The organism is Cryobacterium sp. Y11 (genome assembly GCF_002929535.1).
Lineage (GTDB): Bacteria > Actinomycetota > Actinomycetes > Actinomycetales > Microbacteriaceae > Cryobacterium.
Genome location: NZ_PJJO01000052.1, coordinates 1 through 57,214 on the forward strand (window position 1 = coordinate 1; position 57,214 = coordinate 57,214).

At 64.8% G+C, this 57,214-nt stretch carries 54 protein-coding genes, 1 tRNA gene and 1 pseudogene (1 of these 56 cut by a window edge); 35 read left to right on the forward strand and 21 right to left on the reverse strand.

Annotated features, from left to right (window positions below; translation table 11 throughout):
- Positions 1-71: 71 nt before the first annotated feature.
- Positions 72-367 (forward strand): annotated as a pseudogene (locus CXY75_RS20425) (ISAzo13 family transposase); the annotation flags it as partial.
- Between the two features lie 37 nt (positions 368-404).
- On the opposite strand, the gene mscL reads toward CXY75_RS20425, so the two are convergent.
- The 3 genes from mscL to CXY75_RS05795 all read right to left on the reverse strand — a co-directional run bounded on the left by mscL (position 405) and on the right by CXY75_RS05795 (position 1,933).
- Positions 405-893 (reverse strand): large conductance mechanosensitive channel protein MscL, encoded by a 489-nt coding sequence (gene mscL / locus CXY75_RS05785; protein ID WP_233201759.1) that lies wholly within the window; start codon positions 891-893, stop codon positions 405-407.
- Positions 894-896: 3 nt separating this feature from the next.
- Positions 897-1,247, reverse strand: a complete 351-nt coding sequence (locus tag CXY75_RS05790) for an FmdB family zinc ribbon protein (protein ID WP_104081889.1) — start codon at positions 1,245-1,247, stop codon at positions 897-899.
- A gap of 107 nt (positions 1,248-1,354) precedes the next feature.
- Positions 1,355-1,933, reverse strand: coding sequence for a 5-formyltetrahydrofolate cyclo-ligase (locus CXY75_RS05795; RefSeq protein ID WP_104081890.1), 579 nt, complete (start codon positions 1,931-1,933; stop codon positions 1,355-1,357).
- Between the two features lie 34 nt (positions 1,934-1,967).
- Between CXY75_RS05795 and galU the strand changes: the two genes are divergently transcribed.
- The 4 genes from galU (at position 1,968) to CXY75_RS05815 (ending at position 4,766) form a co-directional block, all read left to right on the forward strand.
- Complete coding sequence (gene galU, locus CXY75_RS05800) at positions 1,968-2,861, forward strand: UTP--glucose-1-phosphate uridylyltransferase GalU (protein ID WP_104081891.1); 894 nt, start codon at positions 1,968-1,970, stop codon at positions 2,859-2,861.
- Positions 2,862-2,912: 51 nt separating this feature from the next.
- Entirely contained in the window at positions 2,913-3,572 is a 660-nt protein-coding gene (locus CXY75_RS05805; protein WP_104081892.1) for a GNAT family N-acetyltransferase, read from the forward strand.
- 105 nt (positions 3,573-3,677) lie between these two features.
- Positions 3,678-4,625 (forward strand): hypothetical protein, encoded by a 948-nt coding sequence (locus CXY75_RS05810; RefSeq protein WP_104081893.1) that lies wholly within the window; start codon positions 3,678-3,680, stop codon positions 4,623-4,625.
- A gap of 65 nt (positions 4,626-4,690) precedes the next feature.
- Positions 4,691-4,766: transfer RNA gene (locus CXY75_RS05815), tRNA-Ala, on the forward strand.
- A 281-nt stretch (positions 4,767-5,047) separates the two neighbouring features.
- Here the strand turns inward: CXY75_RS05815 and CXY75_RS05820 are convergent.
- Complete coding sequence (locus CXY75_RS05820; RefSeq protein WP_233201760.1) at positions 5,048-5,860, reverse strand: IclR family transcriptional regulator; 813 nt, start codon at positions 5,858-5,860, stop codon at positions 5,048-5,050.
- A 174-nt stretch (positions 5,861-6,034) separates the two neighbouring features.
- Here CXY75_RS05820 and CXY75_RS05825 point away from each other — a divergent pair, with 174 nt between their 5' ends.
- From CXY75_RS05825 to CXY75_RS05840, 4 genes are all read left to right on the forward strand, one after another.
- Entirely contained in the window at positions 6,035-6,763 is a 729-nt protein-coding gene (locus tag CXY75_RS05825) for a CoA transferase subunit A (RefSeq protein WP_104081894.1), read from the forward strand.
- Positions 6,764-6,767: 4 nt separating this feature from the next.
- A complete protein-coding gene (locus CXY75_RS05830; protein WP_104081895.1) occupies positions 6,768-7,418 on the forward strand; it encodes a CoA transferase subunit B in 651 nt (216 codons plus the stop codon).
- Positions 7,419-7,522: 104 nt separating this feature from the next.
- Positions 7,523-9,007 (forward strand): cell wall metabolism sensor histidine kinase WalK, encoded by a 1,485-nt coding sequence (locus tag CXY75_RS05835; RefSeq protein ID WP_104081896.1) that lies wholly within the window; start codon positions 7,523-7,525, stop codon positions 9,005-9,007.
- Positions 9,004-9,660, forward strand: coding sequence for a response regulator transcription factor (locus CXY75_RS05840; RefSeq protein ID WP_104081897.1), 657 nt, complete (start codon positions 9,004-9,006; stop codon positions 9,658-9,660). Before CXY75_RS05835 ends, CXY75_RS05840 begins: the two co-directional genes overlap by 4 nt.
- A 30-nt stretch (positions 9,661-9,690) precedes the next feature.
- Here the strand turns inward: CXY75_RS05840 and CXY75_RS05845 are convergent, their stop codons facing one another.
- The 4 genes from CXY75_RS05845 to CXY75_RS05860 all read right to left on the reverse strand — a co-directional run bounded on the left by CXY75_RS05845 (position 9,691) and on the right by CXY75_RS05860 (position 13,250).
- Positions 9,691-10,308, reverse strand: a complete 618-nt coding sequence (locus CXY75_RS05845; protein WP_104081898.1) for a hypothetical protein — start codon at positions 10,306-10,308, stop codon at positions 9,691-9,693.
- 127 nt (positions 10,309-10,435) lie between these two features.
- Positions 10,436-10,852, reverse strand: a complete 417-nt coding sequence (locus tag CXY75_RS05850; protein WP_104081899.1) for a hypothetical protein — start codon at positions 10,850-10,852, stop codon at positions 10,436-10,438.
- Between the two features lie 428 nt (positions 10,853-11,280).
- Positions 11,281-11,661 (reverse strand): nuclear transport factor 2 family protein, encoded by a 381-nt coding sequence (locus CXY75_RS05855; protein WP_233201761.1) that lies wholly within the window; start codon positions 11,659-11,661, stop codon positions 11,281-11,283.
- Between the two features lie 20 nt (positions 11,662-11,681).
- Positions 11,682-13,250, reverse strand: a complete 1,569-nt coding sequence (locus CXY75_RS05860; RefSeq protein WP_104081901.1) for a cytosine permease — start codon at positions 13,248-13,250, stop codon at positions 11,682-11,684.
- A gap of 101 nt (positions 13,251-13,351) precedes the next feature.
- On the opposite strand from CXY75_RS05860, the gene CXY75_RS05865 reads away from it, so the two are divergent.
- From CXY75_RS05865 to CXY75_RS05895, 7 genes are all read left to right on the forward strand, one after another.
- On the forward strand, positions 13,352-14,026 hold the full coding sequence (locus CXY75_RS05865; protein WP_104081902.1) for a cyclase family protein: 675 nt from the start codon (positions 13,352-13,354) through the stop codon (positions 14,024-14,026).
- Between the two features lie 2 nt (positions 14,027-14,028).
- Entirely contained in the window at positions 14,029-14,577 is a 549-nt protein-coding gene (locus CXY75_RS05870) for a helix-turn-helix domain-containing protein (protein WP_104081903.1), read from the forward strand.
- A gap of 197 nt (positions 14,578-14,774) precedes the next feature.
- Entirely contained in the window at positions 14,775-15,719 is a 945-nt protein-coding gene (locus CXY75_RS05875; protein WP_104081904.1) for a transporter substrate-binding domain-containing protein, read from the forward strand.
- A complete protein-coding gene (locus tag CXY75_RS05880) occupies positions 15,719-16,654 on the forward strand; it encodes an amino acid ABC transporter permease (RefSeq protein ID WP_104081905.1) in 936 nt (311 codons plus the stop codon). Before CXY75_RS05875 ends, CXY75_RS05880 begins: the two co-directional genes overlap by 1 nt.
- Positions 16,651-17,415 carry an amino acid ABC transporter ATP-binding protein gene (locus CXY75_RS05885; protein ID WP_104081906.1) on the forward strand — a complete coding sequence of 255 codons (765 nt, stop codon included), beginning with the start codon at positions 16,651-16,653 and terminating at the stop codon, positions 17,413-17,415. Before CXY75_RS05880 ends, CXY75_RS05885 begins: the two co-directional genes overlap by 4 nt.
- 17 nt (positions 17,416-17,432) lie before the next feature.
- The gene (gene speB / locus CXY75_RS05890) at positions 17,433-18,392 is read left to right on the forward strand and encodes an agmatinase (RefSeq protein ID WP_104081907.1); all 960 of its coding nucleotides are present in this window, start codon (positions 17,433-17,435) and stop codon (positions 18,390-18,392) included.
- The gene (locus CXY75_RS05895; RefSeq protein ID WP_104081908.1) at positions 18,389-19,975 is read left to right on the forward strand and encodes a thiamine pyrophosphate-binding protein; all 1,587 of its coding nucleotides are present in this window, start codon (positions 18,389-18,391) and stop codon (positions 19,973-19,975) included. The genes speB and CXY75_RS05895 overlap by 4 nt, the downstream gene beginning before the upstream one ends.
- Before the next feature lie 341 nt (positions 19,976-20,316).
- On the opposite strand, the gene CXY75_RS05900 is transcribed toward CXY75_RS05895, so the two are convergent.
- The 6 genes from CXY75_RS05900 to CXY75_RS20720 all read right to left on the reverse strand — a co-directional run bounded on the left by CXY75_RS05900 (position 20,317) and on the right by CXY75_RS20720 (position 27,530).
- Positions 20,317-21,798 carry an NAD(P)/FAD-dependent oxidoreductase gene (locus tag CXY75_RS05900; RefSeq protein WP_199182382.1) on the reverse strand — a complete coding sequence of 494 codons (1,482 nt, stop codon included), beginning with the start codon at positions 21,796-21,798 and terminating at the stop codon, positions 20,317-20,319.
- Positions 21,795-22,544, reverse strand: coding sequence for an alpha/beta fold hydrolase (locus CXY75_RS05905; protein ID WP_104081909.1), 750 nt, complete (start codon positions 22,542-22,544; stop codon positions 21,795-21,797). Before CXY75_RS05905 ends, CXY75_RS05900 begins: the two co-directional genes overlap by 4 nt.
- Positions 22,541-24,889 carry a 7,8-didemethyl-8-hydroxy-5-deazariboflavin synthase CofG gene (cofG, locus tag CXY75_RS05910; RefSeq protein WP_233201762.1) on the reverse strand — a complete coding sequence of 783 codons (2,349 nt, stop codon included), beginning with the start codon at positions 24,887-24,889 and terminating at the stop codon, positions 22,541-22,543. The genes CXY75_RS05905 and cofG overlap by 4 nt, the downstream gene beginning before the upstream one ends.
- A gap of 163 nt (positions 24,890-25,052) precedes the next feature.
- Complete coding sequence (locus tag CXY75_RS05915) at positions 25,053-26,270, reverse strand: acyl-CoA dehydrogenase family protein (RefSeq protein WP_104081910.1); 1,218 nt, start codon at positions 26,268-26,270, stop codon at positions 25,053-25,055.
- 135 nt (positions 26,271-26,405) lie between these two features.
- Positions 26,406-27,275, reverse strand: a complete 870-nt coding sequence (locus CXY75_RS05920; protein ID WP_104081911.1) for a metal-dependent hydrolase — start codon at positions 27,273-27,275, stop codon at positions 26,406-26,408.
- Between the two features lie 132 nt (positions 27,276-27,407).
- A complete protein-coding gene (locus CXY75_RS20720) occupies positions 27,408-27,530 on the reverse strand; it encodes a hypothetical protein (RefSeq protein ID WP_255408738.1) in 123 nt (40 codons plus the stop codon).
- Positions 27,531-27,754: 224 nt separating this feature from the next.
- Here CXY75_RS20720 and CXY75_RS05925 point away from each other — a divergent pair, with 224 nt between their 5' ends.
- Positions 27,755-28,000: a hypothetical protein gene (locus CXY75_RS05925; RefSeq protein WP_104081912.1), complete on the forward strand. Its 246-nt coding sequence runs from the start codon at positions 27,755-27,757 to the stop codon at positions 27,998-28,000.
- Positions 28,001-28,072: 72 nt separating this feature from the next.
- Here CXY75_RS05925 and CXY75_RS05930 read toward each other — a convergent pair whose 3' ends face one another.
- The 3 genes from CXY75_RS05930 to CXY75_RS05940 form a co-directional block, all read right to left on the reverse strand.
- Entirely contained in the window at positions 28,073-29,419 is a 1,347-nt protein-coding gene (locus tag CXY75_RS05930; RefSeq protein ID WP_104081913.1) for a threonine/serine exporter ThrE family protein, read from the reverse strand.
- On the reverse strand, positions 29,416-30,585 hold the full coding sequence (locus tag CXY75_RS05935; protein ID WP_233201773.1) for an acyl-CoA dehydrogenase family protein: 1,170 nt from the start codon (positions 30,583-30,585) through the stop codon (positions 29,416-29,418). Before CXY75_RS05935 ends, CXY75_RS05930 begins: the two co-directional genes overlap by 4 nt.
- 94 nt (positions 30,586-30,679) lie before the next feature.
- The gene (locus tag CXY75_RS05940; RefSeq protein ID WP_158251135.1) at positions 30,680-31,426 is read right to left on the reverse strand and encodes a DUF4349 domain-containing protein; all 747 of its coding nucleotides are present in this window, start codon (positions 31,424-31,426) and stop codon (positions 30,680-30,682) included.
- A gap of 249 nt (positions 31,427-31,675) precedes the next feature.
- On the opposite strand from CXY75_RS05940, the gene CXY75_RS05945 reads away from it, so the two are divergent.
- The 3 genes from CXY75_RS05945 to CXY75_RS05955 all read left to right on the forward strand — a co-directional run bounded on the left by CXY75_RS05945 (position 31,676) and on the right by CXY75_RS05955 (position 33,891).
- The gene (locus CXY75_RS05945) at positions 31,676-31,897 is read left to right on the forward strand and encodes a hypothetical protein (RefSeq protein WP_104081915.1); all 222 of its coding nucleotides are present in this window, start codon (positions 31,676-31,678) and stop codon (positions 31,895-31,897) included.
- Positions 31,898-31,920: 23 nt separating this feature from the next.
- Positions 31,921-32,733, forward strand: a complete 813-nt coding sequence (locus CXY75_RS05950) for an alpha/beta fold hydrolase (protein ID WP_233201763.1) — start codon at positions 31,921-31,923, stop codon at positions 32,731-32,733.
- Between the two features lie 171 nt (positions 32,734-32,904).
- On the forward strand, positions 32,905-33,891 hold the full coding sequence (locus CXY75_RS05955; RefSeq protein WP_104081917.1) for an aldo/keto reductase: 987 nt from the start codon (positions 32,905-32,907) through the stop codon (positions 33,889-33,891).
- Positions 33,892-34,098: 207 nt separating this feature from the next.
- On the opposite strand, the gene CXY75_RS05960 is transcribed toward CXY75_RS05955, so the two are convergent.
- Entirely contained in the window at positions 34,099-35,307 is a 1,209-nt protein-coding gene (locus CXY75_RS05960) for an MFS transporter (RefSeq protein WP_104081918.1), read from the reverse strand.
- A 135-nt stretch (positions 35,308-35,442) separates the two neighbouring features.
- Between CXY75_RS05960 and CXY75_RS05965 the strand changes: the two genes are divergently transcribed.
- The 6 genes from CXY75_RS05965 to CXY75_RS19420 are packed head-to-tail and all read left to right on the forward strand — an operon-like array spanning position 35,443 to position 41,211.
- The gene (locus CXY75_RS05965) at positions 35,443-36,495 is read left to right on the forward strand and encodes a siderophore-interacting protein (protein WP_233201764.1); all 1,053 of its coding nucleotides are present in this window, start codon (positions 35,443-35,445) and stop codon (positions 36,493-36,495) included.
- Entirely contained in the window at positions 36,492-37,529 is a 1,038-nt protein-coding gene (locus CXY75_RS05970) for an iron ABC transporter permease (RefSeq protein WP_104081920.1), read from the forward strand. Before CXY75_RS05965 ends, CXY75_RS05970 begins: the two co-directional genes overlap by 4 nt.
- 11 nt (positions 37,530-37,540) lie before the next feature.
- Entirely contained in the window at positions 37,541-38,623 is a 1,083-nt protein-coding gene (locus CXY75_RS05975) for an iron chelate uptake ABC transporter family permease subunit (RefSeq protein WP_199182383.1), read from the forward strand.
- Positions 38,623-39,618, forward strand: coding sequence for an ABC transporter ATP-binding protein (locus CXY75_RS05980; protein ID WP_199182384.1), 996 nt, complete (start codon positions 38,623-38,625; stop codon positions 39,616-39,618). Before CXY75_RS05975 ends, CXY75_RS05980 begins: the two co-directional genes overlap by 1 nt.
- Before the next feature lie 48 nt (positions 39,619-39,666).
- Positions 39,667-40,674: an iron-siderophore ABC transporter substrate-binding protein gene (locus CXY75_RS05985; protein WP_104081922.1), complete on the forward strand. Its 1,008-nt coding sequence runs from the start codon at positions 39,667-39,669 to the stop codon at positions 40,672-40,674.
- Between the two features lie 18 nt (positions 40,675-40,692).
- Entirely contained in the window at positions 40,693-41,211 is a 519-nt protein-coding gene (locus CXY75_RS19420) for a pyridoxal-phosphate dependent enzyme (RefSeq protein ID WP_146069381.1), read from the forward strand.
- On the opposite strand, the gene CXY75_RS05995 is transcribed toward CXY75_RS19420, so the two are convergent.
- Positions 41,106-41,630 carry a GNAT family N-acetyltransferase gene (locus CXY75_RS05995; RefSeq protein ID WP_104081923.1) on the reverse strand — a complete coding sequence of 175 codons (525 nt, stop codon included), beginning with the start codon at positions 41,628-41,630 and terminating at the stop codon, positions 41,106-41,108. The two genes, CXY75_RS19420 and CXY75_RS05995, sit on opposite strands and share 106 nt — an antisense overlap.
- Before the next feature lie 161 nt (positions 41,631-41,791).
- Here CXY75_RS05995 and CXY75_RS06000 point away from each other — a divergent pair, with 161 nt between their 5' ends.
- The 3 genes from CXY75_RS06000 to CXY75_RS06010 are packed head-to-tail and all read left to right on the forward strand — an operon-like array spanning position 41,792 to position 44,502.
- Positions 41,792-42,685: an ABC transporter substrate-binding protein gene (locus CXY75_RS06000; protein ID WP_104081924.1), complete on the forward strand. Its 894-nt coding sequence runs from the start codon at positions 41,792-41,794 to the stop codon at positions 42,683-42,685.
- A gap of 21 nt (positions 42,686-42,706) precedes the next feature.
- Positions 42,707-43,723, forward strand: coding sequence for an amino acid ABC transporter permease (locus CXY75_RS06005; protein ID WP_104081925.1), 1,017 nt, complete (start codon positions 42,707-42,709; stop codon positions 43,721-43,723).
- 26 nt (positions 43,724-43,749) lie between these two features.
- Positions 43,750-44,502 (forward strand): amino acid ABC transporter ATP-binding protein, encoded by a 753-nt coding sequence (locus CXY75_RS06010; RefSeq protein WP_146069388.1) that lies wholly within the window; start codon positions 43,750-43,752, stop codon positions 44,500-44,502.
- Positions 44,503-44,577: 75 nt separating this feature from the next.
- Here CXY75_RS06010 and hrpA read toward each other — a convergent pair whose 3' ends face one another.
- Entirely contained in the window at positions 44,578-48,666 is a 4,089-nt protein-coding gene (hrpA, locus tag CXY75_RS20430) for an ATP-dependent RNA helicase HrpA (RefSeq protein ID WP_233201765.1), read from the reverse strand.
- Between the two features lie 99 nt (positions 48,667-48,765).
- On the opposite strand from hrpA, the gene CXY75_RS06025 reads away from it, so the two are divergent.
- From CXY75_RS06025 to CXY75_RS06040, 4 genes are all read left to right on the forward strand, one after another.
- Positions 48,766-49,599 (forward strand): aldo/keto reductase, encoded by an 834-nt coding sequence (locus CXY75_RS06025; protein WP_104081927.1) that lies wholly within the window; start codon positions 48,766-48,768, stop codon positions 49,597-49,599.
- Positions 49,600-49,760: 161 nt separating this feature from the next.
- Positions 49,761-50,426, forward strand: a complete 666-nt coding sequence (pnuC, locus tag CXY75_RS06030) for a nicotinamide riboside transporter PnuC (RefSeq protein ID WP_104081928.1) — start codon at positions 49,761-49,763, stop codon at positions 50,424-50,426.
- Positions 50,427-50,492: 66 nt separating this feature from the next.
- Positions 50,493-52,523, forward strand: coding sequence for a thioredoxin domain-containing protein (locus CXY75_RS06035; RefSeq protein WP_104081929.1), 2,031 nt, complete (start codon positions 50,493-50,495; stop codon positions 52,521-52,523).
- A gap of 307 nt (positions 52,524-52,830) precedes the next feature.
- Positions 52,831-54,639 carry a stealth family protein gene (locus tag CXY75_RS06040; RefSeq protein WP_104081930.1) on the forward strand — a complete coding sequence of 603 codons (1,809 nt, stop codon included), beginning with the start codon at positions 52,831-52,833 and terminating at the stop codon, positions 54,637-54,639.
- Here the strand turns inward: CXY75_RS06040 and CXY75_RS06045 are convergent.
- Positions 54,569-55,507 (reverse strand): phosphodiesterase, encoded by a 939-nt coding sequence (locus CXY75_RS06045; RefSeq protein WP_104081931.1) that lies wholly within the window; start codon positions 55,505-55,507, stop codon positions 54,569-54,571. The genes CXY75_RS06040 and CXY75_RS06045 overlap by 71 nt on opposite strands.
- 290 nt (positions 55,508-55,797) lie before the next feature.
- On the opposite strand from CXY75_RS06045, the gene CXY75_RS06050 reads away from it, so the two are divergent.
- Complete coding sequence (locus tag CXY75_RS06050) at positions 55,798-56,697, forward strand: phosphatase PAP2 family protein (RefSeq protein ID WP_104081932.1); 900 nt, start codon at positions 55,798-55,800, stop codon at positions 56,695-56,697.
- A 52-nt stretch (positions 56,698-56,749) separates the two neighbouring features.
- On the forward strand, positions 56,750-57,214 hold the 5' portion of the coding sequence (locus tag CXY75_RS06055) for a type III polyketide synthase (protein WP_104081933.1). Its footprint extends 765 nt past the window's final position; 465 of the gene's 1,230 nt are visible here — the first part of the coding sequence; the start codon lies at positions 56,750-56,752; the stop codon falls past the right edge of the window.

Genomic DNA, 57,214 nt, shown 5'->3' on the forward strand with positions numbered 1-57,214 from the left:
ATGAGCGTCAGCGACGGTTGCTGATGGGGCTGAGGCTCGGGTGCTGGGTCATGGCGGGGTTGCGGGGTGGCCCGGGTACCGCCAAATGGACCGCGATTGAACACTGGCTGTTCAGTCAGATCTCGATGAACTGGCGTGGCCAGCCGCTGGTCAGCCGCTGACCAGCCACGAAGTCATCGTCAACCTCATCGCCGGTACCACCACCCGCACCGGTTTGACCGTCACCGCCGGATTTGACGAGAGCATCTACTCCAAAGGCATCAAGATCACCGAGCGCGAAATGGCAGATCTGGAAACCCAGCACCTCACCAGGCACGACTTCCATGACGAGTGCAACGACACCGTAAGCCCAGCAGATCAACCCTGAACTACGCGTGATGTTGATTTACAGGCCCTAAGAGGAGCTAGGCGGTGTGTCGAGGGCCCTGCTCGGGTGCTGCAGCGGCGTTCTTGGCCAGCAGGTCGCGAATCTCGGTAAGTAGGTCGAGCTCGGTCGTGGGGTCGGCGACGACTTCGGAGGGCACGCCGGCTGAACGGCGACGGTCCTGGGCCTCCTTGAGCTTGTTCAGTGGCAGCACGATCGCGAAGTAGACAACTGCGGCGATCAGCAGAAAGTTGATGAGTGCGCCGATGACGGCACCAAACAAGATGCCGTCCCCGCCTCGCAGCGGCAGGACGAGCGAGTCTGCCAAGGACTCGGCACTGAAGATTGACGCGATGAGCGGGTTGAAAATGCTCGTGACGATCGAGGTGACCAGCGCGGTGAACGCCGTGCCGATGACGACGGCGACGGCGAGGTCGATGACGTTGCCGCGCATGATGAATTCTTTGAAACCGTTGATCACGGGGTGCTCCAATCGAATGACTTGGGAGACCGTCTTGGTCAGCGCCATAGCTTAAGACGCCTTGGTAGCGGCCGGAACGGAGGAAGATGTCGAGGCCTTGGCGGGTGTGCTCTCGGCCTTCTTTTCGGTCTTGGTCTCGGCTGGCGTGCTCGCCGAAGAGTCCGACTTCTCGGCAGACTTCTCGGCCGGCTTGCGGTCGAGATTCGGATTGGACCGCTTCGCATCCGCTTTGGAGTCGTTGCTGTAGAAACCCGAGCCGCTGAAGGTCACGCCGATCGACGAAAACACCTTGCGCAGTTTTCCCTGACAGGTCGGGCACACCGTGAGCGAATGATCGGTGAAGGCCTGCTGGATATCGAAGGCGGTGTCGCACTCGGTGCAACGGTAAGAGTAGGTAGGCACTGCATCTCCAGCTGGTTGAGCGGACAGGCAAGCGCCTGTCAGTACTAAGGTTATGTGCGCTGGTGCCCGGTCAGATGCAGAACAGGGTGCACGAGCGGTATAAATGGTCAGAAAGCGATGATTCTGGTCGGTGTGACGAGGCCATTGACCGGCTGGTCGTGCACCTCTCGGGGCACCTCGTCGACGTATTCGCTGTCGAAGACCACGGCGTAGACCGGCGGGCATTTCTCCATTGACCCGAGTGTTTTGTCGAAATAGCCACGACCCCAGCCCATGCGCAGGCCATCAGCGCCCACCGCCGCCGCGGGCACAATGATGAGGTCGACGTCGTTGATGGCGATTGGGCCCAGCAGGGTTCCGACGGCCTCCGGTACCCCGGAAATTCCCGTGAATTCCTCCTCGCCGTCGCCGACGGTCCAGTCGAGCAGGCCGTCTTCGCGAGAAATGGGAAACAGAATACGGATGCCTTCTGCCGTGGCCCAGTTGAGAAACGGCCGGGTATCGGGTTCATTGCGTGCAGACAGATAACAAGAAATCGACCGTGCTGACAGATCAACCACGAGACTCTGCAAATTTTCGGTGAAGCCGGCCGTGGCCGCTTCGCGCTCCGAGGAGGTCATGTTCTGGCGACGCTCGCGCAGCTCCGCTCTCAGTGCGCGCTTTCGATGACCAATGTCGGAGTCCATATAAGGCATCCTACTTGCCGCTAACCTAGTGCCCATGGGTACCCCGATAACTAAAGCCGTCATTCCCGCAGCCGGGCTGGGAACGCGATTCCTGCCCGCCACCAAGGCCATGCCGAAGGAGATGCTGCCCGTCGTCGACAAGCCAGCCATTCAGTATGTGGTCGAGGAGGCCGTTGCGGCCGGCCTGGGCGACGTGCTCATGGTTACGGGGCGTAACAAAAATGCGCTGGAGAACCACTTCGACCGCATGACCGAGCTGGAGGCGATGCTCGAACGCAAGGGCGACCAGACCCGGCTCGCCAAGGTACGCGAATCCAACGAGCTCGCCGACATCCACTATGTGCGTCAAGGAGACCCGCGCGGCCTCGGCCACGCCGTATTGCGCGCGCGCATGCACGTGGGCAACGAGCCATTCGCCGTGTTGCTCGGTGACGATATCATCGACGCCCGCGACCCGCTGCTGACTCGCATGCTCGAGGAACAAGTCAAGCGCGGCGCCAGCATCGTCGCCCTGCTCGAGGTCGACCCGGCGCAGATTCACATGTACGGCGCGGCCGCGGTGGAGGCGACCGACGATCCCGATGTCGTACGCATTACCGGACTGGTCGAAAAACCCAGCCGAGAGGATGCCCCCTCCAACCTCGCCATTATCGGCCGCTACGTACTGCGCCCGGAGGTTTTCGACATTCTCGAGCGCACCGAGCCGGGCAAGGGCAACGAGATTCAGCTGACTGACGCCCTGCAAGAGATGGCTATCACTCCCGAAACCACCGGCGGCGTCTACGGGCTCATCTTTCGCGGGCGTCGCTACGACACCGGTGACCGGCTCGACTACATCAAGGCGATCGTGCAGCTCGCCGTCGATCGTGAAGACCTCGGCCCCGACCTCAAGCCGTGGCTGCACGAATTCGTCGCAACGCTCGACTAACGTTTTAACGAGCCCCACCGGTCTTTTCCTCCCACGACAGACAGGCCAACCGTGCCGATCGCCATTCCGACCCTCCGCGAGGGTGCCATTACCCTGCGCCCCGTCCGACTGCGCGATGCGCGTGCGCTCGAGGGTGAGTTGTTGGCCAACCGTTCCTGGTTGCGCAAGTGGGAAGCCACGAACCCGTACGCGCCGATGTCTTTCGACACGCGGGCGAGCATCCGTAGCTTGTTGACGCATTCCCGTGCGGGCCACGGCCTGCCATTCCTCGTCGAGTACAACGGTGAGCTGGCCGGTCAGCTCAACGTTTCCTCGATCACCTGGGGATCGCTCTCGTCGGCGACCATCGGTTATTGGGCGAGTGAGAAGTTCGCGGGCCGGTCGGTGACGCCGACCGCCGTTGCGCTCGCCACCGACTATTGCTTCTACCAGCTCGGCCTGCACCGCATGGAGATCTGCATCCGCCCCGAGAACAAGGCGAGCTTGCGCGTGGTCGAGAAACTGGGTTTTCGCTACGAGGGTCTGCGCCGCCGGTACATCCACATCAACGGCGACTGGCGCGACCATTTCTGCTTCGGACTGGTCGCCGAAGAGCTCCCCCAGGGAGTCATGCGGCGCTGGCGCGATGGTCTGGTACCAGCGGATGCCGCGCGCGTCACCGCGACCGATCTCGAGGCGGCCGCGCATCCGGTGCCCGTCATCGTTCGATGACTCGGGTGTATAGCCTCGCTCGGGGGCGGAATCAGTGTATTAACTTCGGTGACACGCCACCGGTAATCACGCTCGGATGCGGCTCGGCCTCTTACCGTTATCAACATGAGTAATGAGGCATTGGGCGGCGGGGTGATGGTGGCGGTGGCCGCTGTGCTCTGGGTGGCCTATCTGATGCCCACCTGGTCGCGCCGCAAGCAGTATCAGGCGACCGAACGAAACGCCGTGCGCTTGCAGCAGACGCTGCGCATTCTGGCCGAAACCGCCGAGGTGCCCCGCCAGGTGCGGCTGGAAGCGACCGCACGTACCGTGGCTGAGCAGCAACGCATTTTGGCGCGGTCTGAGCAGTCAGAGCGGGCCGAGGCTCAAGCTGTCGCGGATGCTGCCCGCGACGTTCGGCGCGCCGCTGCGGCCGTGGCAGCCTCGGCGACTCCGCGCCTGCCGGAGTCGCCCGTTTCGAAGCTCCACCGCCTGCGCCGCTTTCGTGGTCTGGTGTCGCTGATTCTGCTGGCCGGATTCGTGCTGGCCGTTGCCGGAATCGCTCCCGCCCTCGCCGGCTCCTTCACCGCGCTCGTCGGAGGCGGGGTCACCATGGTGGCCGCATTTGGCATTCTCGGTCGGCTGGCCACGGTTGCGCGCTCCGCACGCGTGGTGCGGGCACCCGTGCCGATCTCGCTGCCCGTACTGATCGGTCAGCCCTTTGAACCCGTATATCTAGAGGAGACCCCGGTCATTCCGCCAACGTGGACGCCCCAGCCGGTGCCGCGCGCACTGCACCTCTCGCGCGGATCTATTGCGCAGACGGCGATGGCATCCGTTGAGGCGGCCAACCAGCTGCGCAAGGCCGCCGCGGAGGGGGAAGTTACGCGCCGCACCGCAGCCCTCGCCGAGGAAGCGAATCGGGCCGTCACGCCGATCGCGCGGCCCGCTGTGGCTTCCGTGGCGTCCGTGGCTTCCGCGCCGAGCCGGTTTGCCGCCATGGGCATTGTCGGTGAAACCGAGCCGGGCATGACCGATCTCGACGCCGTGCTGCGTCGTCGACGCGCCGTCTAATTCGGGCGTCTGGCTCGAAGCGGCAAAAGTGGCGGCCGGGCCGTGATATTCTTCAAAGGCAGTTTGGGGCTTTGGCGCAGTTGGTAGCGCGTCTCGTTCGCAATGAGAAGGTCAGGAGTTCGAATCTCCTAAGCTCCACCACACTGTTAGAAATGCCCCGGCCTCGGTCGGGGCATTTCTCATTCTTCCCTGTTCGCCAGCGTGAGTTTGCCTTTCCGCGAGCCGGGGCGGACTGTCCCCGGTTTGCGGCGGCATCTCGTGGGTGGCCGAGTCGCACGCGCGGCGAGATGCCATCTCTGGCCCCATCGTTTTCGCGAGATGCCATCTCTGGCCCCTTGAACAGGATCTATGGGGCCAAAGGTGGCATCTCGCGAGGGTGAAGCCGAGTTCATGGGGCCAAAGGTGGCATCTCGTGAGGGACGCTAGGCGATCGGCGGGCGCTGCAGGGTCTGGGTGATGCGGCTGGCCTCGTCGAGCAGCAGCTGGCCGAGCGTCTTCTGTCGCTCTGGCCTGAACCGCGGCTCGATACCGGTGAGGGAGAGCGCCCAGCCCGGGCGACCGCTGCGGTCAAAGATCGCGGCGCCCATGCCCCAGCTACCCTCGAGAATGAGCCCGGGATTGACGGCATAGCCGGTCACTCGGGTGCGCTCGAGGTTGGCGCGGATGCTCGCGGGCGAATGCTGAGACCCCCAGCGAGCCGCGAAAGTCTCGGTGTCGGAGAGAATGGCATCCACTTCGGCCTCGGGTAGGTACGCCAGAATTGCCATTCCAGCGGATGCCACCCCCAACGGAAAACGCACCCCCTCATGCAACACGAATGAGCGGATGGGAAAGCTGCCCTCCTCGCGCAGGAGGCAGACTGTCTCGGCGCCGCGCCGAATAGAGAGGAACGCGCTCTCACCGGTCTCCTCGGCGAGGCGCACGAGGCTCGGCCGGGCGAGTTCTTCGATCGGGTAGCGGGCAGCGGCGACGGTGCCCATGACGAATACCTCGGGTCCGTAGTGCCAGGTGTGGCGAGCGGCGTCGTGGTCGAGCAGGCCCTCGGCGGCGAGTGAGGTGAGTAGGCGGTGCACGGTGGGCCGGGTCAGGCCGGAGTCGCGAACGATTTCGACCAGGGGAGTGCCGGCCGGGTTGCGGCCGACCAAGCGCAGCAATAAGGCGATTCGGGCGACGACCTGCGTACCCGGCGCCGCTTGTGCGCCCAGCATGCCCGCTGCGGGTGGCTGAGAAATCATTTCGCCTCCTGTGTCCATAATGTGGATGATTCATACCCTAGTGTTCACGGGGTGGAATCACGAGAAATTGGGGTTTGACAGGACTTATCGGCCCTGAATAGCATGATGATATTGATCGATGTCCATAAGTTGGACACTGCGACAGGCGCGACACCAACTCGATGAGGAGAATGTATGTCCAAGGTTCAGGTCAGCGCGAGCGAGGCGCTGCACGACGTTCTGCGCGACGGGATGGTGCTCGCGGTCGGCGGCTTCGGCCTCAGCGGCATTCCGGCGGATCTCATTGACGCGGTGCGGGCATCCGCTGTGAAGGATCTCACCGTTGTGTCAAACAATATGGGCGTTGACGGTAAGGGGCTCGGCGTGCTGCTGGAGGCCGGGCAGGTGCGCAAGGTTATCGCCTCGTATGTGGGAGAAAACAAGCTGTTCGCCGAGCAGTTTCTGGCCGGTGTGCTCGAGGTGGAGTTCAGCCCCCAGGGCACCCTGGCCGAGCGGCTGCGGGCCGGCGGCGCTGGCATTCCCGCGTTTTATACCAAGACCGGAGTGGGCACGTTGATTGCCGAGGGCAAGCCGCTCGCCGACTTCGACGGCGAAACCTACCTGCAAGAACGCGGCATCGTTGCCGATGTCGCCCTGGTTAAGGCCTGGCGCGCCGACACCCTGGGCAACCTCGAGTACCGCTTCACCGCCCGCAACTTCAACCCGGTGGTCGCGACCGCTGGCCGCGTGACGATCGCCGAGGCCGAGGTCATCGTGGAACCGGGTGAGATCGATCCGAACCACGTGATCACCCCCGGCGTCTACGTGCAGCGCCTGATCCAGGCCTCGGCGCGGGTCAAAGACATTGAACAGCGCACCGTGCGCAGCCGGCCCGTGCTGGTCGGCGTACAGACAGGGGAGTAAGACCATGGCGTGGACCAGGGATGAAATGGCCGCGATTGCGGCGCAGGAACTCAGCGACGGCGACTACGTGAACCTCGGCATCGGCATTCCGACGCTGGTGGCCAACAACCTGCCGGAGGGCATTCAGGTGACGCTCCAGAGCGAGAACGGGCTGCTCGGCATGGGGCCGTTCCCGTTTGAGGGCGAGGAAGACGCTGACCTCATCAACGCCGGCAAGCAGACTGTCACGGTGCTTCCCGGGGCGTCGATCTTCGACTCGGCGACTTCTTTCGGCATGATCCGCGGCGGTCACGTCAAGGTTGCCGTTCTCGGCGCCATGCAGGTCTCCGGCTCGGGCGACCTGGCCAACTGGACCATTCCGGGCAAAATGGTCAAGGGAATGGGCGGCGCGATGGATCTCGTCGCCGGCACCCCGCGCGTGATCGTGCTCACCGAACACGTCGCCAAGGACGGTACGCCAAAGATCGTGACCGAGTGCACCCTGCCGCTGACCGGGGTGGGCGTGGTCGACCGCATCATCAGCGACACGGCCGTCTTCGACGTGACACCGACCGGCCTCGTGCTGCGGCAGCGCGCCCCCGGCGTGAGCCTGCAAGACATTGAGGACACGACCGAGGCCGCGTTCACGGTCGGCGAGCTGGCTCCGAGCCGGTAGCCGACCCGGCCAAGCGGATGCCGCGGTCCGGCGCGCGCGCGGGCGGGCAGCATCCGCTTGGCTGAACGGTCTCGAGTGTCGGTGGCACCCGCCATACTGGGTGCATGTCCGACCCGATCGGTGTGCGCGCTACCCGGCCTTCTTGGCGGAGCCCGGCGTTGTCGGTGCGCGTGCGAATTCTGGCCGCGATCTTGCTCGTCACGGCAGCAGGCCTCGGTGTCGCGGGAACCACGGCCTACCTGGTGCAGCGCGAACGTACCCTGATCGAGATTGACGCGATGCTCAGTGCGACCGTCGACGACGTGCGCATCGTCGCCGCCGACTCGGCCGCGGTCGACCTGCGGGGTGCCCTGCGTGCCGTCATCGCCGGAGTGCGTCCGGCCACCAACGAAAGCACCCTCGCCGTCATCGACGGGGTCGCCGCCTTGGAACCGCGCGAGGTCGACTTTCGACTGGCCGATGACGCTATGCTGCAACGCAGCGTCGTCGAAGCGGCCTCGGGCGACGTTGTGCTCGGCACCGTCACGTCTTCAGGACGCCTGCTGCGCTACGTCTTCGTGCCGGTCTCGGTCGATGGCGACCCGGCGCGGGGCACGTTCATCGCCGCCTTCGACCTCAACGCGGAACTGCAGCCGATTTCCGATGCGTCCCGTACCTATTTGATCGTGGGCCTGGTGACCCTGATCCTGGTCGGGCTGGTCGGCTGGGTCGTGGCCGGGCGCCTGCTGCGCCCGATTCGCGGCCTGCGCGAGGCCGCCGCGCGCATCACCGCGTCCGATGTCAGCGAGCGCATCCCGGTCGTCGGCCATGACGACGTATCAGCGTTGACGGCGACCGTCAACGACATGCTCGACCGGCTGCAGGGCGCGCTCACCGGGCAGCGCCAGCTGCTCGATGATGTTGGTCACGAACTGAAGACACCGATCACCATCGTGCGTGGGCACCTCGAACTCATGAATGCCGACAGCGCAGTGGATGTCGTGGCCACCCGTGACCTCGCAATCGACGAACTCGACCGCATGGGCGGCCTCGTGCGTGATATCTCCGCGCTCGCCCAGGTCGAACGGTCCTCGCTGCAGAACTGTCGCCCCACCGACATCGCCGCGCTCGTAAAGCGAGTGCGGGTCAAAGCAGCGGCTCTGTCGGCGCACCGCTGGGTGGTCACGGCGAACGCCGCTGTGGTCGTGGCCGTCGACGCCGACAAGCTCACCCAGGCGCTGCTGCAGCTCGCGGCAAACGCGGTCAGCCACGGCGCACCGTCCGGAGTGATCGAGCTGGGCAGCGCAATCGCAGCGGATGCCGCTGGCCGGCCCCGCCTGCGCCTCTGGGTCAGCGATCACGGCCCTGGCGTCAGCGACGAGCTGATGCCGCACATCTTTGACCGGTTCCAGCGCGGAACCCGTGGTCGAGGCCCGGTCGGTTCTGGCCTCGGTCTGGCCATCGTGGCGGCGATCGCCGCCGCGCATGACGGAGTGGCTCGGGTCACCCCAACGCCCGGCGGAGGCGCCACGTTCACGATAGACCTGCCACTTGACCTGGCGAATGCACCTGCATTCGCGCCACCCGACCCGAAGGACATCCGCTTGTGAGTCGCATTCTCATTGCCGAAGATGAAGACCGCATCGCCAGTTTCGTCGAGAAGGGGTTGGTTGCCGCCGGGTTCTCGACTGTCGTGGTGCGAACGGGAACGGATGCCCTCGACTACGCCATCACCGGCGGGTTCGACCTGCTGATTTTGGACATCGGCCTGCCCGGGCTCGACGGCTATGAGGTGTTACGACAGCTGCGGGCCGACGGGTCGGAGCTGCCGGTGATCGTCTTGACGGCGCGGGACTCGGCCGAAGACACCCTTGCGAGCCTTGAGGGTGGCGCCAACGACTACATGTCGAAGCCGTTTCGGTTCGACGAACTGTTGGCTCGGGTGCGGCTGCGCATGGCCGACGCTCCGCGGACGACGAGTTCGGTTCTCGGCGTCGCCGGGCTCCAACTCGACCTGCGCACCCGGCGAGCGACGGTCGGCGACCGGCAGGTTGACCTCTCGGCGCGGGAGTTCGCGCTCGCCGAAGAATTTCTGCGCCACCCCGACCAGGTGCTCAGTCGGGAGCAGCTACTGAGCCGGGTCTGGGGCTACGATTTTGATCCAGGGTCAAACATTGTCGACGTGTATGTGGGCTATCTGCGTGGCAAATTCGGTGCGGAACACATCGAGACCGTACGCGGAATGGGCTACCGACTCAGATGAGTCGGTAGCCCAGGAGTTGCCGCGAGCAGACTACTCGTGATCGCTACCGTGCCCCGAGTCGTCGCTGCCCGAGTCGTCGTTGCCATGGCCGCTGCTGTCATCGCTGCCGCTGCCGCTGCCGCTGTTGTCGCCGTGGCCGGAGTTGCTTCCGCGGCCTGAGTTGCTTCCGCGGCCTGAGTTGCTGGCGTCATCAACCGTGGTCGAGGTGCCGGGGCCGGAGTTGCTGCCTACGCGCCCGTCGCTGTCATCGGGGGTGTCCGCGATATCGTCGGCGCCATGGCCCGATCCGATCCGGCCGTCGCTGTCATCCGGGGCGTCGTTCACGTCGTCGCTGAGGGAATCGTCGCGGAGGGAATCGTCGACCGTGTCGTCGATGCCATGGCCCGAGCCAACACGTCCGTCGCTGTCATCGGGAGCATCATTCAGGTCATCGATGCCGTTGCCGAAGCTGAGGCGCAGGTCGCTGTCGTCGGGGGCATCCGGAAAATCACTGGAGTTGCTCGAACTCGGCACGCTGTTGGAGGTGCTCGTGGGAGCCACGCCGACCCGGTCGGTGTTCGCCTGCGCCGCAATTACGCCGACCGACATCAACCCGGCGAGGCTGATGGTTGTGAGGGCAATGGTGCGCTTCTTCGTCATCTGAAACATGGGGTGACCCTTCGTCTGCGCCGAGCTAGCGGCGGATGGAGTGCGTGGCGTTTGTCCACGCCTTCAATCAACCGCATTCAGCTAAGACCGGTGCGAGAGTCGCGTGAGAGCGCTCTCATGGAGAGCGTCAGTTGCGGCTGCTGCCCGATCCGCCGCTGGACGACCCGGAACCCCCGGAATCGTCTCCCGTGTCGTCGTCGTGACCGGGATTGTCGCCGCCATGATCGTCCACGACCACCGGGTCAGCTGCGGGAACGAGTTCCGGCGTGCTGATGGCGGGCGTAGGGTCGGTTGTGGGGTCAGCGGTCGGTTCAGCGGTGGGTTCAATCGTCGGTCCGAGCGTCGGTGCGAACGGCGTGGCGCTCGGAGTGGCTGCTCCACCCGGCTGCACCGACACCGCTGGTACCCCAATGGGTCGACCCGGCTGCTCGGCAATGGCGAGCGAATTCGCCAGCACCGAGGCGAGGGCCACCATCAGAATGGCCCCAGCTCCAGCGGTGACGATCCACAGCAGGGGGCGTCCGAGAATTCTGCGCGCGTTCATGAGGCCTCCCGGTTGATAAATCGTGTCCTCAGTCTGGACCCATCGGGTGAGACGAACGCACGGTCTTCGTGAGAATTCTCTTAGATTGGGTGCTGCGATTCTCGGTTGAGGCCGTGAGCGTGCTGTGACAACGAGCAAACGCATGGCCGCGCGCACAAGCTTGCTCTGCATTTCTCCCGGCCAGGCTCTGCAACTGCGTGAACGTCGCGAAGCAGACCAAATTCGACCTCACACCGCAGGAATTGCTCACCCTCATTTCCTGGTGGCTTCGGTGAAGTCGCTGGAGTAATGTGCGCTCCGTGTTGCCCCGCGAGGCAGCTGACGGACGACGCGAGAGCGGTGACCGCCTAGCCGGGCAGTTGCAGCGACGGACAAACGGATGCCCTGTGCCCGCTAGCCGCGCCGGTCACGATGGCTACCCTGCTCACCTAGGCCTCGCCGTCGAGGGGGCGCGCCGACAAATGTTCGTGAACACACAACCAAGCGCCGTCTCGGCGCTCCATGATGATCGATTCACGTTCGAGCACCGTGCGCTCAATATCGTGCTCACGGATCCTGGTGTCGACATCATGGCTAAAGACCGCGGTATCGCCAAAGATCTGGATCCGTCGATTGCTGGACGAACAGCTCATAACCCTAAAGCCGAAATCCCGTTCCCAGTCGGCCCAGAGCGATTCGTAAGCGCCCCGGCTGTCGAGGCGGTGCGGCGCTGTATAGAAGAGGAACGTTGCATCCGCTGCAAAGCCGGAAAAATACGCGTCACGCTGGTGCCGAGAGAAATTGTCGATGATGGCGTCAATGGCGGCCAACGCGTCGATCTCAGCCTCGCTCATTTGCGTGCCCGTGAGACCGCGACCTTAGCGGCGGTTGATGCGTGGTCGGTCACGATGGGTTCGGGGTCACCGGGCCGACTCGGCACGATGCGTGCGCCATCGGCGCCGAACACGAAGCGGGGTTCCGGAAAGAGCCACAATGCTCCGAGATAGAGCGCCGCCGCCGCCACTACCGCGATGACCAGACTGAGGTCGATGCCTCCACCGGCGTTGATAAACGGGCCGACAATCACCGGCGGATAGTTGGCAAAGAGCAGACCGATCGTGGCAGCGCCGATCCAGGCGACCATGCCGCGCCAGTTGACGCCGGAGCGAAACCAATACACGCCGCCAACCTCGCCCTTATTGAAAACCTGCAGGTTTCGGGCATCGAAGTGGCCGCGCCGAACGAAATAGCCGATCGCCATGATGACGATCCACGGTGTCGTCGTCACGATGATGGCACCGACGAAAGCGTTGACTGCTCCGAGCAGGTCGAAGAAGAGTCTGCCGGTGAGAATGAAGAGGAACGCGAAAACGCCGATGGCGATCGTTGCCTGCACCCGACTGAATCGTGGAAACACCGATGAGAAGTCGAGGCCGGTACCGTAGAGCGAGGTGCTGCCGGTCGACAGGCCGCCGATGAAAGCGACGAGCATGAGCAGTACCGCGTACCAGATGGGACTGGCCTGGATCAAGGCGAATATGTAGTCGCCTTGACCGGCGACGATCGTCGCCGTCGCGACGCCGAACAGGAACGGAATCAGGGTTAACAGCTGCCCGAGGAAGGTAGCGAGGAACAGCTTGCGCGGCGGTGTGCTTTTGGGAATATACCGCGACCAGTCCCCAAGGAAGGCTCCGAACGAAATGGGGTTGCTCATCACAATGAGCGCGGAGGCGACGAATGTCGGCCAGAATCCACCGAGCGCAAAAGCCGACGGTCCGGGGTTGTACCCAGCATCGAACGTTCCCGAAAAGGCGACGATGGCCAACAAAATGAGCGCAGTGTTCGCGATGACGGCGGTTTTGTTGACCAGGAGCATGAACTGAAACCCGTACACGACCACGATGATGACGATGACACCTATCACGCCATACACGATCGTGCGCAGGCCGATCGAGTCGGTCACGCCGGCGAGCCTGGTAAGCGCACCGACGAGGGCGTCCCCGCTGACCCAGACCGAGATCGAGTAGAACGCGATCGCTGTCAGGAGCGACAGGAACGATCCGACAACGCGGCCGCGCACGCCGAAGAAGGCTCCGGAGGAGACGGCATTGTTGGTGCCCGTTTTCGGCCCGAACAGTCCCATCGGCATGAGAAAGAGAGAGCCGACCAGCACCCCGGCGACGGTAGCGAGCACGGCTTGCCAGAACGACAAGCCGAGAACAATAGGAAAGGTGCCCAGCAGAACGGTGGCGAAGGTGTTGGCGCCGCCAAACTGGATGCGCAGCAGGTCGACCCAGGTGGAGGTGCGGTCGGCGTCGGGGATGGTGTCGATCCCGTGTTGTTCGACCTCGGTGACCTTGGGCCGGGCATTCAGGGTGACCGCTCCGGTGCCGGGGGCAACGTCGTTGGTGTCGTTCATGGTTACTGCCTTCGGTTTCACTCGCGTATTGGGGCGGGCTTACAAACAAGCTGAGGACGACACTAGCGTTGTACTTGACTAATGTGCAATAGTTTTTGACTATGAGGATAAACAAGGTTGTTGATCTATCGCTTGTTGTGAACGCCGCGACCCAGACCTACCCCGGAGACCCCGAGCCGCGCTTTGAGGTGCACAGCACGATTGAACGTGACGGATTCAACCTCTTGAGCGTGAGCATGGGGTCGCAGACAGGTACCCACGTCGACGCTCCGTACCATTTCGACGAGACTGCGCCCACGCTCGACCAGATTCCGCTCGATCGGTTCGTCGGCCGAGGGGTCATCGTCGACGCCCGCGGGGTGGGAGCGCGCGGGCGAATCACTTGGGAGCACGTCGCGCCGGTTGCACACCTACTTGAACCCGGCGTGGTCGTACTGCTGCACACCGGGTGGAGTGAGCATTACGGGACTGACCGGTACTTCGACAACCCCTTTCTCGACGCGGATGCCTGCGACCGCATGCTGGTCCTTGGGGTGCGCACCTTCGGTATTGATGCCATCAATATTGACGAGACACCCGATGACGAACACCAGGGGGAGGGGTTCTCGGTGCACCATCTCATCGCTGCGCAGGCCGGGATTATTGCGGAGAATCTCACGAATCTGGCGGCCATCAACTTCGACGAAGCGCTTATCTCACTGCTGCCGATAGCCTTTGAGGCAGCTGACGGTGCGCCCGTACGCGCTGTCGCCCTGCAGCTTGCGGACGAGGGATAACGATGGCTCGACAAGTTCCGATCGGATCCAGACTCCGCGCGGCCCGATTGAACCGAGGGCTCACCCTCGAAGCAGTAGCGACCGTCGTCGGAATCAGCCAGGGCTTCGTCAGCAAGCTGGAGCGCGACCAGGTGTCGCCATCCGTTGCCACCCTCGTGTCGATCTGTGACACCGTTGGTTTGCGGGTCGGCGACCTGTTCGAACCGCCGGCCGCCCAGATCGTGCGCGCGGGTGAGGGGGCACCGATCAACTTCGGCGGCCGTGGTGCGGCCGAATACCTGGTCACGCCGGGCACACAAAACCAGCTGCAGGTCATCCAATCGGTGATCGAGCCCGGCGGATCAGCCGGCCGCGACCTGTACTCGCTGGATTGCGACGTGGAGTTTGTCTTTGTGGTGAGCGGCTCGCTGACGCTCACCATTGGCGACGAAGAGTTTTCCCTCGACCACGGCGACGCGATGACCTTTCGTGGCCGTGACCCGCATACCTGGCGTAATGCGTCGTCCACCGCTGAATGCGCGGTGTTCTGGGTGCTGACTCCGTCTCCATAAGGGGCCATCGGCCGCTGTCGACCAGCCGTGCGATTGGCGTTCGGTGCGCTGGTCACATCGGCACAATCGGGCAGGACCTTCCGGGGCCGAACTTGACATTGCACCGTGCCAGCACCGATCATAGCCACAAGTAAATATAACTAATAGGCAATTTTCTTTTCTTATTAGTCGCTCAACGTCGAGATAAAGGATTTTTCATGCAGCCCCTGAAACACCCCACGCGCACGGTCGCTTTGCGGCGCAGTTTCCCCGTTCTGGCCGGACTGATCGCCTCCGGTCTCCTGCTCACCGGATGCGCAGCCCCGAGCGACGATTCCACGGTGGCTGCAGATTCCGCGCCCACCATCGACACCCTGAAAGCGGATGCGACCCTCGCCGCGGCTCTGCCGGCCGACCTCCGGGACGCTGGCGTCGTGCGCGTCGCATCGGGTGTTTCCTTTCCGCCGATGGAGTTCTTCGATACCGACGGCACCACGGTGGTCGGCTTCGACGCGGACCTTGGCGCGGCTCTCGGCCAGGTTCTTGACGTGGATTTCAGCTTTGAAAACGTCAACTTCGACGGCATCGTCGGCGGCATCGCGGCCGGCCGCTACGACCTCTCTCTCACCGGAATCCTCGATACCGCCGCACGTCAGGTCGAGGTCGACTTCGTCGACTACCTGCAGTCCGGAGTGTCGATTCTCGTCACGAGCGGCAACGCCGTCGAGATCAACGGCCCGGATGACCTGTGCGGCCATAGCGCCTCCGTGGAGAAGGGCGCGACCGGCGACCTGACTATTGATTCGTTACAGGCCGTCTGCGCGGAAGCGGGCAAACCCGCGATCGAAAAGCTTCCGTTCCCTGACCAGGCCAGTGCCGTGCAAGCTGTGTCCAGCGGCCGGGCCGACGCATCCGTTGCCCTCGACGTGACGCTCGCCTACACGGTTCAGACCTCAGACGGTGCCTTCGAACTCGCTGGCGACCCGTTCAATACGCTTCCCGTTGGCATCGTTATTCCCAAGGACAACCCCGAGCTGCGTGACGCCGTGCAGGGCGCCTTGCTCAACGTCATTGAGTCCGGTGTGTACGACCAGATCTTGGTCAAGTGGGGACTGGAAAAGCAGGCGCTGACTGGCGCCCCGATCAACTCCGGCGTGGAGTAATGACAGTCCCGCCAGCGTCGACCCGGGCAACGTCGACCCAGGCCACGGCGAACGAGCAGCCGGTAGACGGTGGGCGGATCATCCCGGTTCGCCATCCCGGCCAGTGGATCGGCGTTGCCGCCATCCTGGTCGCAGCCGCCCTGTTCGTTCAGTTTCTCGTCACGAACGAGAAGCTGCGCCTGGACCTCGTGGCGGGATACCTGTTTGAGCGTTCGGTCATGCGCGGGCTCCTCCTGACCCTGGAGCTGACCGTGGTCGCGATGGTGCTGGGCATCGTGCTCGGCACCCTCCTCGCCATCATGCGGCTGTCGGGAAACCGGGTGCTCAGTTTCGTGGCGTCTGGCTATATTTGGTTCTTTCGCGGGACACCAATCCTGGTGCAATTGTTGTTCTGGTTCTTCCTGGGGTCGATCCTGCCGATGATTAACCTCGGGATCCCCTTCGGGCCGACCTTCGTTGAAATCCCCACCAACGTGCTGATCAGCCAGTTCACGGCCGCAATCCTGGGATTGGGGCTCAACGAGGCCGCCTACATGGCCGAAATCATTCGGGCTGGCATTAAGTCTGTCGATCCCGGCCAGAGCGAAGCCGCCGAAGCCGTGGGAATGGGCCGCATGCTGGCCTACCGCCGGATTATTCTGCCGCAGGCATCCCGGGTCGTGCTCCCTCCCATCGCCAACAACACAATCTCCATGCTCAAACTGAGCTCACTGGTGATCGTCGTCGGCCTGCCAGAGCTACTCACCGCGGTGCAGCTGATCTACTCCCGCAACTTTCAGCAGATTCCGCTTCTGATCGTCGCAAGCATTTGGTACCTGTTGCTGACGACGATCCTCACCATCATCCAGGTGCGCATCGAACGACGCCTGGACCGGTCTGTCACCGGCCCACGGCCCGCCATTCGCGTCGCCGAACGACAGGGGACACCCTCATGACCGACCCGTTGGTGCGTGCCGTCAACGTGCGTAAGAGCTTCGGAGACCTCGAGGTGCTGCGCGGCATCAACCTCGAAATCGATCGGGGCGAGGTGGTGTGTGTGCTGGGCCCGTCTGGGTCGGGTAAGTCCACTTTTTTGCGCTGCATCAACCACCTCGACCGCATCGACTCGGGCGAGATCTGGGTTGACGGGCACCTGATCGGCTATCGGCGAGCGCACGGTAAAACGTATGAACTGCGACCACACGAGATCGCGGCCCAGCGCCGCGGCATCGGAATGGTGTTTCAAAAGTTCAACTTGTTCCCGCACCGCACCGCTCTGGAAAACATTACGGAAGCGCCGATCTTTGTGAAACGTCAGGGCAAGGCGCGCGCCGAAGCGCGGGCCCACGAACTCCTGGAGCGGGTCAACCTCGGTGATCGCGCTGACTTCTATCCGGCGCAGCTCTCGGGTGGACAGCAGCAGCGCGTGGCCATCGCTCGGGCGCTCGCGCTCGACCCGACGCTGATGCTCTTCGACGAACCCACCTCGGCTCTTGACCCCGAGCTCGTCGGCGAGGTGCTCGACACAATGAAGGACCTCGCCCGTGACGGGATGACGATGATCGTCGTCACCCATGAAATCGGTTTTGCGCGCGAAGTCGCCGACCGCGTCGTGTTCATGGACGGCGGCGTTGTGGTCGAGCAAGGGCCGCCCCGGCAGGTCCTCGACGACCCGCAGCATCCGCGCACCCGCGGTTTTCTCGCCAAAGTTATTTGATCTCCTTAAGGAACTCCATGCCCCAGTCACCCCAGCCCGTCGGCCCGTCGGACGCCAGTCTGTCGCCGCGCTTTGCCGGCATCGCCACCTTTGCGCGGTTGCCGCGCCTGGAGGATGTCGGGCACGCCGATATCGTCGTGGTTGGCGTGCCGTTCGATAGTGGCGTCAGCTACCGGCCCGGTGCGCGCTTCGGCCCGGCCCATGTTCGAGAGGCGAGCCGGTTGTTGCGCCCCTATAACCCGGTGCAAGACGTCGAACCGTTCAACGCCCAGCAGGTTGTCGATGCCGGGGATATCGTGGCAAACCCGTTTAACATCGATGAGGCCATCACGCAGATTGAGGTTGCGGCCAAGCATCTCGGCCAGGGCGGCACCCGACTGGTCACCATTGGCGGCGACCACACGATTGCCCTGCCGCTGCTGCGCGCCGTTGCCGCGAAGCACGGGCCAGTCGCCGTGCTGCACTTCGACGCCCACCTAGATACCTGGGACACGTACTTCGGCGCGCCTATTACCCATGGCACCCCGTTTCGGCGTGCCTCAGAGGAAGGGCTCATCGATCTCACGGCCAGCCTCCATATTGGTATTCGTGGTCCGCTGTACGGCAGCGACGACCTGACCGATGACGCCCGCCTCGGGTTTGCGATCATTGCCGGGCACGAACTTGAAACAGAGGGAGTTACCCGCGTAATCGAGCGGATGCTGGCCCGCCTCGGTGATCGCCCGGTGTACGTCTCGGTCGACATCGATGTTCTCGATCCCGCCCACGCACCGGGTACGGGAACCCCCGAGGCCGGCGGTCTGACCAGTCGCGAACTGCTCGCCATCATTCGCGCCCTTCGGTCGGTGAATCTGGTGGGCGCCGATGTCGTCGAAGTCGCGCCAGCCTACGATCATGCCCAGATCACTGCGGTCGCGGCCTCCCACGTGGCGTACGAGCTCATTTCCGCCATGACCCCGCGGGCAGCCCGCGCATGACGGACGTGCGCAATGGCGGGGCAGCCGTGGTCGAAGCCCTGGTGCGTGAGGGCGTCGAGGTGGTATTTGGTATCCCGGGAACTCACAATCTGGAGATTTATCGGGCCCTCGCCGGGTCGGGCATCCGTCATGTCACCCCGCGGCACGAGCAGGGCGCCGGATATGCCGCCGACGGGTACGCCCGGGTTTCCGGTCGACCGGGCGTCGTCATCACGACGAGCGGACCGGGTCTGACCAACGTGACAACGGCCGCAGCCACCGCTTACGCCGACTCCGTTCCGCTGCTGTTGATTTCACCCGGCATTCCCCGCGGCCTTGAAGGCAAGAACGTCGGCTGGCTGCACGAAGTGAAAGATCAGCAGGGGCACTTGGACGCCCTGCTCGAACGCAGCGTGCGGGTGAGCGAGATCGGCGAGATCGGGCCGGTCATTGCCGAGATCTTCGACCGTTGGAGGTTGGGCCGGCCACGGCCGGTGCACCTGGAAATTCCGCTTGACCTTCTGGAGGGGGTTTGGGAGCCGGGCGAGACGGGGCCAGCTGTGGCGCGTAGCCGGGTGGGGCATCCGTCTGGAGAGAATATAGCTGCGGCTGCGAGCCGACTCGGCGCGTCTCGTCGGGTGAGTGTTCTCGCCGGTGGCGGTGCCCGCCGAGCCGGAGTAGAGGTGCTCCGGCTGGCCGAATTGTTGGATGCTCCGGTCGTCACGACGGTGCATGGTAAGGGAGTCGTCCCGGAGAATCATCCGCTCTCGCTCGGCGCGTCGGTACGGCTGGCTCCCGCGCAGGACCTGCTGAACGACTCCGACGTGCTCCTAATTATCGGATCGGAACTGGGCGATTCCGACCTCTGGGGCGGCACGATCGCGCCCGGCGGCGCGGTCATTCGAATCGACCTCGATCCGGGGCAGCTAGACAAGAACCTGGCCGCAACGATTGCGCTCGAGGGTGATGCTGCGGCGATCCTGACCGACCTGACAGCACTCCTAACGGATGTTGCCGGTTCAGCCGGGCGGGTGCGCGCAGCAGCCGCGCGGGGTGAGATAGAGGCGGCCGCACTCGTCGACGGCGCGCCGTGGCGCGAGGTACAGGAGGTGCTTCGCGCGGCGCTGCCAGCGGCGACGATTGTTGCTGGAGACAGCGCACAGGTGTCGTACTACGGCACCGTGCACTTCTGGCCGATGGACGAGCCGAATCAGTTTCTGTACCCGACCGGTTACGCGACGCTTGGATACGGACTGCCCGCGGCGATCGGCGCCAAACTTGCCGCGCCGGAGCGCCCGGTCATCGTGCTGGTCGGCGACGGCGGGTTTCAGTTCACCGGGATGGAACTGGTCACGGCGGCGGAACAGGGCCTGGGTATTCCGGTCATCATCATGAATAATTCCGGCTTCGCCGAGATTCGCGACCAGCAGATCGAGCGCGGAATCGACCTGATCGGTGTCGACATCTCTGGCCCGGACTTTGCCGCGCTCGGAGTGGCCTGCAACGGCTATGGCGTGCGGTTGAACGGGTTCGACGAGTTGGCCGACGCGGTGAACCGGGCGCTCGCCGCCGATCGTCCGACCGTCATCGAAGTGGTCCTGTAGCCGCCACCCCTTCACATTCCACGTAAGGAACGGAATTAGGGCGCAGGACACTGGGTGGCGTCGTCGACTTCGTACGTCACAATGTTCTACTTCGTCGCTGGTCGTGAAGAAATAGTCTTCTGCGCAGCGCTGACGCGAGGCCTCGCGCTCCCTCGGGAGCACTGGCTGCGATTCCCCCAATGAGCGGGAGTCGCTGGGCTTCTTGCCGTAAATGTTTCGAACAATGACGATTGCAATTGTGCAGGGCGTAGCAGCATCCGCTTCGCCGAACTGTGTAGTTTGAGCTCGATTTTCCCCGCGGGAAATGGCCTCCAACTCACCAGTTGGTGCCAGTCATACCGTCACCGAGGCACAGTGACAGCGGGCAGGCCGTCGGGTTCGAAGTCGAGCGGCGAGAACTCGCCGTTCAGGCTGCGGAACGTGTGGGCGAAATCGGGCCAGAGCAGGGTCTGCCGTCCGTTTCGCGGGTCGATGTACCAGCTCTCGCATCCGCCGGTGGTCCACACGGCGTCGGCGCTGAGCTCGTCGATCAGACGCGAGTAGGCCTCCTCGGCTGCGCGGGTGACGGCGAGCACCGGGTTGCCGGCGCCGGCCTGGTAGGCGAGGGCGCCGAGCACGTAGTCGATCTGGGTCTCGATCATGTAGATCGCCGAGTTGTGGCTGAGCCCGGCATTGGGACCGTTGATCACGAACAGGTTCGGAAAACCACTCACCACCGTCGACGCGTGCGCGGTCATGCCGCTCGACCAGTGCTCTGACAACCGTTCTCCAGCCCGCCCGGTGACGGCGCGCGCGTAGGACTGCTGAGTGGTGTGGAACCCGGTGGCGAAGATCACGACGTCGATGCGATGTCGAGCGCCGCTCTGCGTCACGACCGTATCGCCGTCTAGCGCGGCCAATGCCGATGGTTCGAGCACCACGTGGGGCAGGGCGAAGGTGGGGTAGTACTCGCTCGAGATGAGTACCCGTTTGCACCCGATCTCGTAGCTAGGAGTGAGGGCCGCCCGGGTGGCGGCATGTTTCACCTGGGATTCGAGATGCACGCGGGCCCGGTCGCGGGCCGCGCTGATACTGGCCGGATCGCCCACCCGCTGCGCGAATGCCTCCTCGGCCTTCCAGAACAACCGGGTGCGCAGACGGCTCAGTTCGGCCGGGTCGCGTGCGAGCAGCGCTCGCTCGGCCGGGGAATACGCGCGATCGTCGCGGGGAATCACATAGGGGGCGCTGCGTTGCAGGACTACCAGCCGGGCGGCCCGCTCGGCGAGCCGCGGCACGAGCTGGACCGCCGAGGCGCCTGACCCCACGACGGCGACCCGTTTGCCGTCGAGGTCGACGACTGGGGTCCAGCGCGCCGAATGAAAAGCTTCCCCGCGAAAGTCGTCGATCCCGGGCACCGCCGGAATCCTCGGTTCCGAGAGCCGTCCACAGGCGAGAACCAGGGTGCGGCAGGTGAACGCGCCGCGTGAGGTCGTTAGACGCCACAGCGCCGCCGCCTCGTCCCAGTCCATCGACTGCACGTCAACGCCGAGGCGGAGATGCTCGAGCAGCCCCTCCTCGATGGCGCTCGTCGACAGGTATTCCCAGATCTCGCCACCTGGCGAGTAGAGCTGGGACCAATTCGGATTGGGCCGGAACGAATACGAGTAGAGGTGTGAGGGGATATCGCAGGCGACCCCGGGGTAGGAGTTGTCACGCCACGTACCGCCGACCTGTCCGGCGCGCTCGAGAATGGCGAAGGAGTGCGTGCCCCGGCGTTTTAGCCGGATTCCCATGCCGATTCCGGCGAAGCCGGCGCCGATCACGAGGGTGTCGAGATGTGTCACGGGCGGTCCTCCCCGATAAGGGCGCCCGCGGGGTACCTGGTCGGTTCGGTGACGAAGGCGCCGAGTACAGCGAGCAGTTCGGCGGGTCGTTCGTGCACGACGGCGTGCCCCGCGTCGATCTGTGCGTAACGGGCATCCGCGATTGCCCCGAATAACAGCTTGCTCTGTCGGGTGGTCGCGACCTCGTCGGAGGCGCAGCCCACGACAAGGGTCGGCGCAGCTATGCCGGGCGTCATGGCCGACACGTCAAGCGTGCTCCCGAGTGCTACCAGTCGCGTGGTGATATCGTCAACGCGCGGCACGCGGGCGCAATCCCAACCGTCCGCGCTGTATAGGGCCTGCCTGGCCGCGGCCGCGAGCACTGCGGAGCGCTCACCCTGCAATTCCGCCCACAGCCCGGCGAAAGCGACGAGTTTCGGCGCCGGCGTCATCCAACCAGCGACGACGGCGAGGCTGCTGAGCGCGGCCGGCTGCTGCGCTGCGAATGCCGCGGCCGCCACACCTCCGAGGGAGTAGCCGACAACGGCCGGCGGCTCGTCGCATCGGGCGACGGCCACACCGATACGATCGGCGAGGTCGCCCAAAGTGCGCACCCCCGGGGTAGTGAAATCGACGGACACAACCCGGTGCCGACGTTCAAGCATCGGCAGCAGGAACGGAAAATCTTCGCCCGTGCGCCCGCTGAACCCGGGCACGAGCACAACCGACGGGCGTCGGCTGGGTGCGCGCCACGGATGTTCGGTCACGCCCGCGCCGCCGACTTGCGTTCGGTGGCGGGGTCGCCGTACCCGGTGGTGCGCTGGCGAACCGGGCGGGAGATGGACCGCGCCATGCGAGTGACGTCGGCAAGTGTCATCACCTTGCCGTGTTCAATTCCCACCTCGGGCAGCACCGCGCCGTCGAGCAGGGTGCCGCCGAGGTCGTCGGCACCGCTCTGCAGCATGGTCGCGGCCGCGTCGAACCCTAGCCGGGTCCACGGTACCTGGAGATGGTTGATGTGGCCGTGCAACACGAGGCGGGAGACAGCGTGTACCGCGCGGTGCTCGTCCAAGTCGCTCCGACCATCGACGAGCGGATGTCCTGGCACGGGCATCGGAACAAATTCGGTGAACCCGCCCGTCTCGGCCTGGATCGACCGGAGTGATCGAAGGTGGGCCACCCGGTCGAGGGCGGATTCGCCATTGCCGTAAACCATGACCGACGTCGAACGCAATCCGGCACGGTGCGCGGCCGTGATGATCGCAGTCCACCGCTCGACGGGCAGGTCGGCGGGAGCGACGCGCGCGCGTATCGAATCGCGCAGCATCTTCACGCCGGTGCCGGGAATCGTGTCGACCCCTGCCTCCAGAAGCGCGGTCAAATAGTCGGTGTCGTCGAGGCCCATGCGGGCTGCGCCGTCAGCGATATCGGCCGGTCGAAAGGCGTGCAGGTGAATGTTCGGCTGGGCGGCTTTCACGGCCCTGGCGAGGTCGAGGTAGCTGGTCGCCGGAAGGGTCGACCCGATGATGCCCTGCACGCAAAGTTCGGTCGCCCCCAGCGACCAGGCATCGTCGACGATCCCGCCGAGCGTGCCGAGGGTGAGCCCAGCCGCGGTGCCCTGGCCGAGGTGGGTGGAGGTGACGTTTCGGTTGACCACGAAGCTCACGGCCTCGCCCACCGTGTAGCGCCGTAGCCCGCTTGCGAGCGCCGTGAGGGTGTCGAGGTCGTCGCCCTCAGCACGCAGCAGAGCGGCATATTGGGCGTCGCTGAGATGGGCCGGTGCGTTTTCGGCGTGTAGAAGAGAGGAGCGGATGTCTGAGGTGCGAACCGAGAAGGATAGTGGCTGATGGGCGGTTTTCGGGCCGGCGCCGGTTGGTACCGCGAACGGGTGGGCGCTTTCATCGGCGAGACCGGTGGTCGGGTCGGTGAGGGCGAGCACCTGAGCGTGCAACGACGGATCGATCCATTCGAGGCGATCACGAATGTACGAGGGGTGCACGGTGAGACGTTCGCGCAGCTCAAAGCCTGCCGCGCGGGTCATGTCGGCAAGATCGCCGAGCTCGGGCCACGGGCGCTCCGGATTCACGTGGTCGGCGGTGAGCGGGCTGATGCCGCCCCAGTCGTCGATTCCGGCGCGCACGAGCATCCGCAATTCTGACGCATCGGAAAGGTTCGGCGGAACCTGGATGCGCGACTGGCTGCCGAGTACGAGCCTCGCCACAGCGACGGTGACGGCGTACTCGGCGCCGCCGAAGTCGGGTTCATTCTGCATGGCCGTCGCGGGCTTTGCACGGAAGTTCTGTACGATTATTTCCTGTACCTGGCCGTGCCGCGCGTGCGACTCGCGAATGGCCACGATCGACTCGGCACGCTCGCGCAGGTTCTCACCGATACCAACGAGGATGCCCGTCGTCAGTGGAATCCGCATCTCGCCGGCATCTTCGAGTACCTTGAGCCGTACCTCAGGCTCCTTGTCGGGCGAGCCGTAGTGCACCTCGCCCTTGTCGGCCCACAAACGGTGGGAGGTCGTCTCGAGCATCATGCCCATCGACGGGGCGACAGGGCGGAGCACCGCCATCTCGGCGGCACTCATGACCCCCGGGTTCATGTGCGGAAGCAGGCCAGTCTCGCGCAGCACCAGCTCGGCCATCTCGTGCACGTAGTGCAGAGTCGACTCGTAGCCGTGCTCATCGAGCCAGGCCCGGGCGTCGGGCCATCGTTTCTCTGGGCGGTCGCCGAGGGTGAACAACGCCTCCTTGCAGCCCATGGCCGCACCCTGGCGCGCCACCTGGAGGATCTGCTCCGGCGACATGTAGAGAGCTTTGCCCATCTTGGCGAGCTTGCCCGGGGTGTCGACAAAGATGCAGTAGTGGCACCGGTCGCGGCACAGGGTCGTGATCGGCAGGAAGACCTTTTTCGAGAACGTGATGACCCCTGGTCGGCCGGCCGCGACGAGGCCCTCGTCACGCAACCGCGAGGCGAGGTCGAACACCCGCTCCAGATCGTCGCCCGATGCGTCCAGCAACGCTTCCGCATCATCGACGCCGAGCGGCAGGCGGGCCATGGCCCGCTCGAGTGCGGAATGGATCGTGCCGGTGGGTGTCAGAGTCACAGCGAGCCTTTGGTCAGGTGTGAACGAAGTGGGACCATGCACTTCCCAGTCTCTCAGCCCCGGCCCCGGCGCGCACCCGCGATATCGGCCTGTGAGTTCTTGCTCGATATCGCAAATTAGGTCGAAGCTCGCGGCTCGGCGAGCGGATGCCCGAGGTGACCCGCTACTGGAACGCGGAGATTCCGGTGATCGCGCGGCCGACCACGAGGGTGTTGATCTCGTAGCTGCCCTCGTAGGTGTAAAGAGCCTCGGCGTCGGCGAAGATGCGGGCCATGCCATAGTCGGTGGAGATGCCGTTGCCGCCGAGTACGGAGCGGCCGAGCGCCACGGATTCGCGCATGCGCGCGCTGGCGGATGCCTTGGCCATCGCGGCGTGCTCGGGCCGGAGCGAGCCGGACTGCTGCAGCTGGGCGACGCGCACCATCGTTCCCAGCGACGTCGTTGCGTTCTCCAGAATGCGCACGAGTTTCTCTTGCACCAGTTGGAACGACGCGATCGGCTTTCCAAACTGCTTGCGCTCGAGGGCGTAGCGCAGCGCATGGTCGTAGGCGGCGAACTGCAACCCAACGGTCTGCCAGCCCACCCAGACCCTGGAGTTGGTGAGCAGCCGGTTGGTGTCGTGAAAACTGGTCGCTCCTGGTAGTCGGTCGCGTTCGGCGACCACAACGTTGTCGAGGGTGATCGTGGCGTTCTGCACGATGCGCAGGGCGATTTTGTTCTCGATCGCCTCCGCCGTGTACCCGGGCAGGGTTGCATCGACGATGAAACCCTTGATCTGGTCGTCGTCGGTATCGCGCGCCCAGACCAATACGTTAGCGGCGAAGGTCCCGCTGCCGATCCAGCGCTTGATGCCGTTCAGCGTCCACGAGTCGCCCGTGCGGGTGGCGGTCGTCTCCATATTGCGGGAGACGTCCGAGCCATGTTCGGGCTCGGTAAGCGCAAAGGCGCCAATTTTGCGCAGGGAAATGGCGTCGGCTAGAAAGCGTTCACGCTGGTCGTCGGTGCCGAGCTGGGCGATGGCCGCTGCGAACAGGCCACTGTGCACGCCGACAAAGGTGGAGATGGAGGCATCCACTCGGGACAGCTCGACGGTCATGAACCCGTGCAGCAAGAAATTGCCGCCGCGGGCGCAGAGATCAACGAGGTTCAGGGCGCTCAGAGCGGGAATCACCTCGAACGGGAACGTGGCGTTGTTCCAATGCTCAGCCACGACCGGGCGGATATCGCGCTCGAATACCTCACGCGCATGAGCCAGAAGCTGCTGCTCATCGGGGCTAAGAAAATCTTGATAGGAGAAGAAATCTGCGGTGGGACCGGTATAGAAGGTGGATGCATCCGCTTCGGTAGTGCCGAGCTGCGGGCTATCAACGACAACGCTCATTGCTGGTCCTCTCTGACCTGGTACACCTGAATTCTGCGCCAAAGAGGGGAATTGCGCAATCTCTCGCGCTAAGACCATGCAAAGTGCGCGCCTCATGACCGTAATGGCTCATCGGATTGCACTCTATGGGCAAAACTAGCGTGAGGCTGAGGTGTTCATGGTGAGCACATTGGTGCCGCCCTGGTCGTGCAAGGCCAGCGTCACGGCTGCCGCGCCGAGCTGGCCGAGCGAGTCGACGTGGGTGCCGCCGCACGGGATGCGCACGCTATGGCCCGGCAGCTCGCAGACCCAGTAGCGGCGATCCGTTAAAAGGTCTCCGTCGCACTCGATGCGCACCGCTGCATCCGTTGTCGTCCATGCCGCAAGGGTTGCGTTAACGGTCGCTTCGATCGAGACGAGCGCCTCGGCGAAGTCGTCGACGACGAAACCCTTCTTGCGCAGCGACTTTCCGAGCCGATAGGTGTCAACCGAGGCATTCGGGCCGATCAGCGACTCGTCGATGGCTAACCCGTCAAAGTCGGGCTGGCCGAGGCCGTCGGCGCGTACCTCCTTCTTCCAGCGATTGGCGAGGGCGCCGTTGAGGGCGAGCGATGCTAGATGACACGCGGTGTGCCCGGCGCTGGTGGCAACGCGTGAGTCTTCGTCGACCTCGACCGTCACCGTATCGCCGGCCGAGAGTCCGGCCGCATCGACGACGTGCACCACAACAAAGGCCCACCCTGGTGTTCCCTTGGCCACCGGAATATCGTCACCGATGAAGAGCGTCGATCCGTCGGTGGCTCCGACGATGCAGTCCTCAACCGGCCAAAAAGCCGCGCCGTGGTAGAGCAAGGCCTGGTCGGGTCCCTGATCGGGCCAGCCAGCATCGACCGGATGCACCGTTGTCCGGTCGAGCAGCACGGCGAAGCGCCCATCGGGTAGCTTCTCGCTGTGCAGCACCGTTGCCTGCGTGTCAACGGCACCGCTCGGGTAGAGCACACGGGTATCTTCGGTGGGCAGGGTCATGGCTGGTCCTTTCAAACGGATGCTGCCGAGCAGCAAGAAAAAAGGTGCCGCCACGACCGTGGCGGCACCTGCTGCGCCCAGTTACTGCAGCGCACGGCCCCGAGTCATTCCAGGACCGAGAAGTTGCGGAACCTAGCTCTTGCGGGCCCGAGAAGCCGTCTCTTCAGACTTAGCCTTCTTGTCGGCCCTCTTTTCCTTGAGAGACTTGTCGGCAACCTTTTTGGTTGCATCCTTTTTCGGTGATTTGTCAGCCATTTTGTACTCCTTCGCGCCGAGCCGTGGGGCCCCGTCACCTTGAGAATACGCGGAAAAACCACAAACGGCATCCCGGCGTGCAGACCATAGTGACGGATGCCGCACGGAAGGCCGGAGTCGATCGATCTGCCCTGTGCACGGCTGCCGGTCTGCCGTAAGCTGGCGCTGCATTGCCACCCGCCACCCGTCGGCAGAACGGGATCGATCAGCGAAAGGTCACCGCCATGAGCCATAGCGCCACCTACAGTGCAGTCCTGTTTGGACCCAACCCGATTGCCGCCGGAACCGAGGTAGAACTGGAATACATCGACGGTGAATACCAGGACGTGGTCGTGTTGGAGGCGGTTGAAGACGCCGAAACGATCACCCGCACCTATAAGCGCGGGCGCGAGACCGACGAGCCCATCCCCTACCGCTTTGTCGAGGAAGACATCGCGGAGTTCGACGCCGAGGCCGACGTGCCCAACTGAAACCGGCGGGGAGGCATCCGCTGAACAGCGGATGCCTCCCCGCCGGTTTCGAGGGTTAGATGCGCCGGAGCGTTAGATGCGCTTCGTGGCGTCGCGGCCGCGCCGCACCGGCAGGGCCATCAGCGGCCCGACGAAACGGCGTTGCAAGCGCCGCGCCGGACCCCAGACGATCTGCACGATGTACTGCGACAGGAGCGCGCCTGCCGCGAGGGCCATTGCGATGCCCGCAGCGGTGAGTAACGCCAGCAGCCCGTTGATATCGCCCTCGGAGAGCTGGAGCAGCCCGCGAAACAGGGTGAGTCCCGGCACCAACGGCACCAAAGCCGTCACCATGATGACCAGGGGCGGGGTGCGCACGATGCGGGCGGCTACGGCGGCCAGCAGCCCGACACCGAGGGCGCTCGCCGCCGAAGACCCAACGAGGCCGAACCCGCCGGCCATGGCCGCGACGAACAGAAATTCGGCCAGGGCGCCTAGCACGCAGACCACCCAGACTGCGCGCCACGGTACCTGCACCGCCAGCGCAAACCCGATCACGATCACGATCGCGGCCACGAGCAGCACCGGCAGAACTCCCAGTGTCACGATCGGGTTCGAATCGATCTCGAGCACCAGCCCGAACCGGGCCAGGAACAGCGCGGAACCGGACACTCCGGTGACCAGTCCGGCCGTGATGAGCAGGGCCTCCACCATTCGGGCGGTTCCGGTGAGATAAAAGCCCGACAGCGTGTCATGCACGGCGCCGAAGGTTGTCACTCCGGCCAGGAGCATGATGATGGTCGCTACGACTACGAGCGAGGGGTTCGCCGTGGGATCGATCAGCCGCACGATCGCGGCGACGATTGGGCCGATCGCGCCCCCGACGACGGTCTGATAGAACAACGGAACCTGGCGGTGGTCGAGTACCGAGGTGATCCAGTCGATGATCCAGGTGGCCACGAACGCGGCGATGATCACGGTGGGGCCGGCGCCGATGAGCACGGCCGCGCCCGCCCCGACCAGGCTCCAGCCGATGCGCCGCCACTGCTTAGGTACCTGCGGCTTGGAGCTGACGATGGTCGCCAGAATTTTCCGGGCTTCGGCCACCTCGATCGGTTTCTCGATGATGTCGGCGATCAGCTCAGACGTCGCGGTGAGCTTGGAATAGTCGAGCGTGCGGTACTTCACATTACGGCTGCGAATGATCGACTCGTGCGTCGCCGCATCCTCCTGCGTCAGCGTGATGGTCGTGTGCGTAATGTTCGCGTCGGTGCCCTTGAGCCCGTAGGCACGGGTGAGCGCGATCATGGCGGCGGTGGCGTCTTCGGCGCCAGCACCGGCCGTGAAGATAACCTCGGCGAGGCGCATCGTGAGGTCGAGCACCGCCCGGGTATAGCCGGCGTGGTCGAGCGAGATGGCGGTGGTCTTGCTAAAACTCATGAGGAGCGCAAATCTACTGGGCCCTGATCGATCGGGCCGAGAACGGATGCTGCGGCTGTGCCGTGCGCGGAGTCCGCGTCTGACGGTTGAAAGAAACCCGCGAGCACGTCGCGGTAGAGCCGGGCCAGTTCGGAGTCCGCATTGTAGGCTGAGCCCCCGACGACCTGCACGGCCGTATCGACGACGAACTTCGCGTTCTGAGTGGCGCGGTATTTGAGGCCGGACAGTTGAGTGAACCAGGCCGGGCCGGTCTGCCACGTCTGCTCGTCGACCGCGCGGGCGAGCGCGTCGATCTGCGGATAGATGCCATCCATTGCCATCACCAGACCGCCCACTCGCCAGCGCGCGACCGGATCTTGGGCGTGCGTGCGGCCATCATTCTTGAGCGAGGTGCGCCGCTTGGCGCCGGCCACGGCGAGCTCGACCGCGCGCTGGCCGATCCCGGTGTAGACAGCGGCGAGCAAAATCTCAAAGTTGGCAAAGATACCGGCCACGAGCGGGTCGCCGTTGGGCCCGACCGGCAGCTGCCGTACCACTCGGTCTGGGCGGGCGAGTGCGCCATCGAGTAGCGTGCTCTGGCTCTGGCTGGCGCGCATGCCGAGGGTATTCCAGTCGTCTTTCACGCCGATGCCGGTATCCGTTCGGTCGAGAAAAGCCCAGACGATGGTGGGGTTTTCTGGATCGGACGAGTCCAGTCCGTGGGTGCCGAGGCGGGTCCAGGCGGGGGAGAGCGAGGTGAAAATTTTGGTGCCGGTGAACCGGTAGCCGCCGCCTGGCTGGGGGAGGGCATCCGTTGTTGAGCCGAACAGCATGAGGTCGTTGCCCCGTTCGCTCACGCCAAAGCCGAAAATTTCGTCGCGGCCGGCCTCGGCGAGCACAAAGTCCAGCGAATGGTCGCCCTGGTCGTGCAGGCTTCTCGCGACGCCGGTCCAGACCAGGTGCATGTTCACGGCGAGTGCCGTTGCCGGGGCGTGCGCAGCGAGCAGAGTCTGGGCTCTGGTCGTCTGCTGCAGGGTCAGGCCGAGTCCGCCGAATTCGACCGGCACGAGGGCGCGCAGGTAGCCGGCCGCGACGAGTCCCTGGAGGTCTTCGTCGAAGAAGGAATTGGTCTGGTCATACCCGGCGGCTCGCGAGCGGATGCCGGCCAGCAGATCCGCAGAGAACAGAGCGTCGGGTGCACTCGAAGGGACAGAAACGAGCGCCGCCGGAGGGGTTTCGGGCAGGGCTATAGCAGGGAGAAACTCGGTCACAGTGACAAGCCTATGCAGCCTTGCGGCTGCGTGCGAACAACCGCACGATTAGCAGCACAATTGCTCCCACAATTGCCAGGGCGACCAGCCAGGGGAGGGCGACGCCGAGGCCGATGAGCAGGCCGCCGAGGGCGGTGATCAGGGCGGTCCAGCCGGCTGCGATGCCGGTCCAGAAATTGTCAGGACCCCCCGCAGCCACGGTGCCCTCGGCGACCAGTTCGAGCTGCACGGTGGAGTAGTCGATCTGGTCGGCGAGAAAATCGCGCTGGGATTTCAGGCTTTCCAGTTCGCCTTGCCGACTCGACAGTGCGCTCTCGATGCTGATCAGATCCGCTGTGCTGGTAGCCGAAGCCATCAGGGCCAGTAACCGGTCGACGGAGGTGGTGAGCGCGGTGATGCGGGCGTCAAGATCTTGGCGCTGCTGAGTCACATCTTGGGCGGTGAGGGAGACGAAGTTGAGTCGACCGAGCTTCTTGAGATCGGTCAGGGTGCGGTCGAGCTCGTCGGACGGAATGCGCAGGGTCAGGGTGGCACTCGCCGGTTGAATATCGGTGGCCGGGTTCTCGCTGCGGCTGTCGACGCGTCCGCCGGCCTGCTCGGTGATGGTGACCGCTGATTCGCTCGCCGCCACCGGGTTGGGGGCCGTGATTGACAGGGAGCCGGTGGTGATGACATCACGGTTGGCCGTGTTCACATCATCGGTGGTGCCGGTGACGGCGCTACTATCGAATGCTTTGTCGCCGGCTGCGGGTGCCACCCGACCGGAAATGCTCTCGTCCGTACTGACGGAGCCTGAGTTGCTGGCAGTACATCCCGTTAACAGAACGGCCGTCACGAGCACCGCAACCACACCCCAAGTTCGTCGCATACCTCACTGTATTGGCGCGCCAACGGAGCTGTCTGGAGGCAGTCTGGGAGTCGCATCACAATTGAGACTCGACTCCTACCCCCGAAGTAAGGTCATCAGGTCGGCGGTTGACTGCGCCGCGACAATCAGGAGGACAACATGGGATTCATTGACAATGCCAAGGATGCGCTTGATGCCACGGGCCAGAAGATTGGCCGGGCGGCGGAGGACGCCAAGGACCGGATCGACGACAAGGTCGACGAGGCCAAGGCCGACTCCAAGGTGAAGAAGGCAGAGGCCGAGGTTAAGCACGCCGAAGCCGAGCGGGGCGCCACGGAGACCAAGAACGATTTCAAGGCCACGCTGCGCGACGATAATTAGGTATGAACTGGTGGGCGGAACTGATGACACGTCGGCCCCGCCCACCGCTTTTGCACGTGGCGACGGATGCCGGCACCGGCCCGGTCGTCATTCTCGTGCACGGCATCGCGTCCTCGTCGGTGACTTTCTACGCGGTGATTCCCTTGCTGACCCCGAATCACCGGGTAATCGCGGTGGATATTCTGGGCTTCGGGCAGTCGCCGGCGCCGGACGGATGCGAATATCGGCTGGAGGATCATGTCGAGTCCTTGGCCGCGACCATCCGCTCATTGAAGCTTCGAGAGCCGTTCGTGCTGGTCGGCCACTCGCTGGGCAGTCTGATCAGCACCCGCTATGCGGCGATGGAACGGCACGGTCGGATTGCGACATTCTGGCGGCTCGTGGCCCGTCGCAGCACGGTGTCGCGCATGGTGCTCGTGGGGCCGCCGGTCTACGTATCGCCGAGCGATATCGGCGATCCGCGGGTCAAGGCGCGGGTCGGCGCCTACCTGCGGGCCTACGACTTTCTGCGCGCCAACAAGGATTTCACGCTCGCCAACGCGTCGATCATCACGCGTTTGCTGCCCAAGGGCACCTTCGAGCTGACCGAGAAAACCTGGACACCGTTCATTAAATCGATGGAGCACTGCATCGAATCTCAGACCGTGGTGAGCGATATTGCGAGCCTCGAGGTACCGGTCGACGTGATTTACGGTGCGCTCGACCAATTCATCGCTCAGGGCAGCCTGATCATTATTGAGCGGATGCGCCACGTCACGATGCATCGCGTCGAGGCCAACGATCACATCATCCGTCGGCGTCTGGCGCGGGTGCTCGTGCGGGTGATCGACAGCTGATTCCCCACCACGGTCCTAACATGGGCCCGGCACCCCGCCGAGAAACCCACCTGGGAAAAATAGGGTCCAGCTCGGCCTCTAGTGCGTTCGATCGAGCGCATAAGCAGCCACGCTCATCTTTTCACCGGATAGATGTGCCGCCGAGGCGCGCCCGATGCCTAAGCTGGGCGTATGCAAAAACGCACCCTCGGACGAACTGGCCGCACTGTCTCCGTGATTGGTCTGGGTACCTGGCAGCTCGGGGGTGACTGGGGAGCGGTGTCTGACGCCGACGCGACCGGCGTGCTCGCCGCATCCGCTGATGCCGGTGTTACCTTCTTTGATACAGCGGATGTCTACGGTGACGGCCGCAGCGAGCGACTGATTGGGCAGTTTCTCGCGAACGATGCCCTCGGCGCGGAGATTACGGTGGCCACCAAGATGGGTCGTCGGGTCGCGCAGGTGCCCGAGAATTTCGTGCTCGCTAATTTTCGGGCCTGGACTGATCGGTCGCGAAAGAATCTCGGAATGGACACCCTTGACCTCGTGCAACTGCACTGCCCGCCGAGCGCGGTCTTCGACTCCGGTGAGGTCTATGACGCACTCGACACCCTCGTCGACGAGCAAGTCATCGCCAATTATGGCGTGAGTGTGGAGACCTGCGACCAGGCGCTCGCCGCTATCACGCATCCGGGCATCGCAACCGTGCAGATCATTCTGAACGCCTTTCGACTCAAGCCGCTCGACGAGGTGCTGCCCGCCGCACGCGCTGCCGGGGTGGGCATTATCGCCCGAGTGCCACTGGCCAGCGGTTTGTTGACCGGCAAGTACACCGTAGACACGGTGTTCGCGGAGAGCGACCACCGCAACTTTAACCGGGACGGCAGCCACTTTGACGTTGGCGAAACCTTCTCCGGCGTCGACTTTGAGGTGGGTCTGCAGGCCGCGACCGAGTTTGCCGCCCTCGCCCCGGCCGGCCTCTCGCCCGCCCAAGCGGCGCTGGCTTGGGTCGCCCAAATCGACGGCGTGAGCGCCGTCATTCCCGGTGCCCGCTCGGTCGCGCAGGCGCAGGGCAACGCCACCGCCGGGGTTGCCGAAGCGCTCGGCCTGGAATTCAACGAGGGCGTGCAAGACATCTACGACCGACTCCTGCGGGAGCAGATCCACCCCCGCTGGTAGTGTCGCGGTGCCCCTGGCACCCACATTCTCGGCGCGCCCGTCCGACATCGCGTCGCGGACTCCGGCTTCGCCGAGCCGTGAGTTACGGGACGTTGAATCGTTTACTTTGTCTCAAAGCTCACGGGTCGTCGAACGGATCTCACGATTCGGCGAGGTGGAGCGGGCGGTGGGAAAAGCGGGGTACGCGAGTGGGAAGTGGCCAAAACCCTAGGAGACCTGCACCTGGATGGGCTCGGTGTCTGGGATGGGGCTAAGGTCGCGGCCGCGCAGGTCGGGGTGCCAGCGACGCCCGACTGCCGGAATGATGCAGCCGAGGGCGGCGAAGCCGGCGGCGACATAGATCGCCGAGACCGGCCCGGAGTGGTCGATCGAGAACCCGGCGATGGCTGAGCCGAGGGCTGCGCCGATCAGCTGGCCGGTACCGACCCAGCCGTAGGCCTCGGCGGTGTCGCTGAACTTAACGCTCGCCGAAACGATGCCGAACAACACCGCGAAGGCTGGCGCGATGCCGAGACCGGCAAGCAAAAGGGCGAATGAGAGCCACCAGAAGGTGAGCCAAACGCTCGCCAGCGCCAGTCCGATCGTGACGATGAGCATGCGCGCGGCGAGGGCCCACGGGCCGATCGGGGCGTGACCGAGCGCGAGGCCGCCGATGAGTGAGCCGATCGCGAAGATGCCGAGTACCCAGCCGGCGTCGGCACTGCCATGGCCGAATACCGCGACAACGCCGGCTTCGACTGAAGCGCAGGCCGCGACGAGCATGAAGCCGACCACCGTGCTGAGCAGCACCTCGGGCTTCTTGAGCACGACGCCGAGCTTGCGGCGGCTGCGCGGGATGCGCACCCGGCCGACCTCGGGCAAGGAGACGAACCAGATTCCACCAGCGACCAGAAAGAACACGGCGAGCAGGATGCCAGCGATCGTCGATACCTGCAGTGCGACGAAGGTCGCGATGACGGGGCCGAGCACCCAGATGATTTCCTGCGCGGAGGCATCCAGTGAAAACAGCGGAGTGAGCTGGCGGGAGTTGACGATCTTGGGGTAAATCGTGCGCACGGCCGGTTGGATCGGCGGCGTGGAGAGGCCGGCGACAAATCCAATGAGCATGAGGCTCACGACCGACAGTGGAACTAGAGCCATAACAATGATCGAGACCGCGCAAATGAACATTGTGGCGATGATGACCGGGCGCATGCCGAGTCGGCCCATCAGGCGGCTGGTGAGCGGCCCGGCGATGGCCTGTCCGATGCTCATTGCGCCAAGAACGAGTCCGGCAGCACCGTAGGAGTTGAAAATCTGCTCAATGTGAATGAGGAAGGCGAGCGACAGCATTCCGAACGGAAAACGAGCCGTCAGCTGCGCGCCAATCAGGCGGGATACGCCCGGTGTACGCAGGAGACTCCAGTAACTTTTCACAATGAATTCAGTCTACGGCTGGCCGGTCGAAATCTCGGGCCGGGCCCCTGCCGCGGGCGGCGATGCCGACTGAGGAGTTGGCGGAGTAATCCGACGGCTGGACGATCAGCAGCTTAGGCATGCCATACTAAGGTAATGCTTACCTTACCGATGGAGACCGGCCCCGGTGTCACGGCGGTTGCTGACCGTCCGGCCTATCGCCCCTATCGGGCCACGGTGGTGGGAATCCGTTCTTTGAGTGAACACTTCACCCGGGTGACGTTCTTCGGTGAACAGTTCGATACGTTCGGCACCGCGGGGCTCGACCAGCGGATCAAAATTGTGTTTCCGCTGCCCGGGCGTGGCCTGTCCGACATCGGTGCCAACGATGACAGCACCATCGCAGACGGAACCTGGTATGCCCGCTGGCGCGCGCTGCCGGGCGTCGACCGAAACCCGTTTCGCACCTACACGATTCGCGCGGTGCGCCCCGAACTGCGCGAGATCGACGTGGACTTCGTCAGTCACACCGGTCACGGTCTCCTCGGCCCGGCCGCGCGCTGGCTGCACACAGCGACCGTGGGCGTAGACGTTCTCATCGTCGGCCCCGATGAGCGCAGCTCCGGCCGGGCGATCGGCCTTGACTGGCATCCTGCCCACGCGACCGAACTGCTGCTGGCCGGCGACGAGACCGCAACCCCCGCCATCTGCAGCATTCTTGAGAGCCTGCCAGCCGGTCGTCGTGCGCGTGCCTTCATCGAGATGCCCACCGAAGCGGATGCTCTGCCCCTCGTTCTGCCGACCGGTTGCGAGGTCACGTGGCTGGCCCGCGAGGGGGCCGAGCGCGGCGAACGGCTTGACGCCGCGGTGCGCGGCTGGGTCGCCGACAACGCGGCACTGGTCGAGGCGGCCCTCGTTGATGCGGTGCTGGTCGAAGCCGCGCCAGGGGGATCGGCGCGGAGCCCTGCGGCGCGGGCGCAGGGCCCCGCGGCGCGGGCGCCTCAACCGCTCGTCGAGGTCGACGTGGACTGCGAACTCCTCTGGGAATCGCCGAACGACGAGAACGGAACCGGGTTTTACGCCTGGCTCGCCGGCGAATCGCGCATGATCAAGTTGCTCAGGCGTTTTCTGGTGAGCGAGACCGGCATTGACCGCTCGCGGGTGGCTTTCATGGGGTACTGGCGGCTCGGCCGGTCCGAAGCTCAGTGACCCTGGTTCTGGAACGGCCAGCGGCAGCGCGAACCCGCCCGCGTCGGGTCGTTATCGGCTTCGCGGTCGCCGTCGCCCTGCTGGTGCTCAGCATTATCGCGTCGCTGGTCGTTGGCAGCCGGGAGATCGCCCTCGGCACGGTGTTCGACGCCCTGATCAATCCCGACCGCGCCCGGACGGACCACGCCGTCATTCTCGATCTGCGGATACCACGCACGGTCGTCGGTATGCTGGCCGGCCTCGCCCTCGGGCTGGCCGGGGCTCTGATGCAGGGCGTCACCCGCAACCCGCTCGCCGACCCCGGATTGCTCGGCGTCAACGCTGGCGCCTCCCTGTTCGTCGTCGCCGGCATCGCCTGGTTCGGAGTGACGAGCTCGCTCGGTTACGTCTGGTTCGCTTTTGCGGGCGCGGCCGTTGCGGCGACGATCGTCTACCTGATCGGATCGCTGGGCCGTGAAGGCGCAACTCCGGTCAAGCTTGCCCTCGCCGGAACGGCGCTCACCGCGGCCTTCACCTCGCTCATCACGATCGTGCTGCTCGCCGACACTGGGGCCTTCGACCGCTACCGGTTTTGGGCCGCTGGTTCACTGGTTGCCCGCGACCTCGATGCCGCCCTACCGCTGGTGCCGTTCATTCTGGCGGGAGCGATTCTGGCCATCGTGGCCGCGCGCATGCTCAACGCGCTCGCGCTCGGCGACGACCTCGCCCGTGGACTCGGCCAAAACCTGATCACCGCCCGCATCATCTGCTTGGGCGCCATCGTGCTGCTATGCGGCTCAGCGACGGCGATGGCCGGCCCGATCGTGTTCGTCGGCCTCGCAGTGCCGCACATCGCCCGCTGGATCACCGGCCCCGACTACCGCCTCATCATCGCGTTCTCGGCGCTATTCGGGCCGACCCTGCTCGTGGCGGCGGACGTGCTCGGCCGAGTCATCGCCCGACCCGGCGAGATCGAGGCCGGCCTCGTCGTCGCCTTCCTCGGCGCGCCGGTTCTCATCGCCCTCGTGCGCCGCGTGAAACTGGCGGGCCTGTGATGGACACGACGATGCCGGCTGTAACCGACCGGCCGGCCGGGGCGGCAGCATCCGTTGTGAAAGTGGATGCTGCTGCGCTGGCTCACGCTCGGGCCGGACGGAACAGGCGTGAGCGTTACATCGTGCTCGGACTGATCGGGGCGCTCCTCACGGTTGCCGCGCTCAGTCTCGCAATCGGAGCGTACTCGCTCAGCGTGCCCGACCTGCTGCGCACGCTGGCCGGCCAGGGATCGGGCAGCGAGAACTTCATCGTGCTCTCGCTCCGCCTGCCCAGGCTGACCCTCGCCGTACTGGTCGGAGTGGCGTTCGCCATCTCCGGCGCGCTGTTTCAGACCGTGCTGCGCAATCCGCTCGCGAGCCCCGACATTATCGGAGTGACCGGGGGAGCGAGCGCTGCCGCCGTGTTCGGCATGCTCATTCTCGGCTTCGGAAGCCTGGGCACGTCGCTCGCCGCGTTTGCCGGGGCGATCATCGTCGCCTGCGCCATCTACCTGCTGGCCTGGCGCAGCGGAGTGGTCGGCTACCGCTTCGTGCTGATTGGTGTCGGCGTCGCGTTCATGGTGCAGGGACTGCTCGGTTATCTGCTCTCGCGCGCCGAGCTGAATGACGCCCAGGGCGCTCTGCTCTGGCTGGTCGGCAGCGTCAGCGGTGCCCGCTGGCCGTCCATCGCGGTCGTGGCCGTCGTGCTGATCGTGTTGCTCCCGGTCATTCGCTTGGCTGACGGTCGCCTGCGCGCCCTGCAACTCGGTGACGACCTCGCCCGCAGCCTCGGCGTTGGCGCCGAACGTACCCGACTGGTGCTGCTGGTGATCGCGGTCGCCCTCACTGCGACGGCAACGGCGGCCGTCGGCCCGCTCGCCTTCGTGGCGTTCGTTGCAGCTCCCATCGCCCGACGCGCGCTCGGCACCGGCGGGGTCGCCCTGATTCCGACGGCGCTGGTGGGCGCGCTGATCACGACCGTGGCCGATTTCACCGCCCAGCACCTGCTGCCCGGGCAACTCGAACTGCCCGCTGGCATCATCACGGGCGCGATCGGTGCCCCCTACCTGCTCTGGCTGCTCGCCACCAGCAACACAACCGGAAAGGGCGCCTGATGACCAACACGAATATCCTGCGCGCCGAGGGCCTCAGCCTCGGCTACGACCAGCGGCCCATCATCGACAACCTCGACCTTGAGATCATTCCGGGCGCGATCACGGTCATCGTCGGCGCCAACGCCTCCGGCAAGTCCACCCTGCTCAAGGGCCTCGCGCGGCTGTTGAAGCCGGATGCCGGCCAGGTCACCCTGGGCGGGCGCAACATCGCCGCGGTGCCCGGCAAACAGGTCGCGACCGTCGTGGGGCTGCTGCCCCAGCAGCCCGTCGCCCCCGACGGCATCACCGTGGCCGACCTGATCGGGCGCGGCCGTTACCCGCATCAGGGCTGGTTTCGGCAGTGGTCGAGCACCGACGATGAGATCGTTGCCGGTGCGATGGCCGCCACCAACACCCACGAGCTCGCCGCTCGCCGCCTCGAAGACCTCTCCGGTGGGCAGCGCCAGCGAGTCTGGATTGCCATGGCGCTCGCGCAGAATCCCGAGATTCTGCTGCTCGACGAACCGACCACGTTTCTCGATGTGACCCACCAAATCGAGGTGCTCGACCTGCTGCTCGAGCGCAACCGCGAGCGCGGCACGACGGTCGTGATGGTGCTGCACGATCTCAACCTCGCTGCTCGCTACGCGGACCACCTCGTCGTAATGCGCGCTGGACGCATCGTGGCGAACGGGGCGCCGGTCGAGACGCTCACCGCGGAGATCGTGCGGGACGCCTTCGACTTGGCGGCGCTGATCGTGCCCGATCCGGTCTGTGGTTCGCCCATGGTCGTGCCGATCGGCCGGTTCCACGGGCGAGCGACGGGCGTTGAGTCGGCCGCGAACGCAGAACCCGATACTGCTGAGTCTGCGATCGCCGATTCGGCCACCGCGCCGGCCGCCCCAGCCGTGGCCGCACCGGTGCCGACCGCAGGGTCGGCCACACCGGCGGCGGCCACAGCCCGGCCAGCCCCGGTCACCGCGAGCCCCCGCACAAAGATATTTAGGATAGGCTAACCTAACTATGTGGGCGGCAACGCTCGCGCCTAACGAACTGGAGATTTCGTGTCCCGACGCCTGACCGTCTCGCTCGCCGCCGTCGCGAGCATCCTCGCTCTGACCCTCAGCGGTTGCACGGCCGCCGCCGACGACGCGGCTGACCCTGCGGCCGGCGCCGCAGCATCCGGCAGTTTTCCCGTCACGATCGAGCACGCCTTCGGCGAAACCACGATCGACAAGCAGCCGACGCGGGTCGTGACCTGGGGCTGGGGCAGCGCCGACGATGCGATCGCGCTGGGCGTGATTCCGGTGGCCATGCCGTTCCAGAGCTACGCCGGCGACGAGAACGGCGTGCTGCCATGGATCAACGAGGCTCTCGAGAATACAGAGATGCCTCTCGTATTACCCGACACCCAGGAGCCGCCCTATGAGGACATCGCCGCAGCAGCCCCCGACGTGATTCTCGCCGCCTACTCCGGCATCACCGAACCGGAATACGAGCTGCTCAGCCAGATCGCTCCCGTCGTCGCCTATCCGGGCGACGCCTGGGCCACCCCGTGGCGCGACCTGATCGAGATCACCGGCACCGCACTCGGCAAGACCGACGAGGCGAGCGCTTTGCTGGCATCGATCGATACCGAGATTGCCGAGCAGGCCGCGGCGCACCCCGAGTTCGCCGGTAAGACCATCGCCCTCACGAGTGCCGGCGCCGCGACCTTCTACGTCTATAAGAAGGAGGACCCGCGCGTCGACTTCACCCTTGACCTCGGCTTCGTCAGCGCGCCAGCGGTCGACGAACTCGCGACCGATGAGGCGAGCTTCTACTACACGCTCAGCTTCGAGCAGCTCGACCAGCTGGACAGCGATCTGCTGGTGAACTTTGGCACCACCCAGGAAGAATCCGACGCGTTCCTTAATGCCAGCTACGCCCAGGCCATGCCGCAGGTGCAGTCCGGCGCGGTCGCCTCCCCGGTCGGAGCGGCATTCATTAGCGCGGTCTCCCCGCCTACTGGGCTCTCGCTGTCCTGGGGCCTCGACGACTACGTCTCCCTACTCGCGGCCGCGGTTAAGTAGTCACGCCTTGCGAAACGGATGCAGCGTAAGCCCGCCGGACGCGCCGCATCCGTTCTGCGCGTGCTCGCCGCCGACCTGCCCGTGCTGGTCAAGCTCGAAGGTCGCAATCTCGCTGGTTCAGCCAAGGATAGGGTCGCCTTCAATATCACTGACCAGGGCGAAGCCAGCGGCGCACTGGCCCCCGGCGCGACGATCGTCGAATCGTCCTCGGGTAACACCGGAAACAGACTCACCCTGGTGGGCCGGCTCACCGGGCATCCCGTCGTGATCGTGCACACCGACCAAATCTCGGCTAAAAAAACTCGCGCTGCACGCACTGTGGGCGCAAAATCTGCCTTCGACCGCGCTCGTCGACCAAGCCGTGCAGCTGCTCTGCGCTTCCGAGCCCGCTGCTTAGTCTGTATATTCCACAATCGGTATGTGCAGGACTGTCAGCTCAAGGTCTCGTCCGCGTCGCCGACCGACTCGACCCGCTTGCGAAACTCCAGATACCCGATCGACTCCCAGTCACCGTCGAGGTCGAACTGCGGCTCGTAGCCTAGTGCGCTGTACAGCGCAACGGCCTCCGGCTGCCGCGACCCCGTGGTGAGAATGATCGAGTGGATGCCGCGCCGCGCCGCCTCCGCTTCAAGCTCGGCCATCACCAGCCGTGCCAGCCCGCGGCGGCGATGCGCCGAGTGCGTCCAGACCCGCTTGATCTCGACCGTGCCAGCGTCGTTCGCCCGCATAAACGCGCCGCCGGCGATCGCCTGACCGTTGTGCACCAGCAACAGAAACGTGCCGCCCTCGATCGGCTGAAAGCGACTGGCCGGATAGCGGCTGAGCTCAACCGACGACGGAATTCCCTCGGTCAGGCCGTAGCGCTCGTCGTACTCCCGCGAGAGTTCGGCTACGAGGGGAGCGGCGAGTGGATCGTTGGGCGAGGTGTACAGAATGTTCGGAGCTACGGTAGGCACTCCTTAACGATAGATCCGCAGCATCCGCTCGGCAAAAGCAGGGCACGGGTTTCCGTCTCGACTTCGGCGCGCGCCGGGTGCATTAGGCTCGATAGGTCTTACCCGCGTGTGGGGTTCACTGGCGAACCCCGCACTTTCGACCAAATCAAGAAGGAAGTGCCATGCGCGCACGCTACATTGTTCCGGCTTTCGCGGCCGCCGCCGTTCTGTTGCTCACGGGCTGTGTCGACAACTCAAATCCGGCCGCCACGACGCCCATCGACGCCGGCACCACCATTGAAGCGGATGCCGCCGCCGTCGCGCTGCTCCCCGCCGATATCAAGAGCGCCGGCGTGCTCATCATTGGCACCGACGCGGCGTACCCGCCAAACGAGTACAAGGACGAGGCTGGCGCGCCGATTGGCTGGGGCATTGAGCTCGCCAACGGTATCGCCGCCAAGCTCGGTCTCACCACCGAGTACCAGATCGCGTCGTTTGACACCATCATTCCGAGCATCACCGGTGGCACCGTCGACATTGGCGAATCCTCTTTCACCGATAACCTCGAGCGCGAGAAACAGGTTGACTTCGTCAACTACTACAACGCCGGAATTCTTTGGGCCGCGCCCGTTGGCAGCACAGTCGACCCCGACAACGCTTGTGGCCTGACCGTCGCCGTGCAGGACAACACCGTTCAAGACACCGACGAGTTGCCCGCCAAGAGCGCGGCCTGCGTCGCGGCCGGTCTCGAGAAGATCGATGCTCTGCCCTACCCTTCGCAGGACGAGGCGACCAACGCGGTCATTCTCGGCAAGGCCGACGCGCTCAGCGCCGACTCCCCGGTCACCCTGTACGCCATCTCCAAGACTGACGGCAAGCTGGCGCCCGTCGGCGAAAGCTTCGACACGGCACCTTACGGCATCACGGTCAACAAGGGTTCAGAACTAACCAAGGCCGTGCAGGCTGCCCTGCAGTCCATGGTTGACGACGGCTCCTATGGCAAAATCCTCGATGCCTGGGGTGTCACCGAAGGTGGCATCGACACCATCACCATCAACGTCGCCGCCAACGGCTAGAGAGAGTAAGCGACCCACATCATGACTAACACGACCGCGACCGGCGTGAAGACAGAACCGGGTATCAAGGCCATTCGCCTGCGCCACCCGTGGCGCAACACCTTCGCGGTCGTGCTACTGCTCATCGTTGCGTTGTTCGTCGCCGATGCGGCGATGCGCCCGGCCTACGACTGGCCGGCGGTTGGTAAGTACCTCTTTGACCAGCGCATCTCGCAGGCGGCGTTCATTACCCTGCAACTGACGGTCTACTCGATGGTCATCGCGATCATTCTCGGGGTGACTCTGGCCATCATGCGGCTCTCACCTAACGCCGTCGTCAACAGTATCGCCTGGGTGTACCTCTGGATCTTCCGTGGTACCCCGGTGTATGTGCAACTCGCATTCTGGGGCCTGATCGGCACGATTTATCAGACCATCGACATTGGGTTGCCCTTCACCGAGCCGTGGGTGTCTTTTCCAACCCGGGTCGCGTTGAGCGCGTTCATTCTCGCGATCGTGGGACTGGCCCTCAACGAGGCCGCTTACATGGCCGAAATCGTGCGCGCCGGGCTGCTCTCGGTCGACAACGGTCAGGAAGAAGCTGCGACCGCGCTCGGCATGAGCTGGTTCCAGACAATGGTGCGCATTGTTGTTCCGCAGTCGATGCGGGTGATCATTCCGCCGGCTGGCAACGAGGTCATCTCGATGCTCAAGACAACGTCGCTCGTGACAGCGATTCCGTTCACACTCGAGCTCTACACCCGCTCCCGCGACATCGCCGCCGTCACCTTTGACACGGTACCGATGCTCATTGTCGCATCGATCTGGTACCTGTTCTTCACCTCCATTCTCATGGTCGGCCAATACTTTCTCGAGAAGCGGTTCGCCCGCGGCATCGGCGACCGCCGTCCAGACAAGAAAACGGATGACGCCACCGCGTCGATCACGGGCGCTGCGACCAGCTTCCCCTACGTCGTCGGCAGCGGTCAGCCGACCGTTGTGCCGCCGCCAATCGCATCCGCTGACCCGCCGACCGACCCGCCGAAGGGAGACCGCTAATGGTCGCCTCCGTTTCTGACATCCCCATGGTGGTCGCCGACCGCGTCTCGAAGAGCTTCGGCTCCAACGAGGTACTCAAGAGCATCTCGCTCGAGGTCAAGCGCGGGGAGGTCATGTGCCTGGTCGGACCCAGCGGCTCCGGCAAGTCCACCTTTCTGCGCTGCATCAACCACCTCGAGGTCGTCTCCGCCGGACGCCTCAGCGTCGACGGGGAGCTCATCGGATACCGGGAAGTCAACGACAAGCTCTATGAGATGCGGCCGAAGGAGGCCGCTCGGCAGCGCCGCGACATCGGCATGGTGTTTCAGCGCTTCAACCTGTTTCCGCACATGACCGCCCTGCAGAACGTGATGGAAGCACCCATTCGAGTCAAGGGGCTGTCCAGGGCGGGCGTAGAGACTAATGCTCGCGCCCTGCTGGCCCGAGTCGGGCTCGCCGAACGCGCCGACTACTACCCCGCGCATCTCTCTGGTGGTCAGCAGCAGCGGGTAGCGATTGCCCGCGCCCTGGCGATGGAGCCCAAGCTCATGCTGTTTGACGAGCCGACCAGCGCGCTCGACCCGGAGCTCGTCGGCGAGGTTCTCGACGTCATGCAGGGCCTGGCCCGTGACGGTATGACCATGATCGTGGTCACCCACGAGATGGGCTTCGCCCGCGAGGTTGCCGATTCGCTCGTCTTCATGGATGGCGGAGTTGTCGTCGAAAGTGGCATCCCCACCGAGGTACTCGCTAATCCCCAGCACAACCGAACCCGAGCCTTCCTCTCCAAGGTGCTCTAGCCCCACCCCATTCTGGACGGGGCCTGGGCCCCGTTTATAAACTGGGCCCGGGTTTAGAGGTGGGCTCGGGGCAAACTACCCGGCGAGCACCTTCTGAATGCGTTGCAGCGAGACGGACTCCGCAGCCTTGAGCTCCTGTGCAAACAGGCTGATGCGCAGCTCCTCTATCATCCAGCGGGCGCGCAGAACAAAGACGTCAGCATCCGCTTTCAGGGGCATCGTGCCGCCGGCGTTCTCGAAGCGGGTGGTGGCGGCCTGGGTTTCGTTCATCCACACCCGGTCGCGGCTGGGATTGTCGACGAGTTTCGGTATCCGCGCGCTGATTCCACCGAGATACCGCGGCAGGTGCCGCAACTGGGCCAGGCCGGTCTCGCTGACAAATCCGGGGTACACCAGCGCCGTGAGCTGCTGGCGGGCATCGCTGATTCCGGGTAGCAGCGCCATGCTCGTTGCGGCTTTAAGCGCCTTATCGGCCACGCGCTGAGCGGTCAGAATGCGGGCGACTAAACCGACAGTTTCGAACATGGAATCCATCACGACCCCTGACACGCGGTCGCGAATGGTGTCGAATTCCGCCTTCATGAAGACCTGCCCGCCCGGGCGTACCCGAAAGAGCACATCGTCGACCGCGGCCGCGAGACAATCCTCAAACAGGGCCTGCGTGCTCTTGTACGGACTCGTCGCGAGGCTGAGCTTCTCGGCGGCGGTGAGATGCTGCTGAACATACGCGGCCGGTGACGGTGTCGCGAGCAGCAGCAACCGCCGCACACCGCGGGGCAGCGAGCGGGCTTGCTCCAGCTCGGTGCTCATCATGCGAATCGAAACGGATGACCCGTCGTCGACGAGCGTCGGATACCCGCGAATCGTGTTGTCGCCCTGCTTGGTGTCCAGGAAGCGGGGGAGTTCGGCGAGGTCCCAGGTGGTGATTCCGCCCCGCTCGATCGCATTGCTCGGCGCGGCGGAGCTCGTCGCCTGTGCGACGCTCTCGCGCACCCGGGTGCGGAGCCGGCGCTGCAGATCGGCGAGGTCCTTATCGGCGGCGACCGTGCGACCGCGCTCGTCGGTGACGACGAAGGTCATGCGGAGGTGCGACGGAATTCGGTCGAGCTCGAAGTCGTGCGCGTTGACCGGCACGTAGGTGAGCTTCTGAATCAGTGCCGCGAGCGTCTCGGCAAACGACGCAGAGGGCACCTGTGTTGGCAGGGTTTCGACGATGCCGGGCTCGCCGGGCAGTTCGCCCAGTAGCCGAGCGGCCCAGTCGGCTGCGGGAACGACATTGCGCCGAATACTCTTCGGCAGCGACTTGATCATGGCGGTCACCAGTTCGGCGCGAAGGCCAGGCACCTGCCAGTCGAAACCGTTCGACGACAGGCGGGCCAGCAGCGCGAGCGGAATGCGCACGGTGACGCCGTCGTCTTCTTCACCGGGTTCGAAGCGGTAGCCAAGCGTCAGGCGCTGGTCACCCTGCTGCCAGCTCGGCGGAAAGAGCCCCTCGTCGATCTCGGGGGAGTCCTCGGCCACGAGCGCGTCCGCGGTCATGGTCAGCAGATCGGGGGTGTCGAACCGAGCGGTGCGCCACCAGCCCTCGAAGCTCTTGGTCGACGATACCTCGGCTGGAATGCGGCGCTGGTAGAAGTCGAAAACGGCTTCATCATCAAAGAGGATGTCCCGGCGCCGGGTGCGCTCCTCCAGCTCGGCAAGTTCCTCCCGCAGCCTCGCATTGGCCCGTTCGAAAGCCCACATTCCGGGGTCGCCGGTCTGGCCGGGCCTGCCGCCGCGGCTCGCGCTTGAGCCGACGGCTGGTGCACGGCCGGAACCGCGCCCGCTAGAGGCATCGCCGCCATCGACCGAAATGCTCACGCGTTCATTGCGGGATGGCCCGCGTGAGCCGCGATCCGCTTCCTTCTCCGCCGCCGATGATTGCGGCCCAGATGCACGGTCCCATTCACCCTCCACCAGCGCGTGGCGAATGAACAGCTCGCGCGCATAGGCCGGGTCGATCCGGGAGAACTGCACGCGGCGGCGGGCCACGATCGGCACGCCGTACAGGGTCACCCGCTCGTAAACCACGGCGGCGCCCTGCTTCATTTCCCAGTGCGGTTCGGAGTAGCTGCGCTTGCACAGGTTGCCGGCGAGCGGCTCGGCCCAGGCCGGGTCGACAACCGCGTTCATGCGGGCGAAGAGTCGGCTCGTTTCGACCAGTTCGGCGCTCATGACAGCGTTCGGCTGCTTCTTGGCCAGGGTCGACCCCGGGAAAAGTACGAAGCGTTGCTGCCGGGCCCCGACGTAGTCCTTCTTTGCGACGTCTTTCAGACCGATGTGTGAGAGCAGCCCGGCCAGCAGCGACCGATGCACGCCGTCGGGGTTCGCGCTCGGTTCACTAAGGTGCAGGCCGAGCGGCTTGGCGAGCTGACGCAACTGGCGCAGCACGTCCTGCCATTCGCGCACCCGCAGATAGTTGAGGTACTCGTTCTTGCACAGGCGTCGAAAAGCGCTCGAGCCGAGCTCGGACTGCTGCTTCTCGAGGTAGTTCCAGAGATTGAGCAGGCTGAGAAAGTCGCTCGTGGGGTCGGCGAACCTGGCATGAAACTGGTCGGCCTGGGCGCGTCGCTCGAGCGGGCGTTCGCGCGGGTCCTGAATGGTCAGCCCGGCGACGATCGCCATGACTTCCCGGCTGGTGCCCTGCGTCTTCGACTCGATCACCATGCGCCCAAAGCGCGGGTCGATCGGCAGCTGCGCGAGCTGCTGGCCGATGCGGGTCAGGCGCGGGGTGGCTGGGCCGGTGGCAGCGGCGGGGGCGAGGGCATCCGCTTCACCGGTTATACGACCACGACCGCTCTTGGTGCGCCCGGCGCCTTCGGCCTCGATGGCGCCGAGTTCGGCAAGCAGGTCGAGGCCGTCCTTGATATTGCGCGAGTCCGGCGGGGTCAAGAAGGGGAACGAGGCGATGTCGCCGAGGCCGAGCGAGATCATCTGCAGAATGACCGCGGCGAGGTTGGTGCGCAGAATTTCTGGCTCGGTATATTCCGGGCGGCGCATATAGTCCTCTTCGGAATATAACCGAATTGCAATACCGTCGCTCGTGCGCCCGCTGCGACCGCTGCGCTGGTTGCCAGAGGCCTGCGAGATCGCTTCGATCGGCAGCCGTTGCACCTTGGAGCGCACGCTGTACCGGCTGATGCGCGCGGTTCCGGCGTCAATGACATAGCGGATGCCCGGCACCGTCAAGCTGGTCTCGGCCACGTTAGTCGCGAGCACGATGCGCCGTTTTACCCCGGCCACGGTCGACGGCTGGAACACCCGGTGCTGGTCGGCCGACGACAACCGACCGTAGAGCGGCAGCACCTCGGTAGGGTTGCGGCTGGCCGAGGAGGCGTACTTGCCCTGCAGCGCGACGGCGGCGTCCCGAATCTCGGTCTCGCCGGAAAGAAAGACCAGCACGTCGCCGTTCGACTCGCGTTCGAGCTCGTCGAGAGCCGTGGTGATGCCCTCGATGTAGTCGCGGTCAACCGGGGGAGCGGCATCCGCCGTGTCGTCATCATCGTCGATACCGGGCTCAGCCACCAGTGGCCGGTAGCGAATCTCCACGGGGAAGGTGCGCCCTGACACCTCGACGACCGGCGCCGGGGTACCGTCCGCGGCCGCGAAATGCTGCGCGAAACTGGCCGGGTCGATGGTGGCCGAGGTGATGATGAGCTTCAGATCGGGGCGCTTGGGTAACAGTTGCCGCAGGTAACCGAGCAGAAAGTCAATGTTGAGGCTACGCTCGTGTGCCTCGTCGATGATGATCGTGTCGTACTTGCGCAGCATGCGGTCGCGGTGAATCTCATTCAAGAGGATGCCGTCGGTCATCAACTTAATGCGGGTGTCCGCGCCGACTTTGTCGGTGAACCGCACCTGGTAGCCGACGAGCTGGCCGACCTCCTGGCCGAGTTCCTCGGCGATGCGCTCGGCGATGGTGCGCGCGGCGAGCCGGCGCGGTTGAGTGTGGCCGATGTTCTTGCGGCCCAGCTCCAGACAGATCTTGGGCAGCTGGGTGGTCTTACCCGAACCGGTCGATCCGGCGACGATGACCACCTGGTTGTCGCGAATGGCGCGGGCGATGTCGTCCCGACGCTGGCTGACCGGCAACTCCGGTGGGAAGGTGATATTGAGCGTTTCCATGAAGCTTCAATGTTACTTCGGTCGTATCACTGCTTTCGCGGTCAGTGAACATTAGGGGTTGGCGGGCAGACGGGGAACCGCGACTTATAGGCTGGGGCGATGACGAAATCTGTTCCTACCCTCACCCTCAACGACGGCCACACGATTCCGCAGCTCGGTTTCGGCGTGTTCAAGGTCGAACCCGACGAAACCACGCGCATTGTGGCCGACGCGCTCTCGGTTGGCTACCGTCACATCGATACCGCCGCCATCTACGGTAACGAGGAGGGCGTTGGCAAGGCCCTGGCCGCCTCAGCCATCGACCGTTCAGAGCTGTTCATCACGACGAAGCTCTGGAACGACCGCCAGGGCACCCAGTCGGCATTCGACGCGTTCGAGGAGAGCCTCGAGAAGCTCGGCCTCGACTACGTCGACCTCTACCTGATCCACTGGCCAGCCCCGGCCAACGACAAGTTCGTCGAGAGCTGGAAAGCCCTCGAAAAGATTGCGGAATCCGGCCGTGCCCGCTCCATCGGCGTCTCGAACTTTCTGGTGCCGCACCTCGACCGCCTGTTGCACGAGACCAGCATCGTGCCCGCCGTCAACCAGATTGAACTGCACCCGGCGCACCAGCAGCCAGAGGTGCGCGCGTTTGCTCGCGAGCACGGTATCCTCATCGAGGCCTGGGGCCCCCTCGGCCAGGGAAAGTACCCCCTGTTCGACGAGCAGGTGATAGCGGATGCCGCCGACGCGCACGGCAAGTCGCCAGCGCAAATCGTGATTCGGTGGCACCTGCAGATGGGTAACATCCTGTTCCCCAAGTCGAACCGCCTCGAGCGCATGACCGAGAACTTCGACGTGTTCGACTTTGAACTCACCCACACCGAGGTCACCATGATCTCCGCTCTTGAGCGCGCCGGCCGCGTCGCCGCGCACCCCAACGAAGTGAACTAACCCGCAGCATGTGTGTAATAGGGTGGCCCCGCGTGACCGATGGTCTGCGGGGCCACTGTGCGCCAGGTCAGATTCGGCCCGCCAGCGGCGTACATTGGACTGCGCTGCGTTTTCCTCCGCGCGGGTGCGCGCGTTTGCGCTCCGGTTGACAGAAAGTTTCCATGAACCCGATTGAATGGCTGTTCGACGCCCAGTTGCAGATCGGCACTCAGACCATTCTGTGGCGTGAAGTTATCGGTAACGCGTTTGGGATCGCGAGCGCGATTGGCGGAATGCGCCGCAAGATCTGGGCCTGGCCGGTCGGGATCGTCGGCAATGCGCTGTTGTTCACGGTGTTTCTCGGGGCCGTCTTCGATACGCCGAACCCGGTGAACCTGCTCGGGCAGGCCGGTCGTCAGATCATGTTTATCGTCGTGTCAATCTTTGGCTGGGTGCAGTGGCAGCGCAGCCGCGACTCGAGCGTGAGCGTGGCCGTCGCACCGCACTGGGCCGGCAACCGAGCTCGCATCCTGCTGGCCCTGGGACTGGTCGCCGGCACCCTCGTGCTGACCCCCATCTTTCGCGCGCTCGGCTCGTTCGAACCGGTCTGGGCGGATGCCTGGATCTTCACCGGTTCCCTACTCGCGACCTACGGCATGGCTAAGGGCTGGACCGAATTCTGGCTCATTTGGGTGGCCGTCGACGTGGTCGGAGTGCCGCTGTTGATCAGCGCCGGCTACTACGCCTCGGCCGTGCTTTATCTGTTCTACGGAGCATTCACGATCATCGGATTCGTGGTCTGGGTGCGCGTGCAGCGCCGCCGGAACGCGCTGCTGGGCCTCAGATAGCTCGCCGGTCGTCTGTGGTAATGGCCGGGGCTGGCCGCAAGGTGTATCCCCGGAGCAGAATGGAGCATGCCCAATCACCTCGCCGACGCCATCAGCCCATATCTGCGTAGCCACGCTGGCAACCCCGTTGACTGGTTCGGTTGGGGCGCTGAGGCGTTCGCTGAGGCCCGCCGGCGCGACGTTCCGGTGCTGGTGTCGATCGGCTATTCCACCTGCCACTGGTGCCATGTCATGGCCAGGGAATCCTTCAGCGACCCGGCGATCGCCGAGTACCTGAACGCCAACTTCGTCAGCATCAAGGTCGACCGCGAGGAACATCCCGACGTCGATGCGAGCTATCTTGCCGCAGCGAGCGCGTTCGTCGAGGGACTCGGCTGGCCGCTGAACGTGTTCGTCATGCCCGACGGCCGCGCCTTCCACGCTGGAACGTACTTTCCGCCGGTCGGCCAGCCGGGGCATCCGTCATTTCGCGACGTGCTCAGTGCGGTGACGGATGCCTGGCTCACCCGCCGCGCTGACGTGACGGCCGGTGCAGCCAGGGTGGCCGAGCTGCTCGAGGAGTCGGCGCGGCAGCTCGCCGCGGGTGGCGCATCCGGCACCGCGCCGGGTGCCAGCGCTGCCGAACGTGACCACGCTGTCGCCGAACTTGTTGGGTACGAGGACACGCTCTTCGGCGGCTTCGGCGGCGCGCCAAAGTTTCCGGTCGCTCCGGCACTGTCCTTTCTGCTCGGGCATGGATCCCACCACGGCGTTGGCCCCGAGCTCGCCCTGCGCACCCTCAAGCTCATGGGTGCGTCACCGCTGCGCGACCCGATCGAGGGCGGCTTCTTTCGTTACGCCGTCAACCGCGACTGGAGCGATCCGCACTACGAACGCATGCTCTACGACAACGCCCAGTTGCTTAGCCTCTATACCCGAGCCTGGATGCTCACCGGCGAGGCCTGGGCCCGCCTCGTGGCCGAAGGAATCGCCCGCTTTCTCTGCGACGTGATGCAAGTGCCGGGAGGCGGGTTCGCGAGCGCCCAGGATTCGGAGAGCACCGTCGACGGCACGCGCGTTGAGGGCGGCTACTACGCACTCGAACGCCGTGACCGACTCCGGCAGAGGCCACCAGCCCTCGACGAGAAAATACTGACCGGCTGGAACGGCCTCGCTATCCAGGCCCTTGCGCGTGCCGGCTTCGCCTTCGACCGGCCTCACCTCATCGAAGCGGCCCGCCGGGCAGCCGACTACCTGCGTGAGCACCACGAGCGCGCCGACGGCACCCTCGTCCGCGCTTCCATCGCCGGTTCTGTCACCATCAACCAGACCGGTAACAGCACCGCTCGCACCTCCGAGGCTAAAGCCACGCTGGAGGACTACGGCATGTACTCACGGGGACTCCTCGAACTCGCACTCGTCACCGGTGACGTCAGCTACGCCACCCAGGCTCGTCACCTGCTCGAGAGCACGCTAGCGGATGCCACCGACACGCCCGTTTTTCGCCCACCACACGGCCCGGATCCGGTGCTCAGCAACCAGGGGCTGGTCAGCGCCGTCGACCCGTCCGAGGGTGCGTACCCGTCGGGGATCTCCGCCTCGGTCGATGCCGCCCTGCTGCTGCATCACCTCACCGGCGACGATCGGTATCGTCGAGCAGCGCAGGCCGGACTCGGCCTGGTCGCCACCCTGGCCCCGCAGCGTCCGCTCGCCTTCGGCGCCGCACTGCGCCTGTTCGACGAGCTCAACAGCCCTATCGAGCAGCTCGTCATTGTCTTGCCCGACGAGCCTCACGAGCTTGACGAGCCCCACGAGTGGGACCAAGCCCGGCGAACCCAGCCCACCGTCACCCTGCAGGATCTCGCCCGTCGCCACCCGGCCAACGTGGTCGCCGCCGTAACCGAAACGCAGGCCAGCGCCTTCGCCTCAGCCGGATTCGACCTCTTCGCCGCGCGCATGGCGCCGAGCGGCCACCCCACCGCCTACCTCTGTCATGATTTCGTCTGCCAGCTTCCGGTCACCGACCCGGCCGAGCTGCCGCCGTCGACCGTGACGGCCGAGAGCATCGCTCGCATTGTGGTCGAACGGCAACGCCCCGACTCGGCAGACCCGCACTGATATCGGAATCTCCGCCTTTAACGGCACCGACAGATAAACGGATGCCCCAGCATCCGTTTGGTGCGCGCTCGCCCGCTGATCTCTGCGACGCAACACGCTACCGCCATCGGGACGTACACTGAGACGAACGCCACTGCGTGTCACCGGCCGCTGGTCGCTCGTCGCTCGTGGATCAGCTCCATGCGTGTCGAGAGTCAAGCCTCCTGAGAAGCACGCAGTGCAGCGTTCACGCCGGCATTTCGGCCGCACTCCCCGGGGCAGGTACGGATTGCCCCGCGTTCGAGTGCTCCACTTTTCAAGGAGGACCATGGCGACATTCGATATTCCCGACGCACAACCGAATGCGCGCACGGAGCCCCCCACAGACGCTCACCCCGAGTCGTTCGGTGGCGACATCTTTGACACCGACGCCTTTCGTCCCGACTCGGTTGGCTACGATTCGAGTGCGCCAGAACCGCCCACAAACACCGGCCTGATCCCTACTCTGTCGCTCAGCAATGAGCCAGAGCTCGTGCTGATCACGCCCGATGTACGCACTCGCCGCTTCAACCGTGATGATGTCGTCGTGCGCAAGGGTGAGATCGCGCTGATCAACGGCCACTACACGCCGCGCGAATCGATGGTCAAGGACCTCGTCGCCGTGCACGACGCGCTCACCAACGCCGGCATCGACTTTCTGCTGGTGCGCGGCGACCACAATCGTCCGGTCATCGCTGTCGACCGAAAGCGGCGCAAGGAGATCACCCGGGTGCTCGCGGCGGCGTTCGCCAACGAGCCATTTTATGCCAAGCCGCTGGATGGCACGGTGAACCAGCAGTTTCTGCTCGCCGATGGCGCACTCACCATGCTGCGCACATCCTCCGTCTTTCGGGTCTACCGGCCACGAATCGAACCGATCGGGCGGCTGCGCTACGGCGCTCAGACCGCGTTCCAATTCGAACTGTGGCGGTTCGGCGAGGACGAAATCATTGCTCCGGTCGAAAACGCGCTTATGCGCACCCGGCTGCCGCGCGCCGAAGCTCGTGAAACCACGATCGACCTGTACGGGCGCACCTGGCTCACGCTGCAGAACATGTTCGATGATCTCGCAAGTGACGTGTCCTTCGACATCGACCTCGTATTCAGCTGGGTCGACGGGTCGAGCGACGAATTTCAGCGGGAACGCGCCAAGCGCATGCAGGCCTATGTCGTCGGCGAGGGCGACGATTCGGATGCTCGTTTTCGCCAGATCGACGAGCTCAAGTACGCCCTGCGCAGCGTCTACATGTTCGCCCCGTGGATTCGGCGCATCTTTATCGCGACCGATTCCCCCGCGCCGGAATGGTTGGCCGAGCACCCGCGCGTCACGATCATGCGTAGCGAAGACTTCTTCGTCGACACGAGCGTGCTGCCCATCCACAACTCGCACGCCGTCGAAAGCCAGCTGCACCACATACCCGGGCTTGCCGAGCACTTTCTCTATTCCAATGACGACATGTTCTTCGGCCGACCGGTCGGTCCAGAATTATTCTTCTCTCCGGGCGGCGTGACCAAGTTTGTGGAGGCATCCACTCGAATCGGTCTCGGTGAGAACGATCCCACCCGCAGCGGCTTCGAGAACGCCGCCCGGGTGAACCGTGCCCTGCTGCGCGGTCGATTCGGCAAGGTCACCACCCGGCATCTCGAGCACACGCCGGCACCCATGCGCAAGAGCGTGCTCCTGGAGCTGGAACGGGAGTTTCCCGAGGACTTCAGCCGCACGGCGGCCAGTCGGTTCCGCTCGGCGACCGACATCTCGGTGACCAACTCGCTGTACCACTACTACGCACTGATGACCGGTCGCGCGGTTGCGCAAACGACAGTGCGGTCGCAGTACATCGAGACGACCCTGCGCGTGGCCCTGCGACAGATGAACCGCCTGCGCAAGCGCCGCGATCAGGACATGTTCTGCCTGAACGACGGGAGCCTTCCCGAGATCACTCCCGACGTGCGTCGGGCCGCGGTCACCGAATTTCTGAACCTGTACTTTCCTATCGTTGCACCGTGGGAACGTGCCAGTGTTGCGCCTACGTCAGTACCGGAATCGGCGTCGTCATTGGAGGTTCGCGCAGTGCAGACAGAGTTTCCGACGGCGTAATCTCGACGCTGGAAGCGCGCAGGCGGCGCGCGCTTTCGGCGGCATCCACGTAGTCGAGCGTCGGATAGTGGCCGAGTGGAACAACGGAGTGCAAGACCGTGCCGGGGTAGACGTGCACGAGGTTGAACGCCCGCGCGCCATCGCGACCGAGGGTTCCGCCGACGGGAACGTTGAGGTCCTGCGTGTAGCAGGTCGCCGACGCCACCGACACGGGGATGCCGGCGAACATGGCCATCGAGGAGTAGTGCAGGTGGCCGGCAATGATGCTGCGCACGTCGGTGCCGCTCAGCACGTCGGCCAGGCCTTGCTGATCGCGCAGCTCCACGGCAGTGGCTAGGTCGAGGACGCTCGGAATCGGCGGGTGGTGCATGGCCAGAATCGTGCCGTCCGGGGCCGGTACGCGCAGTTCCTCGGCGAGCCAGAGCAGTTGCTGCTCGGTCACTGCGCCGTGATGGTGGCCGGGTACCGAGGTGTCGAGCGTGATCAGGCGCAGTCCATTGAGGTCGTAGGAGCGGTCGATCGGCGCGTCGTGTGGCAATTCACCGAACAGCTCCGTGCGAAAGGCCGAGCGGTTGTCATGATTGCCCATGACCCAGATGACTCGGGCGCCGAGACGAGTGGCGACCGGTTCGACGATCTCGCGTAGCAGTCGGTAGGCGCCGGGCTCGCCCTTGTCGGCGAGGTCGCCGGTGACGACGATTGCCTCTGGACGCGACCCGGAAGCCTCAACCTCGGCGAACAGCTCGGCCAGACGGGCATCAACGCTGACGCTTCCGTACAGTTTCGAACCCCCCGCCAGAAGGTGGGTGTCGCTTAGATGAAGTAGAAAATGGTCCGGCCGGGGGTATTCAGCCGTTCGAAAGCTCACGGAGCGTCCATTCGTTTGTCGCAGGCGCGCTCTGTGGGCGCACTTTCACGATGCTGGTTACCATTCGATCAGACATTCTTGAACAACCGGTGAACGCCACCCTTGAATCGTGCCTGAGGCGGGGTAAATGGGCAAATATCGTTATTGAATCGTGCGCAGGAGTGGTGTGACAGACCGATCCCAGAACTCGATATGCCGCACGAACGTTAGTCAGCTGGCAAGAATATTCCCAGTGGGACCCTTCCGGGTGACCTGCTCAAGCTCCCAGCCTTGCTGTGGCATGCTAGACCGTGCGCACCAGATCCCAACCGAACTCTCCGCTACCGGGGTCGTTTAGCTACCTCGCCAGCGCAGGGCTCGTTACGGTCGTTTTCATCGGCCTGTACCTGTTTTTCGTGCGCAGTCATGCCGGCCAGGAGGCCGACCAGCTCGCCTATAACGGCGCCGAATTCGGCCGCCGCAGCATCACCCCGTTCACCGGCAAGGTGCTCGACTCCGTGCCCAATGTGGCCGTGGTGTTCGGAGTCGTACTGACCGCGATCATCGCGCTCGTGCGTCGAAACTGGCGCACGCTCGTCGTAGCCCTGGTCGCGGCCGGGGCAGCAACGGCCACGGCCCAGCTACTCAAATACGCCATCCTGGGCCGCCCCGATCTGGCCGTCGAGGGTTACGCCGGAAACTCATTCCCGTCGGGGCATACGACGGTGGCGGCGGCATCCGCTCTCGTCGTTTTTCTGGTGGCAAGCCCGCGCACCCGGCCGCTGGTCGCCGGCTGGGGCACCGCTTTCGCCGTGTTGGCCGGGGTAGCAACGCTCGCTAACCAATGGCATCGGCCAAGTGACGCGATTGCCGGACTGCTCTGGGTTGCTCTCTGGGGCTGCCTGGCCGGCGCGGTGCTAGTCCGGCCGCGAGTCGGCGTTCTGCCACGAGTGGAGGACACGCCGTCGCGGCGACCCGCCTTCACGGGCCTTCGTCGATCCACCATGCGCGTTATTCGCTGGCTGTCGATCGGCTTCGGCGCTCTCGCCGCCGTGGCATTTTTCGTCACCCTTGTGCTCAACAGCAGCCTGTTCGCCAGCGTCGGAACCACCGGCACGGTCGTCGCTTATTTCGGCGGCGTCGCGGCCATCGTGACTGCTGGCCTGCTGCTCGCGCTCGGCGGAACGCGCCTGTTTGCTCGCCTGCCGTAGATCTCGGCCCGCAGGGGCTATACGGAAGAGAAGTCGCGTGCAACACTGACTCATGGCCGTCACGTTGAGAGCGCTTCAGACCGTAGTTCCCCCGACGATTCTCATCCAGGAGCAGGTGCGCGACATTTTCGCGGCCCAGCCCGGCCTGAGCCGACTCGCTCAGCGATTGGTCAGCACGTCGTTCAACGTGTCGGGCATCGACACCCGGCATACCGTGATTGCCGAGCTCACCCTGCACGATGATTCGGCCGAGCCACAGTTCTTTGACGCGAAGCAGCAGCTGCTGCTCGTGCCGAGTACCCGCGTGCGCAATGAGCTGTACATCACCGAGGCCACCAAACTGTTTGTCGAGGCCGGCCGCCTGGCGCTCGCCGCCTGCCCCGACATTCGCCCCGAAGATATAACTCATGTCGTCACGGTCTCGTGCACAGGATTTTACGCGCCCGGCCCCGACTACATGCTCGTGCGCGAGCTCGGCCTGAAGGCCAGCACGCAGCGCTATCACCTGGGATTCATG

Coding starts and splice junctions, on each gene's coding strand:
- CXY75_RS05825 (WP_104081894.1), top strand. CDS start 6,035: ATGTCCAAGGTTCAGGTCAGCGCGAGCGAGGCGCTGCACGACGTTCTG.
- CXY75_RS06010 (WP_146069388.1), top strand. CDS start 43,750: ATGGTGGTCGCCGACCGCGTCTCGAAGAGCTTCGGCTCCAACGAGGTA.
- CXY75_RS05830 (WP_104081895.1), top strand. CDS start 6,768: ATGGCGTGGACCAGGGATGAAATGGCCGCGATTGCGGCGCAGGAACTC.
- CXY75_RS05930 (WP_104081913.1), bottom strand. CDS start 29,419: ATGAGTTTTAGCAAGACCACCGCCATCTCGCTCGACCACGCCGGCTAT.
- CXY75_RS05845 (WP_104081898.1), bottom strand. CDS start 10,308: ATGTTTCAGATGACGAAGAAGCGCACCATTGCCCTCACAACCATCAGC.
- CXY75_RS05795 (WP_104081890.1), bottom strand. CDS start 1,933: ATGGACTCCGACATTGGTCATCGAAAGCGCGCACTGAGAGCGGAGCTG.
- CXY75_RS06000 (WP_104081924.1), top strand. CDS start 41,792: ATGCGCGCACGCTACATTGTTCCGGCTTTCGCGGCCGCCGCCGTTCTG.
- CXY75_RS06025 (WP_104081927.1), top strand. CDS start 48,766: ATGACGAAATCTGTTCCTACCCTCACCCTCAACGACGGCCACACGATT.
- CXY75_RS05810 (WP_104081893.1), top strand. CDS start 3,678: ATGAGTAATGAGGCATTGGGCGGCGGGGTGATGGTGGCGGTGGCCGCT.
- CXY75_RS05925 (WP_104081912.1), top strand. CDS start 27,755: ATGAGCCATAGCGCCACCTACAGTGCAGTCCTGTTTGGACCCAACCCG.
- CXY75_RS05880 (WP_104081905.1), top strand. CDS start 15,719: ATGACAGTCCCGCCAGCGTCGACCCGGGCAACGTCGACCCAGGCCACG.
- CXY75_RS05865 (WP_104081902.1), top strand. CDS start 13,352: ATGAGGATAAACAAGGTTGTTGATCTATCGCTTGTTGTGAACGCCGCG.
- CXY75_RS06005 (WP_104081925.1), top strand. CDS start 42,707: ATGACTAACACGACCGCGACCGGCGTGAAGACAGAACCGGGTATCAAG.
- CXY75_RS05860 (WP_104081901.1), bottom strand. CDS start 13,250: ATGAACGACACCAACGACGTTGCCCCCGGCACCGGAGCGGTCACCCTG.
- CXY75_RS05895 (WP_104081908.1), top strand. CDS start 18,389: ATGACGGACGTGCGCAATGGCGGGGCAGCCGTGGTCGAAGCCCTGGTG.
- mscL (WP_233201759.1), bottom strand. CDS start 893: ATGGCGCTGACCAAGACGGTCTCCCAAGTCATTCGATTGGAGCACCCC.
- CXY75_RS05945 (WP_104081915.1), top strand. CDS start 31,676: ATGGGATTCATTGACAATGCCAAGGATGCGCTTGATGCCACGGGCCAG.
- CXY75_RS05975 (WP_199182383.1), top strand. CDS start 37,541: ATGCCGGCTGTAACCGACCGGCCGGCCGGGGCGGCAGCATCCGTTGTG.
- CXY75_RS05885 (WP_104081906.1), top strand. CDS start 16,651: ATGACCGACCCGTTGGTGCGTGCCGTCAACGTGCGTAAGAGCTTCGGA.
- hrpA (WP_233201765.1), bottom strand. CDS start 48,666: ATGGAAACGCTCAATATCACCTTCCCACCGGAGTTGCCGGTCAGCCAG.
- CXY75_RS05920 (WP_104081911.1), bottom strand. CDS start 27,275: ATGACCCTGCCCACCGAAGATACCCGTGTGCTCTACCCGAGCGGTGCC.
- CXY75_RS05980 (WP_199182384.1), top strand. CDS start 38,623: ATGACCAACACGAATATCCTGCGCGCCGAGGGCCTCAGCCTCGGCTAC.
- speB (WP_104081907.1), top strand. CDS start 17,433: ATGCCCCAGTCACCCCAGCCCGTCGGCCCGTCGGACGCCAGTCTGTCG.
- CXY75_RS05850 (WP_104081899.1), bottom strand. CDS start 10,852: ATGAACGCGCGCAGAATTCTCGGACGCCCCCTGCTGTGGATCGTCACC.
- CXY75_RS05835 (WP_104081896.1), top strand. CDS start 7,523: ATGTCCGACCCGATCGGTGTGCGCGCTACCCGGCCTTCTTGGCGGAGC.
- pnuC (WP_104081928.1), top strand. CDS start 49,761: ATGAACCCGATTGAATGGCTGTTCGACGCCCAGTTGCAGATCGGCACT.
- galU (WP_104081891.1), top strand. CDS start 1,968: ATGGGTACCCCGATAACTAAAGCCGTCATTCCCGCAGCCGGGCTGGGA.
- CXY75_RS05870 (WP_104081903.1), top strand. CDS start 14,029: ATGGCTCGACAAGTTCCGATCGGATCCAGACTCCGCGCGGCCCGATTG.
- CXY75_RS20720 (WP_255408738.1), bottom strand. CDS start 27,530: ATGGCTGACAAATCACCGAAAAAGGATGCAACCAAAAAGGTTGCCGAC.
- CXY75_RS06035 (WP_104081929.1), top strand. CDS start 50,493: ATGCCCAATCACCTCGCCGACGCCATCAGCCCATATCTGCGTAGCCAC.
- CXY75_RS05915 (WP_104081910.1), bottom strand. CDS start 26,270: ATGAGCGTTGTCGTTGATAGCCCGCAGCTCGGCACTACCGAAGCGGAT.
- CXY75_RS05965 (WP_233201764.1), top strand. CDS start 35,443: ATGCTTACCTTACCGATGGAGACCGGCCCCGGTGTCACGGCGGTTGCT.
- CXY75_RS19420 (WP_146069381.1), top strand. CDS start 40,693: ATGCAGCGTAAGCCCGCCGGACGCGCCGCATCCGTTCTGCGCGTGCTC.
- CXY75_RS05875 (WP_104081904.1), top strand. CDS start 14,775: ATGCAGCCCCTGAAACACCCCACGCGCACGGTCGCTTTGCGGCGCAGT.
- CXY75_RS05955 (WP_104081917.1), top strand. CDS start 32,905: ATGCAAAAACGCACCCTCGGACGAACTGGCCGCACTGTCTCCGTGATT.
- CXY75_RS05950 (WP_233201763.1), top strand. CDS start 31,921: ATGACACGTCGGCCCCGCCCACCGCTTTTGCACGTGGCGACGGATGCC.
- CXY75_RS05820 (WP_233201760.1), bottom strand. CDS start 5,860: ATGATTTCTCAGCCACCCGCAGCGGGCATGCTGGGCGCACAAGCGGCG.
- CXY75_RS06040 (WP_104081930.1), top strand. CDS start 52,831: ATGGCGACATTCGATATTCCCGACGCACAACCGAATGCGCGCACGGAG.